Source organism: Gammaproteobacteria bacterium, from assembly GCA_016199745.1.
In the GTDB taxonomy this organism is placed as follows: domain Bacteria; phylum Pseudomonadota; class Gammaproteobacteria; order Acidiferrobacterales; family Sulfurifustaceae; genus JACQFZ01.
The window spans coordinates 171,966-229,636 of record JACQFZ010000048.1 but is presented as its reverse complement, the minus strand read 5'-3'; the positions used below and the strand labels follow the sequence as shown (position 1 = coordinate 229,636).

Below are 57,671 nucleotides of genomic sequence, written 5' to 3'. Positions count from 1 at the left end.
CCGGCGAACAGCGGCGCGATTTTATTTCGGTCGATGACGTGACCGCCGTTAATTTATTTTTCTTGGATCATCCGGCCAAGAGCGGCATCTTTAATGTCGGTACCGGTCGGGCGCAGACGTTTAACGACGTCGGTTGCGCCGTCGTCAATAGCGTACGCAAAAGCAAAGGCGAGCCGACACTTTCGTTAGCCGAGTTGCAGCAGCAGGGATTGATCGAATATGTCGCATTTCCGGAGGCGCTGAAGGGCAAGTATCAGAGTTTTACGCAGGCGGATATTGCTCGCTTGCGCAAGGCGGGTTACAAGAAGACGTTTCTCACCGTCGAGCAGGGTGTAGAGCGATACATGCAGCAATTGCTGACGCGGTGAACCGGTATCGAATTAGGGTAAGTTGTCGTTGCCCACCGTGCACAGGGTTTGATAATGAGTGACGTCGCTTCCAGAGCATGGTATTTGCTCTATGCCAAGCCGCACCAGGAAGCAGTGGCGCAAGTTAATCTCGCGCGCCAGGGTTACGAAACGTATCTTCCGCTGATCCACCAGACACGAAAGCGTCAGGGTCGACGTATAGTCACCGTTGGGCCGATGTTTCCGCGCTACTTGTTTATTCATCTCGATAACGAGTCTGATAATTGGGGCCCGATTCGGTCGACCTTGGGAGTGGCGTCGTTGGTGCGTTTTGGTCAGCAAGCGGCGCAGGTACCGACCGATTTGGTAGCGGCATTGCGGCAGCGCGAGGACGGCGATGGAATACATGCGTTGCCGGTGGAGCAACACCGCCCCGGCAGCCGAATACGAATTACGGAGGGGTCATTGGCTGGATACGAAGGAATTTTCCTCGCGAAATCGGGTCGGGACCGTGTGGTCCTGTTGCTTGAGATTTTGGGTAAAAAGACGCGCACGGTTATCGGCGTCGATACCATAGAGTCGTCATAGCAACCCGCCGCGCGCTTGACCTCAAGGGTGATGGGACTATAGTGTTCATTCAATGAACACCAAGCCCGACAGGGAAGAGCAATTGGTGCTTGAGTTGCTGGATGCGGTTGGTCGGAAGAGCAACGTCACTCAACGCCACTTAGCCCATCAAATGGGGGTCGCCCTTGGTCTGGCCAATTCCTATCTGCGGCGTTGTATTCGTAAAGGATTCATCAAGATCACCGAGGCGCCGTCCAATCGTTATCTGTATTACCTCACGCCAACAGGTTTTTCCGAAAAGAGCCGGCTCGCCGCCAAATATTTGGCGCATTCGTTCGAGTTTTATCGTAAGGCCGGCGACTCTTGCCTGCGGTTATATGCGGAATGTCGGGCGCGCGACTTGAGGAGGGTGGTGCTTTGCGGACATTCGGATCTGGCTGAGATTGCGGCATTACGGGCGCAAGAGATGAATATTGAAGTCGTCGGCGTTTATGACCCCGAGGCCGAGGTGCGTCGTCTTGCCGGTCGGCCGATATGGCAATCGTTTGCCGAGTTGCCGATGTTCGATGTTTGTATGTTGACCGATTTACGTGCACCGCTGGTTGTATTTGAGCAGCTGTGCGCCATTGTTGGACGCGAAAAAATTTTAGTTCCGGATATTTTGCGTCTTAGCTAATTGCCGTTAGGTTTTGCGGTGAGGGTTTCTTATGCGGGATGGCATAACCATCCTGCAGGGCGGTAGCGTGCTTGGAGCGCTTCGTCGATTCGAATAGTAAAATTTACAGATGCGCAGTCGATGAGGAGATAAAACGTGAAGGTTCTAGTAACGGGTGCAGCAGGCTTTATCGGTTCGACACTAACGTTGAAGCTGCTGGAGCGGGGAGACAGCGTTCACGGAATTGATAATCTCAATAACTATTATGAAGTATCCCTCAAGGAAGCGCGGCTGGCGCGGTTACAAGCCAAGAAAGGTTTTAGCTTCGACAAGCTGGATGTTGCCGATCGCGTTGGCATGCCGGAATTATTCAAGCGTCATCAATTCGATGCGGTCGTGCATTTAGCGGCGCAGGCCGGCGTGCGTTACTCGCTGGAAAACCCGCATGCCTATATCGATGCCAACCTCGTCGGCTTTTGCAATATTCTCGAAGGTTGTCGGCACTCGAAGGTGAAGCACTTGGTGTATGCCTCGTCGAGCTCGGTGTACGGCGCCAACACCAAGCTGCCGTTCTCCGAGCACGACAACGTCGATCATCCGGTCTCGCTGTACGCCGCCACCAAGAAAGCCAATGAGTTGATGGCGCATACCTACGCCCATCTTTATGGGTTGCCGTGTACTGGTTTGAGGTTCTTCACCGTCTATGGTCCTTGGGGTCGTCCGGACATGGCGCTGTTCATGTTCACGCGCGGCATCATCGCCGGTAAACCGATCGATGTATTCAACAACGGTCAAATGATCCGTGACTTCACGTTCGTTGAGGACATCGTCGAGGGCGTTGTGCGGACGATGGACCACACCGCGCAACCGAATCCGAATTGGACCGGCGATGATCCGGATTCCGCTACCAGCCGTGCGCCGTATCGTGTTTACAATATCGGCAACAACCGCCCGGTCGAGCTGATGAAATACATTCACGTACTCGAAGATTGCCTTGGCAAAAAAGCGGTGATGAATATGTTGCCGATGCAGCCGGGCGACGTCCCTGCAACATACGCGGACACGAGTGCGCTTGGAAAAGATGTGGGTTTCCGACCCGATACGCCAGTCGAAGTTGGTATCGCAAAGTTTGTAGAATGGTTCCGGGCCTACTACAAAGTCTAACGAATGTTATCGATACATCCCGTCGTGCTTTCCGGCGGCTCGGGCACGCGCCTGTGGCCGTTGTCACGTGAATATTTTCCGAAGCAGCTATTGAGTCTGGCCGGCGATCAGACGTTACTCCAGCAAACGGTGTTGCGCGTCGACGGTATGAGTAGCGCCGTCGCTGAGCCGCTATTGGTGTGTAATGAGGAACATCGATTTCTGGTTGCCGAGCAAGTGCGCGCGCTCGGCAAAACACCGGCAGAAATTATTTTAGAACCGATAGGCCGCAACACGGCGCCGGCGGCAACGCTGGCAGCATTGTCGTTGCTGAAGCGCGATCCGCAGGCGTTGATGTTGCTGATGCCGGCCGATCATGTGATTGGTAACACGGAGGCATTTCGCGAAGCCATTGGCCATGGCGCACAGTTGGCCGAGAGCGGTTTGTTGGTGACGTTCGGCGTGGTACCGACGGCGCCGGAAACCGGTTACGGTTACATCCGTCGCGGTCGCCAAAATCGTGTCGCGCAGTTCGTCGAGAAGCCGGATGAAGCCACTGCGCGCAAGTATCTTGCGAGTGGTGACTATTTATGGAATAGCGGCATTTTTTTGATGCGCGCGGACGTGTGGCTGCGAGAGATCGAGCAACGCCGGCCGGACATATTGAACGCATGCCGCGCTGCCTACGATCAGGGAAAGCGCGACGCCGATTTTTTTCGTGTCGACCGGCAAGTGTTCACTGACTGTCCGAGTGATTCGATCGACTACGCGGTAATGGAAAAAACCGAACATGCCGCAGTCGTACCGTTGGATGCCGGTTGGTCCGACATCGGTGCCTGGTCGGCGTTGTGGCAGGTAAGCGAACAGGACGGCGACGGCAATGTAACGCAAGGCGACGTTATGACGCATTCGACACGCAACGCGCTGGTCATCGCGCAACACCGTTTGGTGGCGACCGTTGGCCTCGAAGACGTGATAGTTATCGAGACCGCCGATGCGGTGTTGGTGGCGCACAAGAGCCAATCGCAGAACGTGCGCGACATCGTCGACCGTCTCAAGCGCGAAAAGCGCACGGAACATTTGGTGCACCGTTGCGTGTCTCGACCGTGGGGCAGTTATGAGGGTATCGACGACGGTGCGCGCTTTCAAGTGAAGCGACTGGTGGTTAAACCGCGAGCATCGTTATCGTTACAGATGCACTATCATCGCGCCGAGCATTGGGTGGTGGTCAAAGGGACGGCGCGGGTAACGCGCGGCGACGAATCTTTTGTACTGACGGAAAATCAATCGACCTACATTCCGTTGGGCACGCGTCATCGTCTGGAAAATCCAGGCAACATTCCGCTGGAAATCATCGAAGTACAATCGGGTAGCTATCTCGGAGAGGACGATATCGTCCGATTCGAAGACGCCTATAACCGGCACAAGAACTAACCGTTGGCGTCATAACTCGTCTGGATCTGCGTTGGAACGTTTGTTAATAACAGGCGGTAGCGGCCTGCTCGCGTTGAATTGGGCGTGCGCGGTTCGCGATCGGTTCGACGTCGTGCTCGGCACGCATCGGCACGCCGTGCAGCTATCCGGCACGCGTGCGGTCGCGCTCGATTTGCAATCGGCCGAGGCATTCACCCAGCAATTGCAGGTGCTGGCGCCGGATATTGTCGTCCATACCGCCGGCATGGCCAGTGTCGATCGTTGCGAGCGCCATCCGCGCGAAGCCGAGCACACGAACCGCGACGTTGCCACGAACGTGGCGCTGGCGACGCAGGCGCGCGGCGTCAAACTTGTGCACATCTCAACCGATCATTTTTTTCCCGGCGACAAGCCGCTGGTCACCGAGCACGATGCACCGCGGCCGTTGAACGTTTATGCGCGCACCAAATTGCAAGCGGAGCAGCAGGTGCAAACGGCGCATCCGCAGGCATTGATTGTCCGCACCAATTTTTTCGGTTGGGGCTCGGCGCGGCGCCAGTCGTTTAGCGATTGGATCATCAATAACCTGCGGCTCGGTCAAGCATTGACCATGTTTGACGACGTTTACTTCACGCCGATCTTGGCCGACACCCTGGCGTTGACGGCGCACGACGTGTTGGCGCGGAACGCCAGCGGCATCTATCACATGGTCGGCGATCAACGGGTTTCGAAATTCGATTTCGGCCAGCAACTTGCGCAACGTTTCGGCTTGCGCACGGCGCTGATTGCGCGCGGCAAGGTCGACCAATCCAAGTTGTCGGCGCCGCGACCGCACGATATGTCGCTCGACAATTCCCGGGTTCGTAGTTTATTGAATCGCGACATCGGCAAGTTGGAAGTTTTCTTTGAAGAGCTTTATCGACAGGAACAGCAGGGTAGGGCAGCAGAACTCAAGAACGTCGTAGCGGAGATATAAATGTCAATTTTGGACGGAAAATCGGTCTTGATTACCGGCGCCACCGGCTCGTTCGGTAAGCGTTTCGTCAAATACGTGTTGGACCATCACCAGCCGTCGCGTTTGGTGATTTTCAGTCGCGATGAGCTGAAGCAATTTGAAATGCAGCAGCATATTCAATCGCCGTTGCTGCGTTACTTTTTGGGCGATGTGCGCGACAAGACCCGGCTGTACCGGGCGTTCGACGGCGTGCAGGTGGTGATCCACGCCGCCGCCATGAAACAAGTGCCGGCGTCGGAATACAACCCGATGGAGGCGATTAAGACCAACATCATCGGCGCCGAGAACGTTATCGACGTCTGTATCGATCAAGGCGTCGAGCGCGTGGTCGCCTTGAGTACCGACAAGGCGGCGAACCCGGCGAATTTGTACGGCGCCACTAAGTTGTGCTCGGACAAATTGTTCATCGCCGCCAACGCCTTGTCTGGCCGCCACCGCACGCACTTCTCGGTGGTACGTTACGGTAACGTCATCGGCTCGCGCGGCAGCGTCATTCCGTTCTTCATGCAGAAGCGCAAGGAAGGCGTGTTGCCGATCACCGATGCGCGCATGACACGTTTTTGGATCACGCTCAAACAGGGCGTGCAATTCGTGATCGATAGTCTTGAGCGCATGCATGGCGGCGAAATATTCGTGCCGAAGATCCCCAGCATGAACATCATGGACGTGGCGAAGGTCGTCGCGCCGGAGTGCAGCACCAAGATCATCGGCATTCGTCCGGGCGAGAAGCTGCACGAGGTCATGATCACGCAGGATGACGCCGCGCATACCGCCGAGTTCAGCGATCACTACGTGATCCAGCCGGCGGCGACGTGGTGGGACCGGGCGGCATATCTACGCGACACCAAGGCCGGCATCGTGCCGGAAGATTTCCAATACAGCAGCGATCACAATTCCGTATGGATGACGCGCGAGCAGTTGGCCGAGCTCCTCAGAAAAGAAACCATCGAACTATGATCCCTTACGGCCGGCACTATATCGACGAGGACGACATTCAGGCGGTCGCCGAAGTATTGCGCCACGGCGCGCTCACGCAGGGCCCCAAGGTCGGCGAGTTCGAGCGCGCGGTGGCTGACTATGTCGGTGCGCGTTACGCGGTGGCGGTGTCGAGCGGCACGTCGGCGTTACACCTCGCCGCCATGGTCGCCGATCTCGGCCCTGGTGATACGTTGATCACGACGCCCAACACCTTCGTCGCCAGCGCCAATTGCGGCGCCTTCGTTGGTGCCACCGTGCAGTTCGCCGATATCGATCCGCAGACACTTAATATGTCGCCGACGGCGTTGGCGCTGCGTTGCCAAGGTCAGTCGCGTGTACGCGCGATCGTGCCGGTGCACTTCGCCGGCTTGCCGTGCGATATGCCGGCGATTCGCGCGGTTGCGAAGCAACACCGGGCGGTGGTCATCGAAGACGCGTCGCATGCATTGGGTGCGAGCTATCCGGACGGTGGCCGCGTCGGTAACGGCGCGCACTCGGACATGACGGTGTTCTCGTTCCATCCGGTCAAACACATCGCCGCCGGCGAAGGCGGAATGATCGTTACCAATAACGAAAACTACTATCGCCGCTTGATTCGCTTACGTAGCCACGGCATCAACAAGGGTGACGATCCGACCTTATGTAAGGACTTGGGGTTCACCGACGGCGCGCCGAACCCGTGGTATTACGAGATGCAGGAACTCGGCTACAACTATCGCATCACCGATATTCAAAGCGCGCTGGCGCTGTCGCAGATGCGCAAGCTCGACCGGTTTGTTGCCCGCCGGCGCGAGCTGGTGCGTGTCTATGATGAGACGTTCCGCTCGTGGCGCGGCGTCCGCCCCGGGCAAACACACGGCCGCGACCTCAGCTCGCATCACCTATATGTACTGCGCATCGATTTCGCGGCGTTGAAGACGTCGCGTGCAAAATTGATGTGGCAGCTGGCGGAACACGGAATCGGCTCGCAGGTGCACTACATTCCGGTGCATTTTCATCCTTATTATCGTCGTGCCGGCCAGCCGACCGACGACCTGGCAGCGACCGAGCAGTACTACCGCGAGGCGCTCAGTATCCCACTTTATTTCGGGCTAACCGCCGAACAACAACGGTCGATTATCGACCGCCTGGCGGCGTTGACGCAGTGAAGCTCGGTCTCGGTACCGTTCAGTTCGGTTTGGACTACGGTGTATCTAACGCCGGTGGTCGGGTGCCGGAAGCGGAAGTTGAAAAAATTCTTGCAACCGCCGGGCGCGCGGAAATTTCCGTGTTGGATACGGCCAATCTCTATGGCGATAGCGAAGCCGTATTGGGTCGAACGATTCCACCCGATCAGCACTTCCGTGTCGTCACCAAGACGCTGCAGTTTCGAACGGCACGGTTGACGGACCACGATGCGCACGCGTTGCGCGTCGGTTTCGAGCAGTCGCTCACGCGCCTCGGCGCGGAGCAGGTCTACGGTTTATTAGTGCACCATGCCGACGACTTGTTGGTAGACGGCGGCGAAGCGTTGCACGCGGAGATGCTGCGGCTTCGCGCCAGCGGGCAGGTAGCAAAGATCGGCGTATCGGTGTACGACACGCGCCAGCTCGACGATGTGCTCGAGCGCTACCCAGTCGATCTCGTGCAGTTACCGCTGAATGTTTGTGACCGCCGATTTATCAGTGGCGGGCATTTAGCCGCATTGCAGCGGGCGGGTGTCGAGGTTCATGCGCGTTCCGCGTTCCTGCAGGGCCTGTTGCTGATGGATGACGCAAAGATCCATCGCTACTTCGATCCCTACCGTGACCGGCTACGTGCGTACTTCCGCGCGCTTGCCGACGCCGGCTTATCGCGTTTGCAAGGTGCGCTCGCGTTCGTGGCGTCGGTTCCCGAGGTCGACATCGCCTTGGTTGGTGTGACTTCGCAGGTCGAGCTGGTGCAGATCGTCGATGCATTGGCGCAACCGCTTCCCGATTACACGTTTTTTGACGAATTCACGATCGCTGACGAAGGATTGATCAATCCGTCCCGTTGGCAGATCGCCTGATGACGGAGAGCTGATGAGTCAGATAAAAATTTTGGCGGAGGCAGCCCAGGGCTTCGAGGGCAAGCTGCCGCAAACGTTATTGCTGGTCCGCGCGGCTGCCGCCGCCGGCGCCGATGGCATTAAGTTTCAATTGGTCTACGCCGACGAGTTGGCGACGCCGGACTATCGCTACTTCGATTTGTTCCGCTCGCTGGAAATGCCGGATAGCGCTTGGCAAGAAGTCGCGCAAGAGACGCGTGAGCGCAACATCGGATTGCTGTTCGATGTTTTCGGCGTGCGCGGGCTGGCGCTGGCGCAGACACTCGGTGTCGCCGGCATCAAGATTCACAGCACCGATATGTCGAACATCGGTCTGCTGCAACAAGTCGCTAAGGCGAAGTTGCCGGAGGTCATTCTCTCCGTCGGCGGCTGTGTCGAGCAGGAGGTAGCCGAAGCCATCGAAACGATTGGTCCGAAGCCGATCGTGTTGATGCACGGCTTTCAAGGTTATCCGACGCCGTTCGAGGCGAATCAGCTGGCGCGCATCGGCCACTTCGCGTGCCGTTTCGGTTCCGGCAACGCTGACGCGCCGCTGCGCCAAGGCTTCCACGATCATGCGCCGATCGAAACCGCGGCGTGCACGGCGCTACCGGCGGTCGCGATTGGTGCCGGCGCCGTCGTTATCGAGAAGCACCTCACGTTGTCGCGCCTGATGAAATTCGAAGACCACGAATCAGCGCTCGATCCGTCCGAGTTCGCTGAGTTCGCCGCGCGCATGCGCGAGTGCGGTACTGCTATCGGCACGGTCGACGGCACGCGGCCGGATCTCGGCATGCATGAGGCCGAGCGCCGCTATCGCGACGCTATTCGCAAGCACGTGGTCGCGGTGAAGCCGTTAGCTGCCGGTACTGTGATCCGTCCCGAGCATGTCGGCTTGAAGCGTACCGCCTCGGCGACGTTTCTGAGCGACGTGCGTCAGCTGTACGGCAAACGCACCAAGACCGCGCTCGCCGAAGGTGCGGCAATTCTTGAATCGCACTTAGAATAAGAGAGACTAACGATGCGCCGACTCGTCGCCGCGCTCGCTTGCCGCAACAATGGTTCCCGGTTGTTCGGCAAGCCGCTGCAAAATCTGCTCGACAACACGTCGATCCTCGACCAGATCGTCGCCGCTATCCGCCGCGTCGGCATCATCGACGAAATCGTCCTTGGTATTTCCGAAGGCGCGGCCAACGACATCTTCGTCGATAAGGCGCACGAGTACGGTATCGGATACATCTGGGGTGATCCGCAAGATGTATTGATGCGCCTGATTCAATGCGGCCGCATGGGTCGCGCCACCGACGTGTTTCGTGTCACCACCGAGTGCCCGTGGTTCGCCTATGACTTGCTGACCGAGGTATGGACGCGACATAAGCGCAATGGCAACGACATCACCGTTTGCGATCGACTGCCGGAAGGTATCAATTTCGAAATCTATTCGCTGGCGGCGCTGGAGCGCTCGCACGCCAACGGCTCGGCCAAGGATCGCTCGGAGTTTTGTTCGAACTACGCGCGCCATCATGTCGACGAGTTCAAGATCGAGGTGGTGTTGCCGCCGGTCGACCAACAGCGCATGGACCTGCGGGTGACGGTGGATTATCCCGAGGACCTCATCGTCTGCCGCGAGATCGCCAAGGCGTGTCGCAGCTCCATGCCGCTGGTGTCGGTGGCGCAGATCGCCACCTTTCTCGATTCGCGTCCGGATTTGAAAGCGCTGGTGGCACCGTTCGTGGTGCCGGAGCCCACTTGGAACATCGGTTGACCCCGTCATGACGCTGAAACGCATTTCTCAATTCGATCGCTCGCGCCAGTTCTCGCAACGTATTCACGACATCGTGCCAGGCGGGGCGCATACGTATTCGAAGGGCGACGATCAGTTCCCGATCAATGCGCCCGCGGCCATCACCCACGGCAAAGGTGCGCATGTTTGGGACGTCGACGGCAACGAATATGTCGACTGCAGTATGGGCCTGACCTCGGTCAGCATCGGCCACGGCTACGAGCCGGTGGCGCAAGCCGTCAGCGACGCCGCATTCAAGGGCACGAACTTCCAGCGGCCGGCGACGATCGAGCTCGAGGCTGCGGCCAAATTTTTGGAGACAGTGCAGTCGGGCGACATGGTGAAATTCGCCAAGAACGGCTCGACGGTTACTACCGCTGCGGTCAAGTTGGCGCGCGCCTATACCGGCCGTAATCGCGTAGCGCTGTGCCGCGAACACAATTTTTTCAGCTACGACGATTGGTTCATCGTCACCACTGCGTGTGACCGCGGTATTCCGGAAGAAACGCGCGAACTGACGGCGTGTTTCAGCTACAACGACTTGACGTCGGTCGAGGCGTTGTTCGCCGATCCGAAGCACGACATCGCCTGCCTAATCATGGAGCCGGTGAAGTTCGACGCGCCGCGCGACGATTTTCTGCGCAAGACCGGCGAGCTCTGCCGCAAACACGGCGTGGTCTACATCCTCGACGAAATGATCTCCGGCTTTAAGTGGGGGCTGAAAGGCGCGCAGGATTATTTCGGCGTGCGGCCCGATCTCGCTACCTGGGGCAAAGGCATCGCCAACGGCTTTTCCGCGTGTGCGCTCACCGGTCGCGCCGACATCATGGAGCTCGGCGGCATTCGCCGCGAAGGTGACGACAAATTATTTTTGATCTCGACCACGCACGGCGCCGAGACCATCGGTCTGGCGGCGCTCATCGCCACCATCGCTGAGTTCCAGCGGCACGACATGATCAAGGACAATTGGGCGCGCGGTCGCTCGTGGCAACAGCGCTTGAACGAAGTCGTGACGCGCCACGGGCTGACGCGTTACTTGAGCCTCATCGGCGACCCGTGTCTGTTAGCGCTCGTTTGTCGCAACCCGCAAGGCAATGCCGATGACACTTTCCGCACGTTGATGATGCAAGAAATGATTGCGCACGGCGTGCTGTTCCAGGGCGTGTTCTATCCGACCTGGTCGCATCAGCAGGCCGAGCTCGATCAGGTGGTCGCCGCATTCGATCGGGCGTGCCAGGTTTATGGCCAAGCGATCGAAAAGGGTAGCTGCGACGGACTGTTGATCGGCCGGTCGGTACGGCCGGTGTTTCGCAAGAAGATTTAGCGCGTGCCGTTGAACGTCCTGATTCGCGTTGATGCCTCGCTCGAAATCGGCACTGGCCACGCGATGCGTTGTTTGACGTTGGCCGATGGACTGCGCGAGGCCGGTGCAAATGCTAGTTTCGCCTGCCGGACGTTACCGGGGAATCTGTCCGACCTGATTCGCACTCGTGGCTACGCGGTTCAGGAAATGTCGGCAACTGCACGCGCCTGGCAGGCGGATGCGGCGGAAACGGCGGCAATACTCAACGGTAAAACGTTCAACGGTTTGGTCGTCGACCACTACGCGCTCGATGTGCGCTGGGAGTCGGTGCTGCGGCGTTACGTCAACGGCATCATGGCAATCGACGATCTCGCGGATCGGCCCCATGATTGCGATATTTTACTGGACCAGAATTATTACGACGCAATGGCACAGCGTTATAACGATTGCTTGCCGGTGAATTGCCTGAAGCTGCTCGGTCCGCGTTACGCGTTGTTGCGCCGGGAGTTTCGCGAAGTGCGTCAACGACTACGATCGCGCGACGGCTCGGTCAAAAATATTTTGATTTTTTTTGGCGGCGCCGATCCGCAGAACATCACCGCCAAGGCGATCGCGGCGCTGGCGAAGGCCGGGCGTAGCGATATCACGGCGGATGTCGTGATCGGCGCGACCAACCCGCATCGCCGCATGATTGAAGTGTTATGCGCGCCGCAGCGCAATCTGCGGCTGCACGTGCAAGCCGACAACATGGCCCAGTTGATGGCGGCGGCCGATCTCGGTATCGGCGCCGGCGGTGCCACCATGTGGGAGCGTTGCCTGTTGGGATTGCCAACGTTGACGGTGGTGTTCGCTCATAACCAGGAACGATCGACGCGCGAGACCGGCAATATCGGTGCGCTGCGCTATTTAGGTTGGGCGGACAAGTTGACTGTCGACGCCCTGGCCGCCGATATCGACGACGCCATTCGTCATCCAAAAAAACTAATGGCCATGAGTCAGCGCGCGATACAGATCATGGATGGATTCAGCACCACCGGCCAGCCGCTCGCGGTCAGCGCGCTGCTCGAACGATTCTCCGACCGTAAGACCGATCGACTGAGACAGTCACCGCAATGAGCGTCGTACATATCGCCGGCCGGCCCTGTGGCAACGGGCATCCGCCATACATCGTCGCCGAGATGTCGGCCAATCATAACGGCTCGTTGGACCGCGCCTTGGAGATTATCCGCGCGGCGCACGTTGCCGGCGCCGATGCCGTGAAGTTGCAAACCTATACGCCCGACACGATGACGCTCGATGTCGATCACCCGCGTTTCAAAGTGAAGGGCAAGAACCCGTGGGACGGTGAGCATCTCTACGAGCTGTATCGCAAAGCGATGACGCCGTGGGAATGGCACGAACCATTGTTCGACTACGGCCGCAAACTCGGCATCACTATCTTCAGCTCGCCGTTCGATAACGCCGCGGTCGAGCTGTTGGAGCGTCTCGACGCGCCGGCATATAAGATCGCCTCGTTCGAACTGGTCGATCTTGATTTGATCCGGCGCTGTGCCGCCACCGGCAAGCCGGTGATCATGTCCACCGGTATGGCGTCACTGACCGAGATTTCAGAAGCAGTGCAGGCGGCGAAAGACGCTAACGTGCAGGGACTGATCCTGCTCAAGTGCACCAGCGCTTACCCGGCGCCGGCGGAGATGATCAACTTACGCACTATTGCGCACCTGGCGCAGGCGTTCGATGTTGTCACCGGTTTGTCCGATCATACGATGGGCACTGGGGTATCGGTTGCTGCGACCGCGCTCGGCGCGGCCTTCATCGAAAAACATTTCACACTGGCGCGCGCCGATGGCGGCGTCGATTCGTCGTTCTCGCTCGAGCCGGCCGAGCTCGCGCAACTTGTCACTGAAACACGCATGGCGCACGCGGCACTCGGCGAAGTGACGTATGTGCACGGCGAGCTCGAAAGCTCTTACCGCCGTTACCGGCGCTCGCTGTTTTTCATTCGCGATCTTGCCGCCGGCGCAACGGTGAGGGAAAACGACGTACAGGCGTTGCGGCCGGGCGACGGCCTACCGCCGAAATTTCGCGCTGCCGTCATTGGCCGCACGCTGAAGCAGGCCGTAACCCGCGGCACACCAGTATCGTGGGATGTTTTGACATGAGTTCTATGGGTAGCGGCAGGTTACTGACGCCGGTATTCAAACGCGGCGTGACGCTGAATATCCCGCAGGGGTATCTTTGGTCGCTGACGGTCGATGACGTACATGCCGGCTACATCGACGGGCTCAACGATCCCGAAGTCAATCGATACATGGTCGCGGTGCGCCAAAAGACGCAGACCGATGACACCGTCCGCGCATTCGTGCGCATCGACGAGCTGGCGCCGGACGCGGTGTTGTTCGGCATCTTTCATAAGAACAGCGCGCGTCATTGCGGTACCGTACGGTTGCATCACGTCAATCTGACGGATCGAACGGCTGATATCGGCATTTGTGTTTTTGACAAACGTGTCTGGGGGCAAGCAATAGGTGCGGCGGCGATTGGTTCCGTGACGCAATGGGCGTTCGATAGGCTTGGCATACAGTCGATTTTGGCAGGCACTTATGTCGACAACGTTTCTTCGTGGAAGGCATTTATGAAAGCCGGTTATGTTCTTGAGAAAGATGTGGCCGACCGCTATCAGCGGGACGGCCAGCCAGCGGTAGTGCGCATGTTGGTTGCGCGCCGGGCGCAATCACGATAAATGGCGCCTAAATTTCACACACCGCATGCACTGCGGGCGTTCGATGCGATCGCACATCGTGTACAAGCGCATCTGACGACGCATCATCGTGGCGCATTCGGTTACAGCGCCGATACGATTGCAGCTCGACTGGCGCAGCGGGTGGTTGAACTGGCGCTGAATCCGTTCGTCACCGCCTGTGTTGACCGTATTGAGCAAGGTCGCGCTCCGATTCCGGAAACACATGAATCGGCGTCTTGGGGCGGACTTCGTTTCAAACTTCAATCGGGCGCGGTCGGCGCCACCGCGGGATTGATCGTGCGTTCGCTGGGAGAGTTTGCCGTGCACTGGGCATTGCTGCTGTGGCACGCCGTCATCGGCGGTTTTCGCCGTCAAGGAAAAGATCCGCGGTCGGCGACGCTGATTTTTGGTATCGGCGCCGAAGGTCTGCAAGAGGAGGGGTCGGACGCGCGCTTTGCCGCCTACTGCCGCTCCGGTCCCATCCAACCGCTCGTGTCTGCCGACCGGCTTATCGTGCAATCGTTGGTGCCGATTCGCTCGTCGGATCCGACGCGTTTGCAATACGGTCGTTTTCCGCTGATCAATGCGGCGCGGACAATTCCATTGGGCGTGCGCGGTCGGATCCGATTGGTTCTGTGCCAGACGTTGATGCTCGTTCGTTTTTGCGCCGCCGTGATCCGTCGGCCACTCTTGGCAACGTTGGCACGTGATGCCGCGGAGATCGAGCTGGTGCGCGCATTCGATCGGTCGCAGCGATTGAACGCAGTGGTCATCACCAATTCGGCGTACGCACGGCAACCGTTATGGATGCGCGAACGCGAGCGTCGGCGGTTCGAGACCCACATGATTTGGTACTCGCAGAACATAATGCCGTTCGTGTTCCGGGCCGATGGTTTGCGCTCGGACTTGCCGAATTATCGGCATCTGCTGGTCGACACGCATTGGCTATGGACCTCGGCTTGCGCCGACTATTTGTGCCGTCTCGGCGTCACCGGCGAGCTGCATGCATGCGGACCGATCCTTTGGTATCTATCGAAACCGGCGCAACCGCGGGCCGACAATGAGATCCGAATCGTCGTGTTCGATGTGACACCGTTGCGCGAAGACTTCACGCGCCGTATCGGCCTGATCTACAACTATTACGCGACCGCTAACATGATTCGGTTTATCGAAGAGATCGCAGCCGCTGGCCGCGAGCTGCAAGCCAGTACCGGTCGACGTGTGCGGTTGTTACTCAAACACAAACGTAGTTATCACGCGCTGCACGATCGGCGCTATATCGAATTTATCGAACGCCTGACCGGGCCTGAGGGTGCCTTCGAGTTGGTGCCGTTCGGGACGAATATATATGCGCTATTGGCAGGCAGCGATTTGTCGATTGTCGCTCCGTATTCGTCGCCGGCCTATGTCGCGGATCACGTCGGTAAACCGGCGATCTATTTCGATGCCACCACGGAGTTGGAGCCGACATTCGACGCCACGCCATGGGTTCATTTCGCCGGCGATCGCGCGCAATTGCTGGCAACGGCACATCAACTGTTAGGGCGTCGTCGGGATAATGCTGTTGCGAGAGGCTGATGCGTAAGATGAGCGAATCGATCACCGTTGCCGCCGAAAATATCGATGTTGGTAAGAACGCCTTACCCGGCCGCACCGGTAGCAAGCGCCCGCGAATCGCCGTGGTCGTACCTTCCGAACGTGTCGTTGATGCGTTGCTGAACAGCGGCGCGCTCACAGTCTTGGCGGAGCGCGTCGAAATCAAGCTGATCGCGGGCCCGGAAGTACCGCCGGAATTAGCGCCCAACGCAACTGTGTTGGATCTTCCCAGCCTCCGCGGTTGGCGCCAGCGTTTAGATACGCACATGTGGTACCACGCGTTATTTCGCCACTTTCGTCGCCACCGCCTGCGGACCAACGCCAGTTTCAAGGCCATGCAATTGCGGCCGATAGGCCGGGCGTTGCATCATTTATTGGCGCATCCGTTGTTGGCTGCTGTCGTATCGGCCAGCGATGCCAAGATTTTTTTTCGCGATGACGCGGCCGCCTTGAATTGTCTCAAGACGCTACGACCGGATCTTATTATCGTGCCGGGCTCCGCGCTCGATAGTTATTCGCACATGGTGCTGCGCTCCGCGCAGCGCCTCGGTATTCGTTCGGCAATGATTATTTCTCACTGGGACTATTTTTCCAAAAAGGGTTTACTGCGGGTGGCGCCCGATCGCATCTATGTTTGGGGTGACGATATGGCGAGCTTGGCCGTTGGGCGAAACGGAGTAGATCGCAATGCCGTGTGTGTCGTCGGTGCACCGCAGTTTGAAAAATATCGACAGTTGCGGTTGGAAATGCAAGACGAGTACCGTTGTGCACTCGGATATCCGCGCGACGGGGTGTTGGTCCTATTCGCCGGCACTGCGGTTCCGTACGACGAACTGTCGGTGCTGCGCGAGTTGAGTGAGATTGCGGCGCAGCCGAGGTTTGCCGGTTGCCGGATCGTCTATCGACCGCATCCGCGGGCCTGGGAGCGACGTTCGGTTGAGAGCGTTGATCCGAAGAGCCTGGCTAACGTATTGCTCGATGTCGCTACCGCCGTGGATGCAACAAGCGATGCGCATTACTTGGCGTTAATCGGCGCCGTTAACGGCGTTGCGTCGCCGTTTTCCACCATGATTCTCGAAGGCGCAATCGCCGGCAAACCGGCGTTTTGTATTTCATTTTCCGATAACGTCAATGACTGGAATTTCGCCGAGGCCAATAACACAGAACATATACAGGCGATCATGGGCCGAAGCTGGCTTACCGTTTGCACCCAGCGGCGGCAATTGCGCGAGCAATTCGAGAACTATCTGATCGCGTTGCACAATGGCGACACGACCGATAAGGTGCGTCGCGAGGCCGGGCGCACGATACATTTCGACGATCGCAGCTATGCACAGCGGTTGTTGGAACAGATTGAAGCGGATTTTTCTCTTGGAACGTTGATGGGTAAGGTATCGACTCAATGAATCTAGTGCGGTTGGGATATCGACGTAATTTATGAGCCAAAAACCTGATTTCGACGCCTGTGAGATTTGCCGCGATCACAAGTGGGAAGTCGCCAGATTCGGACCTGTGCGCGATGGCAAGTTCGGGAGTCTTACACCCGACACGCTGGTGGGTCGTTGCCGTGGTTGCGGTGTCGAACGGCTGATCGAGGCGAGTTGCAAGGGCGAGGAGTTTTACGAAACGACGGCCTATCGGTTGTTGGTGAATGCCGATTCCTCGATCGATGGTTACTTCGCGGAGCATGATCCACTACAGCTCGAGCGCCTTAATGTATTTCCTCCGCATCAATTGCGCGGCAAGAATGTCGCCGACGTCGGTTGCGCCGCCGGTACCTTCCTCGACCACGTCAGGGGGCTAGCGCGAAACGGCATCGCCGTTGAGCCGGCGCAACATTACCATCGTTCGCTGGAGAGCCGCGGTTACTCGGTGCATGCGAGTCTCGATGCGGCGGTGGTGCAGTGGAGTGGAAAAGTCGACGCTTGTTTCTCGTTTAGCGTGATCGAGCACGTCGCTGAGCCACGGGCATTCCTCGAACAAGCGCGCGAGTTGCTCGCGCCGGATGGCGAGTTGATTATCAGCACACCGAACCGCGACGATATTATGATGGAGTTGTTGCCAGACGATTATCCGAGCTTCTTTTATCGGACGGTTCATCGTTGGTATTTCGATCGACAGTCGCTCGCCGAGTGCGCGCGCCATGCCGGGTTGAAAGTGCGCTCGCTTAAATGTGTTCATCGTTTTGGGTTAAGTAACGCCGCGCTGTGGTTGCGTGATCGGCGGCCTTCGGGGCGCGGGCGAATCGCCGGGCTCGACGATGCCGCGTTGGACGCGAATTGGCGTATTGCTTTAGAGCGGGAGTTCAAGGGCGATTATCTATACGTCGTATTGGCTCGCCAATGATCGATATCAGTAAGTCGTTGCGAAGGGTGGTGTTATGACACTAAGGCAGATCGTCTCGCGTTGTCGGGTCGTGATTGAAGATACTGTGTTAACCGCGCCAGGTCTCCGCTATAAGCCTCGGTTCCCAGGGGATGAAGCGGAATTGGCCAAAGGCATAGCTGAACTACGTATTAATGGATACACCTCGGTCGGACGATTGCTTGATGCGGCCGGCGTCGGGCAGCTGCGCGGGTTGATCGACGCAGCCATCGGCGGCCAGCGTCCGGATCTCGATGTGCGCTGGAGTGATAGCGTTAAGTATTGGCGGATTGAGAATCCATTGCGCCTCGACCCATCGCTATTGCGACTCGCGGCGCATCCCGCGGTCATCGCCCTCGTCGAACGTTACTTCGCGCGACGGCCCTATTTGTCAGACATCGATCTACGGCGGATCCCGCCGACCGATATGTCGGAGGTCCAGAGTAGTGGTTACTCATCCAGCAATTGGCATCGCGATACGCGCGGGCGCCAAGTTAAATTGATGATTTATCTTTCCGACGTCGCTGAGGCCGACAGCAATTTCTCGCTCGTGCCTGGTACCCACATCGGCGCGCATTATCGCAAGAAAGAATATGAAGAGAGCCGACTGTCAGACGCCGAGGTCGAGGCAATGAAGGTCTCGACAGTCGAGTGGCGTGGCCAAGCGGGAGACGCCATGGTATTCGACACCAATCTCATCCATCGGCTTCGTCGTAAGCCGATGGCGCGCGTGCGCGATTCCATCACCTATTACTACACCCCAGGACAGGCGCTGACGACGATCGACGTCGATCGGCGCGAGCTCGAGCATTTGCCCGAGTCGATGCGGGCGGTGTTCGGTAATCCGCCGTTGCCGTTTAAGCGCAGCAGTCATACCTAATTATTTATTAAGGAGTCGTTACACTTGGCTTCCACAGCGCATATCGCCAAAGAATTCTTACGGCCGGCCGTACGTGCAGTACGACGGCTCATGGAAAAAGACGTGTTTGAGGCACGGCATTGGCAGCCGGGCTCGAAGGTACAGTTCTCCGGCATTACCGTCTCCGAACCGCTCGAAGTCGACTTCTTGTGGTACAGCGGTCCAGAAAATTTTTCGCAAGTATTCGTCGACGCCGACTTTCCGGTGCATCAAGATTATCCGTTAACCGGCACCAAGCTGCTACCGCTGATCGAGGTCTATACCGCCAGCGGCCGGCGCTATCTGTCGCTGGTTCATTGCCCGAAGACCGGTGTCGTGTTCCACCAGTTGTTGCCGTCGCACGAGTGGCAGCACAAGTACTACGCAGAAAATTGGGACGCGTCCGGTCAAGTGCAATCGGCGAACGCCGATGCGTTCATGAAGACACGCGGCAATAAGGTCGAAAAAATTCTGACGCGGGCCGACCTCAAGGCCGGCGGCCGCGTGCTCGACGTCGGTTGCGGTTATGGCGATCAGTTGTTTTATTTGAAGCAGAAGGGTTACCAGGTATTCGGGCTCGAGCCGAGCCGTCATCGCGCCAAGTTCGCGAGCCAACTGCTCGGGACGCCGATCTTGAATAGCCCGGTCGAAGGCGAGCAGGTGCATGCTAACTTGAGCGGCTTGGGCGGCAAGTTCGATCTTATTTATCTAAACCACGTGTTCGAGCATCTGTACGATCCGCGCGCCGTTGCCGCGATGCTGCGCGAGTTTCTGGCGGATGACGGCGTGCTGATGATCGGTGTGCCGGACTACTTCTCCGAGTGCACCACCTCGTTTTCCAATCTGATCATTCATACGCATTCGTTTACCAAGAATGCGTTGGTCAACTTGCTCGGGCTCGCCGGCTTCAAGCCGAAGCAGGATTTGAGTTATCCCGGATACGTCTATTGTTTGTTCGAGAAGAGCGCCGGCGAGCGCGCGCCGCAGGAAGATCCGCTGACCGAAAAGGTAGTGCGGCACCTGTTCCGCCAATTCAATTTAGTGTCGCGCCAGTTGCGGCCGGGGCACGTGGTGTCGGTGGCGTCGTTCATCGGCAACATGGAGACCGGCTATCGCGTGAAGCGTGCGCCGATATTGGCGGAGGCGCGGCAGGCGCTGAACGACGCCAAGTCGAAAGGCGCGGAGGCGTTGCGCCGATGCCTGCCGATCAAGATCGTTATGCCGTACGAACAACCTTGCATTTGGCAGAAGTAGACGAAAGCCCCTGTGAAACTACCCGTACAGCAAGTTCTAAATCTGTTCACGCGCAAGGAACGGGTCAAAATCGCCGGCCTGTTGTTGCTGATGTTCGTCGGCGCCTGGGTCGAGGCGCTCGGTATCGGTTTGCTGATTCCGTTCATCGGTATCCTCAATAATCCGGCGGTGATCCACCAGCAGCCGGTGTTGAGCAAGATTTACGCGTTTCTCGGCATGACCAGCGACATGCAATTCATGCTCGCCGCGACCGGCGGGCTGGTGCTGATGTTCGTCGGCAAGAATTGTCTGTTGGCGATGCTGTACTACGCGCAGACCAAGTTTATCGCCAACAAGGAGGCGTCGATGGCGCGGGCGCTGCTGGCGCGCTACTTAGCGACGCCGTATGCCATGCACCTCGATCGCAACTCGGCCGAGTTGATCCGCACGGTCACCATCGAAGTGCCGCGCGTCGCTAACGGCTTTCTGCAACCGTTGCTAATGGTGATTGCCGAACTATTCGTCGCGGTGATGATCGCGGCGTTGCTGATCTACATCGACCCGCTGGTGGCGTTGATCGTCAGTGCCATGATGGTCCTCGCCGGTTTCCTGATCATGCGCTATTTCCGCGCGCAAATTTCCGCTTACCGTCACCAGAGCCGCCAATTCGGCGGGCAGGCGCAAAAGTGGGCGAATCAGGGGCTCGGGGCGTTGAAGGAGGTCAAGGCGTTCCGCGCCGAGAAATATTTCAACAACGTATTCGGCGAAAACATCGCCGGTTACGCCCGCGTGTTTCAGGCGTTCGCGTTTCTGAATCAAACGCCGCGGCTGGTGGTCGAGACGCTGGCGGTGACGATCTTGCTGTTGGTCGTCGGTGTGATTTTGTGGCAGCGCGGCGACGTGCACGAGATCGTGCCGCTACTGGCGGTGTTTGCCTTGTCGTCGATCCGCGTCATGCCGTCCGTTACCCGCATCCTGTCCTCGCTCAATAGCTTGCGTTTTTGTACGCCGGCGTTGGACGCGGTGTCCAAAGATTTGGAGCTGACCCGCCAAGATGCCGACGAAGCGTCGCTGACAGTGGTGGCAGGTCATGCAACCAGCAACGTGGTCGTCGAATTCGAACACGTCTCCTACCGCCATCCGGGCATGGAGAAGTGGATCCTGCAGGACGTATCGTTCACAGTATTGCGCGGCGAGTGCGTCGCCATCGTCGGTCATTCCGGTGCCGGTAAGAGCACGCTCGCCGATCTGTTGCTCGGGCTATTGCAGTCGGATGCCGGCAAAGTCGTGGTAGACGGTCTCGACGTGCGTCACGGTGGCAATCTAGACCGGCGCGTCGGCTATGTCCCGCAACACCCTTATTTGCTGGACGACAGCGTGCGCCGTAACGTCGCCTTCGGTATTGCCGATGGCGCGATCGACGATAGCCGTATTTGGGCGGTGTTGGAGCTGGCGCGCTTAGCCGATAAGGTGCGGGCGTTACAGGATGAGCTGGATACTGAGGTCGGCGAGCGCGGCGTTAAGCTGTCGGGCGGTGAGCGCCAACGGTTGTCGATCGCGCGGGCGTTGTACTCCGATCCTGACGTCGTTATCTTCGATGAAGCGACGTCGTCGCTCGATCAATTTACCGAGCGCGAGATCAACGACACCATCAACGGCCTCGCCGGTAGCAAGACGTTGATCGTTGTCACCCACCGCCTGGCGGCGGCGGCGCGTTGCGATCGCATCGTGTTTCTCGATCAGGGCTGCGTGCGCGGCATCGGTAAATTCGACGAGCTGTACACGTCGTCACCGGCGTTCCGCAAGATGGCGGGTGAGCCGGCGGCGCAGGGCGCGGGTTAGTGGGTCAGCGGAAGCACAGCTTGTATAAAGAAGGGCGAATGTTTTCCCAGTCGCGCTCGAACAACGCCAGCGAAACGATGTCCTCGTATTTGCCGGCTTTGAGCATGTGCTCTTTGAGCCGGCCTTCTTCGATGAAGCCGAATCTGTGATGCAGCTTGATCACCGGCGCGTTGAACACGAACACCTCGCAGCAGAGCTTGCGAAGCTTGAGCTCGCGCAAGGCGTATTCGATAGCCATGAACTCCATGATCGCGCCGGTGCCGCGCGGGACCTCGGTCTCGCCGAGGTAGAATGCCCAGTAACAGAGGTCGCTGGCGACGTTGAAGCGGGTGAACGAGACGAAGCCGAGCGGACGCTCGGCCGATTCGAAGATCAGATATTTTTCCGGTGTCGGGTGATCGCGCAACCTTTCGAACCAGCGCCGGTGTTCGTCGAGGCTGATGACATGGTCGGTGTACATGTTGGCGCGGACGCGCTCGGAATTGCGCCACGCCAGCACGAGCTCGAGATCGTGCTCCGCCAACGGCCGTAGTTTGAATTGTGCTGAATCGATCATTTTAGTTTCGAGGTGCCTGCTTGGTTATACCTATTAATATCGCTATCTTAGCCGGGCAACGACGAAATTCAACGAACGGAAACGAAGGAGCGAACTGTGCAGCTTGAATTTATCAGCAACACAGGCTGTTATCTGGAGCACAACGGCGCCGTCCTCGGCATGGACCTGTGGCTCACCCAAGGCGCGTTCGAAGGCAGTTGGTTTCATTTTCCGCCATTGCGGCCGACCAAGTTCGGCATTGCCGATTGCGATTACATCTATATTTCGCACATCCATCCCGATCATTGCGACTTCAAAGCGCTCGTCGGCGCGCGTCGCGACGCCACGTTCATCGTCCCGAACTACATGGGCCGGTTGCTGGAACGCAAGTTGCGCGCGTTCGGCTTCGACAACGTCGTTTCGCTCGCGCCCGATCAGCAGACGACGCTTAGCTGCGGCGCGACCATCACATTGTTCGGCCAGTTCGTTAATAATCTGTACGCCAAGGCTGATTTTGGCAACATGATCGACAGCGCGATCATGATCGAGTGGGACGGGCATACGATCCTCAACTGCAATGACAACTACCTGGACGAACCGTCGGCCAAGTCGATCGCCGCGCGCTATCCGAAAATCGATCTGGCGCTGATGCCGCACTCGGCGTCGGGACCGTATCCGGCGAGTTTTCTCAATCTCAGCACCGAGGAGAAGGTCGGCGAAGCCAAACGGCTGCAGCGGCAGTATGTCGATCACTTCGTACGCATCACCGAGATCGTCAAGCCGCGGTTGGTGGCACCGACGGCGGCGGAGTACGCCGTGGTCGGTCGCATGTATCAAAAGAATCCTTACATCGGCTTGGCCGCCGCCAGCGATGCCGTCACTGCGGTCAACGCGGCAATGAAGAACGGCGGCGGCGCTACTCGGCCGGTACAGCTCGATTGCGGTACGCTGCTCGACGTCGACAGCGGTAACATCAGCGGACTGCCGGTACGGCATCTGTTGCCGGCGGATTTGATGGAATTCGCCGCGACGTTGAAGGACGTGCCGTATCCGTACGACTGGGAAGCGTCGTGTACCGATGTCGCCGAGATCGACGCGCTCATGGAGAAGGCGCGGCAGAACGTCTGGCGGGTGCAGAGCCGGCTCGATTGGAAGCGCGATTACAATCTTTATTTATCGATCGACGAGAAACTCGGTTACGCCTTCAACTTCGCCACCGAGGGCTATACGAAGTTGGTCGGCTTCGCGCGCCAGAAGACCGAGCCGTTCCTCGAATGTTTTTTGTCACGCCAGCTGTTACACAGTATTCTGACGCGTAAATCGCATTGGAATAATGCCGAAGGCGGGCTGCATATCGATTTCAACCGTCGGCCCAATGAATACGTACCCGAAGTGTTCGTGCTGTTGTCGTTCTTACACGTTCCGGTTCAGGCCTAATACCGACACTACCCCAAAGGACTTCCATGCATTCCTACGCCACTACTCAGGACCAGCGATACAAAGAAGAAATGGAAGCGCATCAAGGATCGTCATGACCGAACCGAATCGAAAGTTCGAGCGGCAGTGGGACGACACTTGGTCGCACCTCGAGGCGCAACCGTGGTATCCCGACGAGCAGATCGTTCGCTTCCTCGCGCGCTACATCGCTCGCCGCACCGGCTTCGGCGCCGGCGATGTGCGCTACGTCACGCCGCAACAACCGACCGGCCTCGATCTTGGTTGCGGCAAGGGCCGGCATCTGATCACGATGGCGGAGTTCGGCATCAACGCTTGCGGTGTCGATCTGTCGAAAGTCGCAGTCGAATTCGCGCAACAATGGTTGGCGTCGCGGCAATTGCGCGGTGACGTCAAGCAAGGATCAATCGACGTCATTCCCTACGGCGACGGCGCATTCGATTTCGTCATTTGTCACGGCGTGCTCGATCATATGGTCAACGACGTGCGCCGCCGCGGTATTGACGAAGTGCAGCGAGTGCTGAAGTCGGGTGGATTGTTCTTCTTCAGCGTCATCAGCAACGAAGACAGCGCCTATGGCCAAGGTCAGCCGATCGAAGAAGATACCTGGATCTTGCCGGACGGGTTCGAAAAAAATATTCCGCAGGCGTTCTTCAGCCAGCAACGTATCGCCCGTGAGTTCGCCGCGTTCGAAACTGAAAGTATCGTCCAGTCCGCCAACATTTCCCTGGTCGGTCGCAGCCTCATCGGCAGCGACAAGCATTACAGTCGCGACGATCGCTACTACGTTTTGGTGCGGAAGAAATAACGGCTTATCGTATTTGGGCCTGCCGACGCGCCGCGTCGAGCCGGGATCACGGCAATAACGGTGTTTGGAGTCACGGGGCTGAGATGTACAAAGTAAAAATTCACGGAGCCGGCTCGATCGGCAATCATTTGGCGAACGCTTGTCGGGTCTTGGGTTGGGAAGTCCACATCTGCGATCTCGACCGCGCCGCGCTCGATCGCACGCGTAATCAGATCTATCCGCAACGTTACGGCAGCTGGGACGAATCGATAAAACTGTTTCCGTCTAACGAAGCGCCGAAGGGTGGCTACGATCTGATCTTTATCGGCACGCCGCCGAACTCGCATTTAGATTTGGCGATGCAGGCATTGCAGGAAAAACCGAAGGCGCTGCTGGTCGAGAAGCCGCTGTGCCCGCCGGACCTAACCCGCACGCAAGAGCTATACAGCGCCGCCCGCGCCGGCGGTACGCGCGTGTTCGTCGGCTACAACCACGTGGTCGCGCCTTCGGTGGTCAAGCTGGAAGAGATCTTGCGCCAGCAGGCGATCGGCCCGATCGAGACGTTGGACGTCGAGTTCCGCGAGCATTGGGGCGGCATCTTCGCCGCGCATCCGTGGTTGAGCGGGCCGGCGGATACTTATCTCGGCTTTTGGACCAAGGGCGGCGGCGCCAGCGGCGAGCATTCGCACGCGCTGAACCTGTGGCAGCATTTCGCCCATGTGGTTGGCGCCGGTTGCGTCGTCGAAGTCAGCGCGATGATGGATTTCGTCAGCGAAGGTGGCGCCGACTACGATAAGGTTTGCGCGTTCGATCTGCGCACCGAGTCGGGATTGATGGGCCGTTGCGTGCAGGACGTCGTCACCGCGCCGGCTAGGAAGTGGGGCCGTATCCAAGGGCGCGACGGCTTCGGCGAATTCCACATCAACCACAAACCGGGCCTTGATATGATCGTCCACAAGCACGGCAAAGCGGACGCGGTCGAGGCCGGTTTCTCCAAAACTCGCCCGGACGATTTCATCGTCGAGATGAAACACATCGCCGATGTGCTTTCCGGCAAGCGTAGCGATTCACCGGTCAGCATCGAGCGCGGGTTAGAAACGATGTTGGCGCTGGTGGCAGCGCATCGATCGGCGCGCGAAGGCCGCGTGGTGCGGATCGACTATTCGAAAGGCTATGGCCCGGCGGCCATCTCTTGATCCACTGAAGACAGGGAAACGCTAATGTTCAACAACTTCGACTTCAATGACCTTTTCGTTCTGGAAATGGCTAACAACCACCAGGGCGACGTGAGCCACGGCAAAAAGATCATCCAAGAGCTGGCGCAGGTGGTGAAGAAGCACGGTGTGCGCGCGGCGGTTAAGCTGCAGTTCCGTCAGCTCGATTCTTTCGTGCATCCGACGCATCAGGATAAGAGCAGCAACAAACATATCCCGCGATTTATGTCGACGCGCCTGAAGCACGAAGAATTTCAGGCGTTGGTCGACGAAATCCGCAAGCACGATATGATGCCGATGTCGACGCCGTTCGACGAAGAGTCGGTCGATATCTGCGAACAGATGAGTCTGGACATCATTAAGGTCGGCAGCTGCTCCGCTAAAGACTGGCCGTTGCTCGAGCGTATCGCCGATGCCGGTAGGCCGGTGATCTTCTCTACCGGCGGACTGCTCATCAGCGACATCGACAAGCTCGTGAGCTTCTTCGATCACCGCGGTATCGATTACGCGATCATGCATTGTGTGTCGATCTATCCGATTCCCGACGACAAATTTAATCTCAGCCAGATCGAGATGCTGCGCAACCGCTATCCGAAACACACTATCGGCTGGTCGACCCACGAAGATCCGAAGGAGCTTTCGGCGGTGCAGATCGCGGTCGCCAAGGGCGCGCGCATGTTCGAACGGCACGTCGGTGTCGCTACCGACAAGATCACGCTCAATTCCTATTCGGCGACGCCGGCGCAGATCGATCAGTGGATGGCATCGTATCGGCGCGCGCTGACGCTGTGCGGCGAGTTCCATCGCGGCGCGCCGTCGAAGGAAGAGAAGGACGCTCTGGATACGCTCATGCGTGGCGTTTATCTGCGGAACGATATCAAGGCGGGTTCGGCGATCGAGCGGCACGACGTTTACTTTGCGATGCCGATCCAAGAGGGGCAGATCCCGAGCGGTCGCTGGAAAGAGGGCATGGTCGCGTCCAGCGATCTGACGGTGCATCAGCCGCTGAATTGGTCGGCGGCGATTTATCCGCCGGATCCGCCGCGTCTGGCGATTCAATCGGCGGTGCACGACGTCAAGGCGCTACTCAACGAAGCGCGGATCCATCTCAGCAGCGAATTCAAAGTCGAGTATTCGCATCATTACGGCATGGAAGAGTTCCGTAAGACTGGCTGCGTGCTGATCGACTGCGTCAACCGCGAGTATTGTAAGAAGATCATCGTCCAATTGCCGGGCCAATCGCATCCGTTGCACTTTCACAAACGGAAAGAAGAAACATTCCAAGTACTCTACGGCGTCATGCACGTCGAGATCGATGGCCATCACCGGATCCTGCATCCGGGTGAAACCATTCTGGTGCTGCCGGGCGTGTGGCATCGGTTCTGGACCGAAACCGGTTGCGTCGCCGAAGAGATATCAACGACCCACTTCAACAACGATTCGGTCTACCAAGACAAGAAGATTAACGCGATGCAGCGGCACGAACGCAAGACCGTAGTCGATCATTGGGGCCGCTTCCAGTTGCCGGCGTCGGCATGATCCAATGCGTCGTTTTCGATTTCGACGGAACGCTGGTGCAGTCGAATTCGATAAAACGCCAAGGCTTTTATGAAGTGACCAAGGCGCTCGGTGACGTTGCCGAAGTAGTCGATACGGTATTGGTGGACAAGGTTGGGGATCGGCAGGCGATTTTTGCCGAACTGGTTCGACGGTTGCAGACGACCGGTCGGTTGCCGGCGGTTCGAGTTGAACAAACCTTGGCGCACGACCTGGTGGATCGTTATACGTCTTACTGCGAGGAGAGCATCGCCTCCTGTGCGGAAGTTGTTGGCGCCACTGCCTGCTTGGAAGCATTGACGGCGTTACAGGTGGCGTTGTTCGTGAGCTCGGCGACGCCAACCGCGCCGTTGCGGCAGGTCCTGCGCCGACGCGGTATTGATCGTTTTTTCAGGCAAATTCTCGGTCGTCCCGCCGGGAAGGTTGAAAACTTGCGGTTAGCGATGGCTGAAGTAATGGCAGCGCCCGAGGCAACGGTCATGGTCGGTGATAACGAGGTCGACCGAACTGCGGCGGTGGCGGTTGGTTGCCACTTCGTCGGTATTGAAAACGATTTCTCCGGTTATACCCAGCGTCCATCGATTTTGATCGACGACCTGCGTCAACTTCCGCCCATTATTCTCTCCCTCAACAGGGATCCCGACAGTGCCACCGCGACAACGAGAATCCGCAAGTGATCGAACAGCAACGAATATTGGCGGTCGTGCCCGCGCGCGGCGGCAGCAAAGGTGTTCTAAAAAAGAATATCCGACCGGTCAACGGTGTTCCGCTCATTGCCTTCACGGCGCGAACGATTAAGGCGTGTCCATTCATCGACCGAGCGGTGGTCTCGACCGATAGCACCGAGATCGCCAGTGTTGCCGCCGGTGAAGGCCTGAGCGCGCCGTTTACACGACCGGTCGACATTTCCGGTGATCGCATCGCCGATTGGGATGTGTTGGTGCATGCGTTGCAGGAAATGGAAAAGCTGGATCGGATTACGTACGACGTGGTTGTGATGTTGCAGCCGACCTCGCCGTTACGCCGGCCCGCGCATGTGCATGAAGTTGTAGAGCGGTTGGTGCGCGAGCGATTGGATGCCGTCTGGACGGTGTCGCCGACTGACCTCAAGTTTCATCCGCTGAAGCAGCTGATTGTCGACCAGGACGGCCGAATGGATTATTTCGATGCCAGGGGCTCCACCATCGTTGCCCGGCAGCAATTGAGCCCGGTTTTCCACCGTAACGGATTGGTGTACGCGATGACCCGTTCCTGTCTGCTCGAGCAGAAGAAAATCATGGGCGAACGTTCCGGCGCGGTAGTGGTTACTGATCCGATCGTAAATATCGACACACTAGAAGATTTTCAAACGTTGGAACGGTTGCTGGCCGAACAATCGGCCCGAACTTAGCACGGAAGTTATCGACGCGATTTAGCGCATCGGAGAAACAGGATGATCGGAGATGAATTATTAAAGGCGAATCCTCTGTGGGTGATCGACGTCGGCGCCAGCGGCGGTATCGATTCCCGCTGGAGCAACTTTACGTCGTTTTTCAAGGCGATCTTGTTCGAACCCGATCCGCGGGAATTCGAAATACTTAAGGGCAAGAGCCGTGGAAATTTAGTTGTCTTGAATTCAGCATTGTCCGACGCCGTAAAGGAAGTTGATTTTAATCTTTGCAAAAAGCAGCAGGTATCGTCGGCTTATCTGCCCAATCGAGATTTTCTTGCCAAATTTCCGGACTGCGAACGATTCAGCGTCGAAAGAACGATCAAAATAAAAACTGACACGCTCGATGATCAGTTGGAAAAGAACAATCTCAACGAAATCGATTTCATCAAAATAGATACGCAGGGATATGAGCTGGCGATTTTGCGGGGCGGCATCCAGTCTTTGGAGCAGGCGATCGGCCTGGAGCTCGAAGTCGAATTTTCTCCGCTCTATGAAAACCAGCCGTTGTTCGCTGATGTTGACAGTTTCGTTAGAAAATCGAACTTTGAGTTGTTCGACCTCAAACGGTACTTCTGGAAGAGAAACGGCAGTAAACCCTTCGGTAGCCGCAAGGGGCAGTTAGTGTATGGCGACGCGCTGTACTTTAAGAGTCCGGAGCTGATTCTGTTAATGAAAGGAGTGACGCCGGAAAAGATAGTCCGGTCGATTGGTGTTTATATGGTTTACGGCTATGCCGACCTGGCGCAAGCGCTGTTCGATCTTGCAAACAATCGACGACTGTTGCCGGTTGAAATGCAGCACGCTGTTCAGCGAACTCTAGCGAAATATAAAGGGAAAAATTTCATTCCAGATTTCCGGGGCAAAGGACGAATTCGAAATTTAATCATGAAGATGGCAGGTATTTTCGATACTAAAGGGCCTTATTCGGGGACGGACAGTGGCTTGGGGAACGGATGAATGCGTCTCGTGTCTGTCTGGCTGGGCGTCCAACGATGATCTGAGGTTAATATTCCCTTGACAGCGCAGCGGTTAATGCCGTTTACTTTGACGTGCTGCTGTTCAAGGAGGAAGATTAACGTGGCGTACTTCATGGAACGACTTTCGAAGCGAGCAGCGAAGTTTTTGCTGCCACATCTTCTGATTTCCACCGTAAAACTTCCTCTACCAGGGCTATGACCCGCTGTGCTCACGAGGCGACGATCCACTGGGGCAGCACGGCCCGGTGTTGAGTAGATTTTAGGAGAATTTCGTCAATGACCGATACCACCCAAAAGCAGGTTCCTTCCGCAGTCTCGCTGGCTGCCATTTTCCTGTTATGTGCCTCGATCTTATTACCAAACGGCGTCGGTTTTCGATTTGCTCCGGCGTTTCCGAACCTGGATTTACCCCGCATCGCCATGTTGGCGTTGCTCGGTTTATTGGTTGTGCAGCTGCCCAAGCTCAAATTGTCGGCGCTCAACCGGGCGCCACGTACCCTTAGCTTGCTGGCAGCGGTAGCAGTCTGGCAATTTTTGTCGGCGGTTGTCTCGAGTTCACCGAAGTGGTCGGTTATATGGGCAGTCGGCAATGTCGTTACCTATTGGGGTTTCGCTTTTGCAGTGATCGTATTGATCGGATCGTACGATAACAGTAAGAGAATGGTTTACGCATTGACGGCGACCGCGGCGTTGTTGGCGCTTTGGTCGGTGTTCGAGTTTATTACACAAACTAAGCTGGTGCCGGAACGTAATATATATTTGGCAGCGGAACGACTGCTGTTCTCGACCACCACCCGGCGACGCGTGCTCATTGGCGATGTCGAAATACAGATGCCGTTTATGTCTATCGGTCCTTATGCCAATAATCTAATGCTGACCGGCGCTATTTGTGCGCTTGGCGGTTTCTTGTTGATCCGGAATCACCGTTCGGTTGCGCTCTATGTGTTGGGCGTCGCCGTTTTTGTTTTTGCTGTTTTGTCCGCGCAAAGCCGCGCTGGTTTAGTAGCGCTGTGTTTTATGCTAGGCCTCGCGGTATTTTGGGCTAGGTCCCATAAGGAGCGCGTCTGGATTGTTTTTTCCACGTTGGCGGCGGTCGTCGCCTTTGTCTTGGTTTTCGGGGTCGGCAAGTTCACGCTTGCCTTTACTTACCATTTGTCGTCTCCGCCAGCGGCGACTGCCACCCAGTCAACCACCCAGTCGGCAGAGCAAGCGGAGGTATCAGCCGTCGCGGCGACACCGGCAATGGTCGGATCTATCCAGGGAAGATGGCACGGATTGAAAATGCTGGGGCTGCAAGCGGTCAATGCCTGGATGTTTGGTTACGGCCCCGGGAGCGTATTTAACTCGGAACGAGTGATCACGCCGTTGAGGTTTTATTCGGATCAAGGATCGTTCTTCAGTTTCTTTGTCGAGATCGGAATAGTGGGCGGGGCGATGTTAGCGTTGTTGGTTTTCGTTAGTGTCTTCGAAGGTATCCGATCACGCGACCCGAGGATTCGTGCGGCGGTCGTTGGCCTAATGGGTTTTGGTGTGACGACGTTGAGCTCGTTGCCGCCGGTAGCGTGGGGCATTGCCCTGGTATTGGCCGGCATCATCGAGAGTTGGTCAAAAGCCGATCAATCAAGGCGCGCTGCCGAGCAATCTGAACGTGCCGAACAAAATGTTGATGCTGGCGACGTGCGCTCGGCGATCGCATAATTACTGATCGAATCGGGGGTAGAGCCGTTGCTCGAAATAAAAGAACACGAAATCAGACCGCGCGCCATATTCGACGAGTATTTGCGGATTTCGAAGGCCGATATTCCGAAGTTTTTCAGTAACACCGATCAGTTTGTAAAAGTGAGCTGCCCGGCCTGCGGTATACCGGAGCAGCATGCTGAATTCGTTAAACACGGTTTTAGATATGTCAGCTGCCCCGGCTGCGATAGCTTGTATGTGTCGCCACGGCCAACCGCGGCAATGATCGATCGGTTTTACCGTGATTCGGAATCGTCGCGTTACTGGGCCGAGGTTTTTTTTCCGAGCACGGCCGAGGCGCGGCGAACACAGATCTTCGAGCCGCGAGCGCAGATGATCAGCGCCATCGTCGAACGATTCGAGCCGCCGCGACCGCGCGTGTTGGCCGATGTCGGTGCTGGCATTGGTCTTTTTCTGGAAGCAGCGAAGTCGAGTGGGCGGTTTGATGAAGTCATTGGTATCGAGCCGGGCAGGGACCTGGCGCGTGTATGCCGGCAACGTGGGCACATGGTCATTGAAAAGCCGATTGAGGCCGTCCGTGCCGATGAGGTGCGGGCGTCGATCGTGACCTCGTTCGAGGTGTTCGAGCATTTGTACGACCCCGGTGCTTTTGTCAAAAGCATGGCCAATATCTTGGCGCCAAATGGAATTCTGATCTTCACTACGCTGTCGGTAACTGGATTCGATTTACAGATACTGTGGGATAAATCAAAAAGCATTTCCCCGCCACATCATATTAATTTTGTTTCGGTGCCGGGTTTCGCGCAGTTGATCGATCATTGCGGCCTCGAGCTGCTGGACGTCATGACCCCTGGGCGGCTCGATGCCGATATCGTCAAGAACATGGCGGCTGAAGACGACGAGCTCGAGCTGCCGCGGTTTGTTAAGACCATGCTTAAGTTGGCACAGACAGAACGTTACCGGCAGCTACTTCCCCATTTTCAAAAGTTTCTAGCAGATTCATCGCTGAGCTCGCATGTCTGCGTAGTTGCTAGAAAAGTTTAATTAACCCGTGCGATTAGTTGTCCTCGATGGATACCGGCGTGAGCTGAAGGACGCCGGCACCGACGACGGTCACATGCGGTTGTTGCCTCTGCGTTATCCTTCGCAAGCATTGATCGACGAGGCCAAGATCCACGGCCGCGATCTCGCACCCGACATGTTTCTGCCGTTTGCGCCGCTGGCGGTAAGAGCGAAGCAAGTTCTAAAAGAGTTCGTGCCGCGCTATTACGCGCAGCTTCCTTTTCGTCGAGGTCCAAGCGGGTATTCGCTCGCCGATTCGGTATTCCCCGGAGATCCGGCCGGTTGGTGGTTGACCGACATGTCGGAAAAGAGCGTCTTTCGCGGCACATTGATTGCTCGGCTCTATTCGTTGGCGTTGGTACGCGCGGCATGTGACGTACACCGACCAGCGGAGGTGTGGATCGCGCTAGCAGATGCGAAACTGGCCAAGGTAATAGCGGATAGTCTAGGCCCGCAGTACAAGGTCAGGATTATCAGCAGGCGTCCATGGTTTAGGAAATTTAAAGGAGCGTTCCAGGGAGCGGCGGATAAAATCACTTATCCATGTCGTGCGGTAGCGTTGGCGTTTGGCACGTTGGCCGAGCTTGTCCTGCTTAAGTTGTTGGTAGGAACAGCCGCTGAGTCGAAGTCGTCGTCTATGTCGAATCGGCAAGTCGCGCTCTTTAGTTTTTTTCCGATTTGGTGGCGCAACGCGTGGGACGCGGAAAATCGGCGTGAAGTGTTTTATCAGGGCTTGCCGCAGGGAATGTCGGCTGCCGGATTTGCTGTGCGCCATGTCGTCTGGCTGCGAGTACGATTGCTGAGCGTGTTCAAGGATCGGGTTAGGATACGAACGCTCGCCAGATCGAATGATTTTTTGTGCTTGCAATCGCTGTGCAGCCTGACCGCCAGCGGCAGATTACTCGGTGCCGCACCGATTTATTGTTGGCGCGCGCTGCACTGGCAGTTGCCGCCGGAAGATCGAGCGTTTGCCGGCTTTACGATCGAGTCGTTGGTCCGCGAGGAATTGCTCAGGACGACGAGCGATCGTGAGCTGTTTCGTAATCTGTTGTTGCGCCACGCCGTCAAAAAATTACCGGATTTCGATCTATTGTTGTTTCGAATCGAGTTCCAACCGTTCGAGCGAGCGCTGCTCCTCGGGTTGGGAACGCGACGCACGACGACGGTCGGCTACCAACATTCTTCCATCGGTGAAGATTATCTTTCGCATGTGTTTGCGCCGGGCGAAATCGGTCGTCGTACCACTGATGCAGTGGCGTCGATGCCGGTACCGGATCATATCGTCACGACCGGTAGTTACGCCGCGCAATTGATGCTCAAAAATGGATTCAGCGCCGACCAGGTGCACATCGTCGGCCCGCTTCGGTATCAGCAGTTACGGTCGCGCTGGCGCGAACGCGGTCAGGCACCTGCGAAAGCAAACGAGGGCGGCAAGTATCCGTTGTTGATACCGGTATCGCTGGATTACAACGAGGCGCTGAGTTTCGCCGCGGTACTGGCTGAAGCGTTGGTTGGATCCGAGCACCGGTTTGTGCTCGAGATCAAGGGTCATCCAACCAATGATCATGGCCCGGAATTCTTGCACCGTTTACAGCAGAAGACGAGCGCCATCAACGGGCAGGTGGTGCCGGCTACCGCTAACCTTTACGACTGCATCGGCCGGGCGCGGGCATTGATAATGACAGGCTCGACAGTAGGGCTAGAGGCGATTGCACTGGGAACGCCGGTAGTGATGTTTGTCAACGACACCATCTTCAGTTTTACCGCGTCATCGCTGAATGCGGTGGGCCCGGCGGTAATAAAGGCGGATGATGTTGTCTCGCTACGACAAGCATTGCGACGGCTGTACGAAGAAGAAACTCCGTTCGCCGAGGCGCGTCCGCACTGGCCGGGCGCTATCGAGGCGATGTTCGACGATCTAGCGCTCGATCCAGAAGAACGCTTTTGCACGATAGTCGGTAGTGTACTGGCTAACGCGAAAAGCGGTGGCATGACCGACCGTCGGCGGAACGACTAGACCGGTTGCGACGCGGCTGATGTCAGCCGGTGCGCTTGTTGGAATAGCTCGGCATCAGCGAATCGGTCCGCATCAACTCGTTGACATAAGCGTGATCTTCCGGCGTGTCGACGCTGACGGTCTGTGCGTTTGTCATGATCATTCGTACTTTTTCGCCGTGTTCGAGGATGCGCATCATGTCGACTGATTCGATCACTTCAAGCGGTGTCGGCGATAGGCTGTTGAAGCGCAGCAAGTAGTCGCGCCGAAACGGGATGATGCAAACCTGTTTCAGCATTGGCACCTTAGTCACGCCTTTTTTACGCGACGGAATCGCTTCGCGCGAAAAATACAGGGCGTCGCCTTTGAGATCGATCACCACTTTGACTTCGTTCGGATCCTCAAAATCCTCGACATTGTCGATGTGTGCCATTAGGTTGACGACATTGATGTTGCGATCGGTGCGGAACGGGGCGATCGCTTCATCGATCATTTCCGGCCGCGTCATTGGCTCGTCGCCTTGGATCATGACGACGATGTCGGTGCGCTTGCCGGTATCGGCTTCGATTTTGAGCATCGCTTCGGCAGTGCGGTCGGTGGCGCGTTCGTGGGTATTGGCGGTCATCACGCACGGTGCGCCGATCGAGCGCGCGTATTGACGGATTTCTTCGTCGCACGTAGCGATGTAGACCTCGTCGAGCGCGCGGCTCATCTTGCAGCGAAAATAGACGTGGCCAATCATCGGTACGCCGTGGATCAACGCCAGTGGCTTGCCGGGAAAGCGGCTGGAGGCCATGCGGGCGGGGATAATACCGATCGTGCTCATGGATGTGTTTCTCCGGATGACTTGGGCGCGGCCGCGCGACATTCGGCGAGACCGTTACGGCAGGCGACGTCGAGCATGCGCGTGTCGAGACTGTAGGCCAAAAAGCGGAAGCCGCGGGCGATGTGTTCGCGTAGCTGGTCGGGGCACGGCTCGACCACGTGCAGGCCGCCCGGTTTGCCCATTGCCAAGCCTTTGCTGCGCACTTGCTCGATGGCGTCGAGCAGGCGCGGGTTGTCGAACTGACCGGGGATGTTCATCGACGCTGATAGGTCGTACGGGCCCATGATGAAACCGTCGACGCCGGGCGTGCTGAGGATCGCTTCGAGGTCTTGTACGGCGGCAATGTGTTCGATTTGGACGATGACGACCGCCTCTTGCTCGAGCCAGGTGCGATAGTCGGCGAAGGCAGTGCCGTAGCCTTGGGCGCGGGCAAGGCCGACGCCGCGGTGTCCGCGCGGCGGATAGTACACGGCAGCGACGGCGCGCTCGGCATCGGCGCGCGAGTTGACCATCGGTACGATTACGCCGTGAGCGCCGGCGTCCATGACGCGCTTGATTTGGTCGACGTCGTTACTGGTCAGGCGCACTAGCGGCGCTACGCGATGCAAGGCAATGACGCGGATGAGTTCTTCGGCCTCGCGGATGGTGATGACGCTGTGTTCCAAATCGACCGCCAGCCAGTCGAAACCAGAGCGGGCCATGATTTCGGCGATAGCCGGATGTGCGAGCGTAATCCACGAACCGATCGTCAAACGGTTTTGCCGCAACTTTAGCTTGAGGGAGTCGTTGTCCATTGATTGCCGGGCGCTGGTTGCAATGCGCGCATCTTAGCAAGCCGAACCACTGCAAGTCTTGCAGTGGGCTGAGGCGGTAGATCGATATATACTCGCCGCGGCGCGTTCCGATCGAGCGCGTTTTGAGTGAACGTCATCTTTGCAGCGAGTCGATAAGGGTGGAAGGCCGCGCAGAATATTTGGGAGACGGTAGCGTGCCAAAGGTTTTAATTTCAACTTCCTCTTTTTCCAATCGGGATACGCAGGCACTGACCGACTTGCGCGCTTCCGGTATTCAAGTCGTTGCGAATCCCCATGGTCGACGGCTGAGCGAAGATGAAATCGCCGAGTTGTTGCGTGACGACGTCGTCGGTCTATTGGCCGGCGTCGAGCCGCTGACACGGCGGGTGTTGCAGGGTGCTAAGAACCTGCGCGTGATTTCGCGTTGTGGCATTGGTCTGGATAACGTCGACCTGACGGCGGCAAAGGAGCTCGGCATCACCGTATTGAACACGCCGGATGCACCGAGCGCTGCGGTGGCGGAATTGACCCTCGGCACAATACTCGCACTGTTGCGCAAGATTCCGGCGGCCGATCAGCAACTTCGCGCCGGTATTTGGAAGCCGCTTATGGGCCGATTGTTGGCAGCGCGCACCGTCGGTATCGTCGGTTACGGCCGGATCGGCCGTCGCGTTGCCAGCCTGCTTAAGCCGTTCGGCTGTCGGTTGCTGGTTACCGACATGATTCCTCAGATTTCCGATCAAACAGTGGAGTGGGTGGACCTCGATACGCTTATCGCCAGTGCCGACGTGATTACCCTACATGTACCTTGCGAGGAAGGTAAGTACCTGATCGACGCCGATCGGATCGCCAAGATGCGATCGGACGCCGTCGTTGTTAACCTTTCGCGCGGCGGTTTAGTGGATGAGGCGGCATTGCTGGCGGCGCTGCAGTCCGGTCGGCTTGCCGGCGCGGCAATCGACACCTTCGAGCGCGAACCGTACGCCGGCCCGCTAGCGGCGTTGCCGCAGGTAGTGTTGACAGCGCACATGGGTTCGTATGCCGAGGAGTGTCGGAATATTATGGAATGTGAAGCAGCGGATAATCTGCTGCGTGGTCTCGTCGCTTGCGGGCTGACGACGCAACCAAACTAGCAGGTGGTGACTATGACAGCCAAGACGGTAGTAGTTTTTGGCGGTAGCGGATTTCTCGGTAGCCACGTGGCCGACGCGCTTTCCGATGCCGGCTATCGCGTGCGCATCTACGATCGGACCGCGTCGCCTTATCTGCGCAAGGACCAAGAGATGCACGTCGGCGATATTATGGATCGTGACGCCGTCGTCCGCGCTGCTCAAGACTGCGCTTATGTATACAACTTCGCCGGTATTGCCGACATTGACGAAGCGCGTGATCGCCCGCTCGACACCGCCAACGCCAATATCATCGGCAATCTGCACGCGCTCGAAGCGGCACGTTTGACCAACGCTAAACGTTTTGTATTTGCCAGCTCGGTGTACGTCTATTCCGAATCCGGTTCGTTCTATCGCGCCAGTAAGCAATCGGCCGAACGATTTGTCGAAGCCTACAACGATCGCTACGGTTTGGCGTTCTCGATTTTGCGTTATGGATCGCTTTACGGGCGTCGTGCCGATCGGCGTAATGGCATTTATCGTTTGCTGAAGCAGGCACTCGAACAGCACACTATCACTTATCATGGTAGCCCTGAGGCGATGCGCGAGTACATTCACGTACGTGATGCCGCCCGTTTGAGCGTGCAGATACTCGCTGACGAATACGCCAATCGCCACTTGGTGCTAACCGGTCAGGAGCGGATGCCGGTCAAGAATTTGATGCAGATGATTTCCGAGATGATCCCGAAAGGCGTGAAGCTGACATTCAGCGGCGAGCATGATGCGGCACACTACGTCATGACACCGTACGCGTTCCATCCGAAGGTCGGTCATAAGCTGGTAGCCAACGACTATGTTGACCTTGGACAGGGACTGCTCGATTGCTTGGCGGAGTTGCACGAGCACAGTAGCGATGCCCATCCCGAGGACGATTGGTTGGTGACCAATCGTTCGACCAAAGTATGAAGGAGTTGCATTGCGACGCCGTCGTATTCGATTTCGACGGTGTTTTGGTGGAATCGGTTGACGTTAAAACGCAAGCATTTGCCGCGCTATATGCGCCTTATGGTTCGCAAATTGTTGATCAAGTGGTGGCTTGGCACCTGGCGCATGGTGGTGTTTCGCGCTACGAGAAGTTCCGGCATTTTCATCAAACCTTTCTGCACAAACCGTTGCCGGCGCACGAAGAAGCGGAGCTGGCGCAACGTTTTTCCGATTTGGTCGAGGATGCGGTGGTAGCGGCGCCTTGGGTTGGCGGCGCACAAGAACTGCTCGAGACATTGCACGTGCGGGTGCCGTTATTCGTCGCATCAGGCACACCGGAAGAAGAGCTGATACGCATTATTGCCCGGCGCAACATGACACGCTTTTTTGCCGGGGTTGCCGGTGCACCGCGGAAGAAGGGCGAGATTATTAGAGGTTTTATCCAAAGCTATGAGATCGCCGCATCGCGTACGCTGATGGTCGGCGATGCGATGACCGACTATAGCGGTGCGATCGACGCTGGCGTTATGTTTGTCGGTATCGCTTGCGGCACTCATGGTTTTCCAAAAGAGGTGCAGGTATTGTCGGATCTTGTTGAGTTGATTCATATGATTATTGCTCCGCAACGGCCGCCGATCGAGATCATGCACTGAGCGGAGCGAGCAGGGTAGTTAAGGAGATGGAAAGGGTCGCTTATCAGGAGGCTTGCAATGATTAAAGTCCGTTATTTCTACTCTGCTTGTGTTGGTCTAGAGACGTCGGATGCGACAATTCTATGCGACCCTTGGTTTACCGAAGGCGTCTATGATGGGAGTTGGTATCACTATCCGCCGTTCGAGCAGGCGCTCGATAAAATTCCGACGTACGACTACGTCTATGTGTCGCATATTCATCCAGACCATTACGATCCGAAATTTCTACGCGATTATTTGCAACGCCATCCAAAATGCAGAGTCATTATCTGTAACTTCAAGGCGAACTTTCTTTCGAAAAAAATGCAGGCCGACGGCATTCCGCACGAAGTCGTATCGGAGTTGAATATCGGCCAGACCCGCGTCTGCTTAGTGCCTTATGAAGCGTCGTCATTTGACGTCGACAGCGCGCTGGCTGTGGTCCACGCTGGTGATTCTGTCGTCAACATGAATGACAATCTATTCGACGCCAATCAAGTTCAAAAGCTACTCTCTTTCATCGGCGGATCGCCGACAATTGCCTTGCTGAGTTATACCGGCGCCGGTCCCTATCCGCAGACGTATTACGACGATCCGGCGACCCTGAGCGAAAAGGCGAGTCAAAAAAAGCAGCAATTCTTCGAGCGTTATAAGCAGATGAACGAGGCGCTCAACGCACGCGTTAATATTCCGTTCGCCGGTAAATACATCCTCGGCGGAAAGCTGCAGACGCTGAATCGTTATCGCGGCGTGGCGGACGCGGTCGAGATGTTGGCGATCGATCCGAAGGCGGTGGTGTTGGCAGACGGCGGTGAGGCGACGATCGATACGCAAACGCTAAAACCGAGTCGCGTCAGGACCGAGCCGTACAGTGCATCTGCCTGCGAAAGTTACGCACGTAGTTTGGCAGACAAGCCGATGGACTATGAGCGCTGGTTCACCGATTTGCCGGTGACGGCGTTGCCGTTCAAGCGTTTGCTGCCAAAGGCATATCAAAGCGCCGCGCGTTTTTCTAACTGTACTCAGGACTATTACTTCTGTATCGATTTGACCGGCGACGGTAAAGAGTGGTTTGTTTGTAATGCTCGCAAGGGCAGCGAGCAGTCGTTCGTTACTAAAGACGTTGCAAATCTGCAGCCGCGCTCGGAGATCTTGATCGATCCGCGCTACCTGTTCGGTTTGTTGACCTGTGTGTTTCATTGGAATAACGCCGAGGTCGGTTCGCAGCATCGTACGCGACGAATTCCAGACGAGTTCAGACGCGAAGCGCAGGATTTTTTGAGCTTCTTCCACGTATAACGATCGCAATTTGGAGTCGATATTCGAGATGGCAACGCCAAGCAGCGCGGTAGAGCGCACCCGGCCGAGTACGCATCGCTCAAACCGACCGACTCAATTGACTGTCAGTGCCGTAATTCCGACCAAAGACCGGCCGCAGGATTTGCACAAGGCGGTCGAGTCGTTGTTGCGGCAAACATTGTTGCCGACCGAGCTTATCGTCGTCGATCAAAGTGGTAGCAACGCTTCGAAGGACATCGTGTTGGGCTTGCCGCAATGGAAAGAGCTCGACGTTGTCGTTAACTATATTCACGATCCTTCCGTTCGTGGCTTAGTGCCGGCGAAAGAAGTGGCATCCCAACGCAGCCAATGCGATGTCGTTTTGTTTCTAGAAGACGATGTGATTCTCGAGCCTGACTTCATCGAGAAAATATTGCTTGGGTTCGATGAAAAGCCGGAGATGATGGGTTCATGCGGCGTGATAGTACAGATGCCAAATTCGAACTGGCGTTATCGGTTCTTATTCCACGTGTTTCATCGCGGTATTTTTCGCGACCCACGTGTCGGCATTTTTGGAATTCCGCAGGCATGGGACCGCAAGTGGATACAGAGCGTCTACTTGAGTGGCGGACTGACGGCGTTTCGACGCGAAGTTTTCGATGAGGTACCGTTCGATACGCAAAACGGGTTCTTCATCATGGAGGATGTAGATTTTTCAACGCGGGCCGCCAAGTGCTACGGCAAAAACAGATTTTTTATCAACACTCAGGCGCGGCTACATCACGTATTCTCGCCGGTGAATCGCGCGAAGGAGCGCGATCGGCAGGCGCATAAAGTCCGCATCTTCATCTGCTTCTATAAAAAGAATAAAAGCCAGCCGTTGGCATTGTTCAATTTATTATGGTTGATGGTCGGGTTGTTCCTGGAAGCAGGCGTCAAATGTGTGCAGTGTCGCAGTATCGGACCGATCCTGGGATTTTTCAAAGGTATCTATCTCGGCATCAAATGGCGGATTCTTCCCGAGAAGCCGTCGACGTTGCAGTGATTTAGGAGATTACCGATCGAGTCCAAAACGCCAATGCGTCGGCGCTTAGCTTTCGTAACGACCAGCCCATTTATCGTGCAATCATTTCTGACCGAGATCTTGCGCGAGTTGGGTGCCAGATACGACATGCGCCTCGTAGTCAATCTCGACGAACCGTATCCGTTGCGAGCTATCGATAATGTACCGATCGTTCATAGCATTCCTATCGAACGTAAAGTCGATCCATTCCGTGACCTGGTTGCGCTGTATCTCCTGTTTCGTCTATTTCGCGCGGAACGCTTTGCCGTGGTTCATACGGTGGCACCAAAGGCGGGGCTGCTCGGCATGGTCGCGGCCTGGCTCGCACGCGTTCCAGTGCGAGTGCATACTTTTCAGGGTGAGGTGTGGGCGACGCGCAAAGGGTTGTGGCGTTCCGTTCTTAAATGGATGGACAAGATTACTGCAGCAGCCGCCACCCATATCCTCGTCATCAGCGATTCCGAGCGTGTATTTCTAGAGAAAGAGCGTGTGTTATCGGCGCGCCGGGCGATAGTGTTGGCCAATGGTTCGATATCGGGTGTCGACACGACGCGATTCCGACCGAATCGAGATGCGCGAGCGGAAATACGGCGTGCGGCTAGTGTCGACGATGGCGAGCTGGTATTTCTTTATACCGGCCGGATTACACGTGACAAAGGTGTGCAGTTCTTGCTTCAGGCTTTTCGGCAATTACGGCAAAAGCGACCGGGCGTTCATCTCTTCGTCGTCGGACCCGATGAGGACACGTTGTTGCCCGGCTTGGCGCAACAGTATAAGGACGATATGCCGTTTGTTCATGCGTACGGTTATACCGATCAACCGGAAAAATATATGGCGGCAGCGGATGTTATTTGCCTGCCGAGCCAACGAGAAGGATTCGGCTTGGTATTAGTTGAAGCGGCAGCAGTCGGTATTCCGTCGGTGGCGTCGCGGATTTACGGAATCGTCGACGCCGTCGAAGACGGTGTTACCGGTTTGTTGCACGGTGCCGACGATGTAGATGCGTTGGCGCGGCATATGCTCACGCTTGCCAATGATGCCGAGTTGCGGCGTAACATGGGGCAGCGCGCCAACGAACGGGCAGTGAAATTATTTTCGCAGGACCGGTTGCTACGCGCTTACGTTGATTATTACGCCGACATTGCCGGCGCAGGGCAGTACGCCAGCGTTCGTCGCGGTGCGGCGTGAGCGAGTTAACCGGCGTTCATTTCGGAGTAGCGCAACGATGCGTGCGCTAGTTACCGGCGCGACAGGGTTTATTGGTCGGCATCTAGTGTCGCAACTGGCGGCATCCGGCTATACCGTCTCCGCATTGGTTCGCCATCGTCAGCGTGCTATCGACGCCCTGCCTAGCGGTGTCCGCCATTGTCTCGGTGATTTAGAACAACCCGATACCTTGCAGAACGTCTGCGTCGGGATCGACACCGTTTTTCATCTCGCCGGTTATGCGCATGCGGTTGACGAAGGCTCGGCGGCGAGCGCCGAGCGCCATCGGCTCGTGACGATCGACGGAACAACAGCGTTGTTGGACCAAGCTCGCAATGCCGGCGTGCAACGATTTATCTTCGTTAGCAGCGTAAAGGCGATGGGTGAGTCGACCCAAGGGTCGGTCGATGAGACCACCGCGCCGCAGCCATCGACGGTGTACGGTCGGGCCAAGCGTGCGGCTGAGCTTGCGGTGCTCGCGGCCGGCAGTTCGGAAATGCACGCCTGCGTATTACGTTTGCCGATGGTATACGGCCCGGAGTTGCGCGGAAATCTGCCGCGCATGATCGCCGCCGTCGACCGTGGTTGGTTTCCGCCGCTACCTGAGCTGGGTAATCGTCGCTCGATGGTTCATGTGAGCGATGTGGTCCAAGCGTTGATGTTGGTCGCGGTCGGCGCCCGATCGAATGGACAGGTATATCTCGTTACCGACGGTGCCGCGTATTCCACGCGTGAACTTTACGACATGATTCGTGCGGCGCTGGGTAAGCCGTATTCCCGCCTTGCCATTCCGCTAAGCGCATTACAATTCATGGCAAAGTTGGGAGACGGAATAGGGCGCCTTCGCCGCAAGCCGTTTGCGTTTGACAGCGCCGCTCTCAATAAGCTAATCGGTACCGCTTGGTATCGTTCCGAAAAAATAGGCAGTGAGCTCGGTTACCAACCCCGTCAAGCATTAACCATGGCGATACCGGAGATGGTGAAGCGGTATCGCGAAACCATTGCCAATCGATAAACAAAAAAAGTGAGCCATACCCTTCTTATTGTTCTTTTGTTTTCAGTCGTGGCGTTTGTGTTGTCCGCCTGGTTGACTCAATGTTTTTGTCGTCCGGAGTCGCGCTGGCGCATTCTGGACCATCCTAACGAGCGTTCGTTGCATACGACACCGACACCGCGCACCGGTGGGATTGCGATGACCGCGGCGTTAGCGATTGTCGGTGTGCTGGTCGCGATTTATCTCGATGGGGAAAAGAGCCGACTCGGATGGTTGGCAGCCGGCGCCATGACAATCGCCATCGTTTCCTACATCGACGATTGCATCAATCTCTCGGCCGCGCTGCGTTTCGGCGTCCATCTTATGGTGGCCGCGGCGATGGTGTTCGGTGGCTTTGTCCTAATCCATTTCGATTTGCCTGGTTTGTCATGGCAATTAAGTGGCACTGTTGCCGCCGTTGTTTCAATATTTTTTATCGTTTGGATGATCAATCTTTACAACTTCATGGACGGGATGGACGGTTTCGCCGGCGGAATGACGCTAATCGGATTTAGCGCGTTGGCGCTGGTCGGCTTTATGGCGGGCGATGAACTGTATTTCGCAGTCAACGCCACCATTGCCGCCGTGGCTGCAGGCTTTTTATTGTTCAATTTTCCACCTGCGCGAATCTTTATGGGTGATGTGGGTTCGTCGACATTTGGGTTGTTGGCTGCCGGGATATCGTTATGGGGCGTCGGCGAGGGAATGTTTCCGTTCTGGGCAGCGCTATTGTTGTTCTCGCCATTCGTTGTCGATGCCAGCGTGACTCTCTGCCGCCGGCTATTCCGGGGCGAAAAAGTATGGCAGGCGCACAGAACCCACTATTACCAGCGCCTGGTGCAGTTGGGTTGGGGACATCGCCGAACGGTGTTATCCGAATATGTTTTGATGCTGGGTTGTGCCGGGTCTATGCTTTGGGTCTTGTCGGCCGCCATTGTCGTCCAATGGGGCGTAATAGCGGCGTGGATATTGGGTTATGTCGTTTTCGCCGGCGGGGTGAAGCGGATGGAAGCGACCAGACTGGCCAATAACAGCCGTTAATCGCCACTTGGCGCCTACTAACCTGTAAGAGGGGAGCTCTTTAATATAGACGCCCTGTCTAGCTGCCGTTTATCATTGAAAAAGTGGTAGCAACAACGCTTTCCCTTACTAGACTTAAACTTAGAACGATGCCCCACAAAAGATTACGCGCGGACAGGATGTGCGACACCACTAAGGAATCGCCGAGGGCATGAAAAATCTTAATTGGATAAGAAGTAGATCTGCCGCATTTCTCCATGATCTTTTAGTTATCCCTGTCGCTTGGTTCGGGGCATATTGGCTCCGGTTCAATTTGGAGCTGATTCCCAACAACTACCTGCGCCCAGCGTTAGGAATTCTGCCGTTCGTCGTCATTATCCAGGGATCATTGTTCTGGCACTTCGGGTTATATCGCGGCATCTGGCGGTTCGCTTCAATGCCCGATCTTATCCGGTTAATGAAATCGGTGATCGTTGGTACCGGCATCGCCGCGGTCGCGATCTTTCTATTCACTCGAATGGAAGGAATTCCCCGCTCGGTACTGCCGATCTACAGCTTATTACTATTGATGTTGGCCGGCGGTCCGAGGTTTGCTTACCGCTGGATCAAAGATCACAAGCTTTATCGACAGGAAGGCAAGAAAGCGCTGGTGGTAGGTGCCGGTAAATCCGGCGAGATGTTGGTGCGCGACTTATTGCGTGATTCCAATCGTGAGTTCGAGCCGTCTGGTTTTGTGGATGACAATTCGAAGAAACAGGGGCTGGAAATCCACGGTATTCGTGTGTTGGGGACTACCGATGATATTCCCGAGTTAGCGCCCAACGTCGACATTATCTTGATCGCCGTTCCATCGGCACGATCGACGGAAATGCGGCGTATTGTCGGATTATGTGAAAAAACCGGTGTGCCGTTCCGGACGTTGCCCCGGTTGGAAGATTTTGTAACCGGCAAGGCGAGTGTGAATGCCCTGCGGCAGGTAAAGATCGACGATTTGCTCGGTCGTGAGGCGGTAACGCTAGAGTGGGAAGCCATTCGTCAAAGTAGTTGCGGACGTTGCGTCCTGGTGTCGGGCGGCGGTGGTTCTATCGGCTCGGAGTTATGCCGGCAGATTGCTCGACTTGCGCCGTCGTCGCTGGTGATCTTAGAACGCAGTGAATTCAATCTTTATACGATCGATCTCGAGCTGCGCCGCCGCTTCCCGCACCTGTCGTTAGTTTCTGTGTTAGGCGACGTCGGTGATGAGCAGTTGGTTGAGCAAGTTTTAAAGACGTATGCGCCGGATATTATTTTTCACGCTGCTGCCTATAAGCACGTGCCCTTGCTTGAAGGTCAGGCGCGAACCGCCATTCGTAATAATGTCTTGGGCACGCGCAACATCGCCCGTTTGGCGGGTAAATATAATTGTAAATCGTTCGTGTTAATTTCCACCGATAAAGCGGTAAACCCCAGTAACGTCATGGGTGCGACCAAGCACGTGGCGGAGGTTTATTGCCAAAGCTTGAATGAACATTCCCGCACACAGTTCATTACCGTGCGATTCGGCAATGTATTAGGATCCGCCGGCAGTGTGATTCCGTTATTTCAGAAGCAGATTGCCGAGGGCGGGCCGGTCACTGTCACCGATCAGAACGTCACTCGTTATTTCATGACTATTCCTGAAGCCGCGCAGTTAATTCTTCAGGCGAGTAGCGTGGGTCACGGTGGGGAAATTTTTGTGCTCGATATGGGCGAGCCGGTAAATATAAAATACCTCGCCGAGCAACTGATCCTATTGTCCGGGAAGAGACCGGGTGAAGATATCGAAGTGATTTACACTGGCTTGCGTCCCGGCGAGAAACCCTACGAGGAATTATTTTACGATTGCGAAGAATTGATGGAAACGCCACACCCAAAAACATTGCTCGCACGCAGCCGTAAACTCGATTTACGTATGGTCGAGCGAGAAATAGAAACGATGGCGCAGGCTTGTCAGGCGACGAATAATGAAGTCGAGTTGCGCAAGCTGTTGATGAGTTTTGTTGCCATATCCGCCCAAACAACGACAACGAAGACCAGCACCGAGAAAAAATTATCTTTGGTTCGCGGGCTTCCAAAAAAATAGTATTCCCTCATGAGAGTTCTCGTCACAGGCGGGGCCGGTTACATCGGTTCCCATATGGTCAAGATGTTGCTTGCGCGCGGCACCGATGTTGTCACGTTCGACAATTTATCGGGCGGTTATCGCGACGCTGTTGTCGGTGGTGAATTCATCGAGGGCGATATCAACGAGCCGGCGGATTTAACGCGAGCGTTCGCCACAGCCCGCGTCGACACCGTTATGCATTTCGCATCGTTGATTCAGGTCGGCGAATCGGTGCAGCATCCCGATAAGTACTATCGAACGAATTTGATCGGCACCGCAAACGTGCTGAACGCTATGCGGGCGGCGGGGGTCAATCGGTTTATTTTTTCGTCGACCGCGGCAGTGTTCGGCGAACCGAATTATGTCCCGATCGACGAGGCGCATCCGAAGTCGCCGATCAATCCCTATGGTTTTTCCAAATGGGTGATTGAACGGATGCTGGCCGACTACGAGAAGGCTTACGGATTGCGCTCGGTGAGTCTACGTTACTTCAACGCCGCCGGGGCCGACCCTGATGGAATCCTGGGTGAGCGGCATGAGCCGGAAACGCATTTGATTCCACTGGTGCTGCAAGCGATATCCGGACGTCGGTCATCGGTTACCATTTTCGGCACTGACTATCCAACGGCGGACGGCACTTGCATCCGTGACTATATCCATATCGTCGATCTCTGCGAGGCGCACTGGCGCGCACTTGAATACTTGCAGAGCCACGATCGCAGCGCTGCCTACAACTTGGGCAACGGCAAAGGATTCTCTATCAAAGAGATCATCGCTGTGGCTGAGCGAGTAACTGGAAAAAAAGTACCGTTTACCGTCGGTCCACGTCGTTCCGGCGACCCGGCGGTTTTAATCGCCGATTCCAAAAGGGCGGTCGAGGAGCTCGGTTGGCAGCCGAAATATGGCGATCTCGAAACCATCGTCCGTCATGCCTGGGCGTGGGAGCAAAAAATGGCGCACAAAAAATTTAGCGAGGTCAAGTCGTGAAGCTCACAGTCGTTGGTACGGGTTACGTCGGTTTAGTAACCGGAGCGTGTTTGGCCGAGATGGGTAACAACGTTACCTGTGTCGATGTCGACGAGCGCAAAATTGAGCAGTTACGTAGTGGTGTATTACCGATTTATGAGCCGGGGCTCGATGCTATCGTCGCTGGCAACTACAAAGAGGGTCGGTTGCAATTTGCAACCTCGCTCGCAGATCCGATCAGTCGTTCGCAGGTTTATTTTGTCGCTGTCGGTACGCCGCCCGGTGAAGATGGATCGGCCGATTTGCAGTATGTGTTAGCGGTTGCCAAGGAAATAGGGCGGCAGATAACCGATTATTGCGTCGTCGTCGATAAGTCGACGGTGCCGGTCGGTACTGCCGACAAAGTGCGCAGCGTTATCGATATCGAGCTCAAGAAGCGCGGTCTAGATATTTCGTTCGATGTCGTCAGCAATCCGGAGTTTTTGAAGGAAGGCGACGCGGTGCAGGATTTCATGCGGCCCGATCGCATCATCATCGGTTCGGACAGCGAGCGTGCCCGCGAAATCTTACGGGAGGTTTACGCCCCGTTCATGCGCACGCGTGAGCGTGTCATCTTTATGGGCATACGCGATGCCGAGATGACGAAGTACGCCGCCAACGCCATGTTGGCGACCAAGATTTCGTTCATGAATGAAATCGCCGCTTTATGCGATCGATTGCAGGTCGACGTGGAAAACGTGCGCGTCGGCATCGGTTCGGATTCGCGCATCGGCTATTCGTTTATTTATCCCGGCGCCGGCTACGGTGGTTCGTGCTTTCCGAAGGACGTGCGCGCGTTAGTCCATATGGCGAAGGCCGCCGATTTTGAACCGAAGGTATTGCAGGCCGTAGAGGCGCGCAATCAGACACAGCAGCGCATCTTGTTCGAAAAGATCACGCGGCACTTCGGCGCCGATATCGGCAAACGCAGTTTCGGTCTTTGGGGCCTGGCCTTTAAACCCGGAACCGACGATATGCGTGAAGCACCCGCGGTTGTGTTATTGAGTCAGTTGATAAAGGCGGGCGCCAAGATCAAGGCATACGATCCGGCGGCGATGGAAGTGGCGCGTCGGACGTTGCCGCGCGCTTGGTTCGAGTCCGGGCAACTGCAGTTGGTTAATCATCAATACGATGTCGTTACCGGTGCCGATGCGCTCGTATTGGTCACTGAATGGAAACCGTTTCGACATCCGGATTTTGCACGTATAAAAGGCACGATGAAGGCGCCGGTCATTTTCGACGGGCGCAATCAGTATGACGCGTCCGCCCTGCGTGAAGCTGGATTTACCTACTACGGCATAGGACGTTGAAATGGAATCGGCTAAGCAAGTGATGAAGGCGGTTTTTCCGGTAGCCGGTTTGGGTACGCGATTCTTACCGGCCACCAAGGCGAGCCCGAAAGAAATATTACCGATTGTCGACAAGCCGATCATTCAGTATGCCGCTGAGGAAGCGATCGCCGCCGGTATCAATCAGCTGATCTTCGTAACCGGTAAGCATAAACGCGCGATCGAGGATCACTTCGACAAGGCGTATGAGCTTGAAACCGAGCTCGCCGCTAAGGGCAAAAATCAGTTGCTCGACAGCGTGCGTAATGTTTTGCCCGATAACGCATCGTGTATTTATACCCGTCAACCGGAAGCGCTTGGTCTGGGACACGCGATTCTGTGCGCATGGCCGGCCGTGGGTGACGAGCCGTTCGCCGTCATTTTGGCCGACGACCTTATTCGGGCGACGCCGAGCGTGCTCGAACAAATGGTCGCGGTGTATCGACGTCATCGTTGTTCGGTAATCGGCGTGCAGCGGGTCGCACGTGAGGACACGAGCAGTTATGGTATCGTCGACGCCAAGCCGACCGGTGAGCGGCTGTATCGGGTCAGCGCGATTGTCGAGAAGCCGAAGCCCGAAGTGGCACCGTCTAACCTCGCGGTCGTCGGTCGTTACATACTGACGCCGCGAATCTTCGAACTATTGCGCGGTGTGGCTGCCGGTGCCGGTGGCGAAATACAATTGACCGATGGTATCGCCGCATTGCTGGCCGAGGAGCCGGTGCTCGCTTATGAGTTTGACGGCAAGCGTTACGATTGCGGCAGTAAGCTCGGTTACTTGCAAGCGACCGTTGAATACGCGCTCGATCACCCGGACCTGAATTCGAATTTCAGGGATTATCTAAAGAAGCTGAAGCTCTAAACTCCCGTTGAAGACGATTACACCGCAACAAGCTTGGGAAGTCTTTCAAAATGCCGATTGCCTTTATCCGGCGGAGACCGTCGAAACAGCCATCGACCGAATGGCGCGCGAAATCACGCAGCGCCTAGCAGCGGCGAATCCGCTGTTGGTTTGTATCATGACCGGCGGTGTCGTGTTGTTCGGCAAGTTGTTGCCGCGCCTGCAGTTTCCGTTCGAGATCGATTATGTCCATGCCACGCGTTATGGACGCCAGCTTCAAGGCGGTCAGTTGCATTGGCATGTCGGCCCATCGGAGAGCCCAGCAGGGCGAGTAGTGGTGTTGGTCGACGATATCTTAGATGAAGGAATGACCTTGGCCGGCATCGAGGCGCGTTACCGTGCTGAAGGTGCGAGCGCCGTGCTCAAAGCGGCGTTAGTGGTAAAGCACCGACCGCGTGCCGTCGATATCTCGGCAGACTTCATCGGCCTCGAGGTGCCGGACCGCTATGTGTTCGGTTATGGCATGGACTACAAAGGTTACTTACGTAATGCCCCGGGCATTTATGCAGAGGCGGAAGCACGATGACGCGTGTAGCGATTATTGGCGGCAGCGGTCTGACCAATTTGAAGAATCTGGAGATCAAGCACCGCGAGGTCGTCCGCACGCCGTATGGCGAGCCGTCGGCGCCGATGGTGTTTGGCCAGCTTAGCGGGAACGAAGTCGTTTTTTTGCCGCGGCACGGACCGAGCCATACCATTCCGCCGCATCAGATCAACTATCGCGCCAATATTTGGGCGCTCAAGCAAACCGGTATTCGTCATGTCATCGCGGTAGCGGCGGTCGGTGGAATCACCGATCACCTCGCGTCGGGCGCTCTCGTCGTTCCAGATCAGATCATCGACTACACCTACAGCCGCGCGCATACCTTCTTCGACGGCGAGAACAAGAAGGTGACGCATGTCGATTTCACCTATCCGTATTCGCTCGAGCTGCGGGCAGTATTGATCGATGCTGCACGTCGTGCCGGTATCAGCGCCGCCGAACGCGGAACCTATGCCGCCACGCAAGGACCGCGCTTCGAATCCGCCGGAGAAATACGGCGGCTGGAACGTGACGGTGCCGACATCGTCGGTATGACTGGCATGCCGGAAGCGGGGCTGGCGCGTGAGCTCGATCTCGAATACGCCGCCATCGCGGTGGTCGCGAACCGCGCCGCCGGTAAAGAAGCGTCGACGATCAGTCTGAAAGATATCGAAGAAAACCTGGAAAAGGGAATGGCGAAGGTGCGCACCTGGTTGGAATACGCCATTCCGTTGGTGGTAACGACTTAAAAAGAATTAACCCGGTGAAGCAGGCGAGATCCGCACCAGCGCGCCGAATTTCGGGTGGTCGAAGAAGTGCAGCTCTTGGCTTTTAATGCGTCGTTCTTCGTTGATCTGATAAACCGGTGCAGTGTCTAGGTTGGCCGTTTGCGGTTTGAATGCGAGATTGAGCTCGACATGCAGGAACCGGCTCAAATAGAACTTCAGCGCCCCATCAAGCGTCTTATCTTCCGTCGCTAATAACACCGGAGTTGCATTCGTTTTGGCATCGGCGTTCTGTAGCCAACGTCGATGCAGTAAAACGTGAAACCTTCCATCGTTCTGCAACGCGTTAATTGCCGACGATAGTGTAGATGCTGCTGGTGTTTCACCCGCCTTAGTCGCCGTTGCCGTATCGATAGTCGCCGCGGCATCGCGCGTCCAGAGCTCGGATCCTTCCATATCGGGAAGACGCGTTTCGAACACGACTACCTCGATTTCGTACATCGATGTAGTCGTGGTTGTCGTCGTTGTTGCCGCGAATACCGGCATAACGCTCAGCCACGTTAACAGAACGATTGCTATCCGGCTCGCCATCAGTATTTCCCGTCGTTTTGGTTCGCTATAGTATCCCGTAACTTTACGTCTATTTCGAGAACCGATCGATGGCGGTCAGAGAAGTTTTGCGAATGGGTGAGCCGCTGCTCTATCAAAAGGCAGCGCCGGTCGCGACGTTCGACACGCCTGAGCTCGATCGCTTGATCGAGGACATGTTTGACACGATGGCGGCTTACAACGGTGCCGGTCTGGCGGCGCCGCAGATCGGTGTATCGCTACGCGTGGTGATCTTCAGCGTTCAGTCCAATCCGCGTTATCCCGATGTCGAGCCGGTGCCAACGACGGTGTTGATCAATCCGGTACTGCAACCCATCGGCATCGAAATGCAGGATGGTTGGGAAGGGTGTCTTAGCGTGCCGGGGATGCGTGGCTTGGTCGCACGGCACCTGCAGTTGCGCTATACCGGTTACGATCAGCGCGGTACGCCGATCGATCGCACCGTGTCCGGCTTCCATGCGCGTGTCGTGCAGCACGAATGTGATCACATCGACGGTGTCCTTTATCCAATGCGGCTTAAGGATCTACGTCAGTTTGGATTTGAAGACGTGCTATTTCCGGAACGGAAGAAAGCCGGCGAGCGCGTTAGCGCCGCGGACTAATCGCCGTCTGCGGTTTGGGCACTGGCGGTTGTTCAATCGCCGGCTCGAGTGCGGTCAGCAACGTCGTCAACGACTGAACGCGCTTTTCGGTAGTTGGGAAGTCGCCCAAAATGCGCAGCCGGTTCGGCCCATCCAACCGGTATAACCGCGGCGAAGAATGTAACAACCGCATCACCACGCCCGGATCGATCGGCGGTTTCTCGACGAACTCCACGCGTATCCCTTTGGCGCCGGCATCGATCTTGCGGATTCCCAACCGCTCGCCACGGATCTTGAGCTCGGCCGCTTTGAACAGCAGCAGGCTCGGCTCCGGCAACCGACCAAAACGATCGACAATCTCCTCGCGTAATGTCCATAGGCCTTCGGCGCTGTCGGCGCTGGAAATGCGTTTGTACAGCACCAGGCGCATGTGCACGTCCGGCAGGTAGTCATCCGGCAGTAACGCCGGCGCGTGCAGATTGATGTCGGTGCCACGCGGTGCGGTTTCCGTCGGCATCGGTTGACCGCTCTTGATCGACTGAACCGCGCGCTCGAGCAGTTCCGAGTAAAGCGCGAAGCCGACTTCATCGATCTCGCCGCTTTGCGATTCACCCAGTAGATCGCCGGCGCCGCGGATCTCGAGGTCGTGCGAGGCGAGCGCGAAGCCGACTCCCAATTGTTCCAGCGATTCGATCGCCTCGAGCCGTTTTTGCGCATCGGCGGTGATTGCACTGCGACCGGGGATCAGCAAGTAGGCATACGCGCGATGGTTCGAGCGACCGACGCGGCCGCGCAATTGGTGCAGTTGCGCCAGCCCGAATTTGTCGGCGCGTTCGATGATCATGGTGTTCGCCGTCGGCACGTCGATGCCCGATTCGATGATCGTTGAGCAAAGCAAAATATTGAACCGATGATGATAGAAATCGAGCATTACCTGCTCGAGCTCGCGCTCCGGCATTTGTCCATGGGCGATGCCGATGGTTGCTTCCGGTACGATTTCCTTGAGCTCATGCGCGGCGCGTTCGATCGTGCGGACCTCGTTGTGCAGAAAGTACACCTGTCCACCGCGGCGTATTTCACGCAGGCAGGCTTCGCGAATCAGATCGCTGTTGCGTTCCGCCACCAGCGTTTTGATCGCCATCCGGCCTTCCGGTGCTGTGCCGATGATGGAGACATCGCGCAGTCCGGCGAGCGCCATATTGAGTGTGCGCGGAATGGGTGTCGCCGTCAGCGTGAGGATGTCGACCTCCGCGCGTAAGCGTTTCAGCTTTTCCTTTTGCCGGACACCGAAGCGATGTTCCTCGTCGAGAATCAATAGGCCTAAGTCCTTGAAACGCACATCGTCTTGCAACAGCCGATGGGTACCGATAACCATATCGACCTTGCCATCGGCAACTAACTTCAACGCTTCGGTTTGTTCAGTTTTGCTGCGAAAACGCGACAGCAACTCGATGCGATACGGCATGCCGGCGAACCGGTCTTTGAAGTTCTGGTAATGCTGTTGCGCCAGCAGGGTGGTCGGTACCAGAATCGCGACCTGACGTTGCCCGTGCAGTGCCAGGAATGCCGCGCGCATCGCTACCTCGGTCTTGCCGAAGCCGACATCGCCGCAGACCAATCGATCCATCGGCTTCTCGGTTTCCATGTCGCGCAGGACTTCTTCGATCGCTCGTTCCTGATCGGGCGTTTCTTCGAACGGAAACGCTTCGATAAAAGCGTTGTACGAAGCGTCGCGCGCTGGGAATGCGTGCCCCTGACGAGAGGCGCGCATGGCGTGAATCTCGAGCAATTCGGCGGCGGCGTCATACGCCTTTTGCATTGCCCGCCGCTTGGCTTTCTCCCACGCATCACCGCCGAGCTTGTGTAACGGCGCGTGCTCCGGATCGGTGCCGGTGTAACGGCTGATCAGGTACAGCGACAGAATAGGGATATAAAGCTTGTCGCCGCCGGCGTACTCCAGGCACAAAAATTCCGTCGGCCCGTCGCCGACGTCGAGGCTCAGTAGGCCGCGATAACGGCCGACGCCATGTTCTTCGTGTACGACGGCGTCGTCGATCTTAAGCTCCGCCAGGCTGCGGATAACTGCCGACGGATCGCGCTCGCGGCCGCCACGTTGACGTCGCCGCCGTTGTACGGCGCGCTCGCCGTAGAGCTGGGCTTCAGTGATGACAGCAATCGCCGGCGCGTCGAGTGCTAAGCCGCGCTCTAGGCTCGCCGTTGTCAGTCCAAGCTGGATCGAGCTCTGTAAAAAATCGTTCCAGTCATTAATGTCAGTGGGCGTGTAGCCATGCTCGCTGACTAGCGCGCGTAGTGTTTCGTGGCGGCCGACAGTCTCGGCGACCAGCAATATGCGTCCTTCGTAACTGCGCAGATAATCGAACAGCGCATGATGCGGAACATCCGCCCTGTGCTCGGTCGGTAAGTTGGCCGGCGCCGGCGTGGCGTAGTCCACTAAGCGGGTATCGGTTGTCGTCGTTGGACTGAAGTCGAGCAGCTGAATGCGACGGCGCTGCGCTACCATGTCGGTTAGTGTTGCTACATCGAGAAACAACTCGTCCGGTTTCAATAGCGGACGTTCGAGATCATGGCCGAGTTGCTCGTGGCGCGCGCGTACGTCGCGTAAGAAGTCAGCCGCTGCTTGATCGACACCGTCTTCGAGCACGCACAATGCATTTGACGGCAAGTAGTCGAATAGCGTCGCCGTCGATTCAAAGAACAACGGCAGGAAAAATTCAATGCCCGGCGGCGAGTGCCCTTTGCTGACATCGCGGTATAGCGGCACTTTCTGCGGATCGCCTTCAAAGCGTGCCCGAAATTTTTGACGGAACTGCTGAATGGTATTTTCCGTCAGCGGACACTCTCGCGCTGGCAGCAGTTGTATGCGTGGCAGCGACTGGCCCGACCGTTGTGTCTCCGGATCGAATTCGCGGATGGTTTCGACGGTGTCGCCGAAGAGGTCGATGCGATACGGATGCGGCATGCCGACCGGATAAAGATCGATCAATCCGCCACGCACGGCGTATTCGCCCGGTTCCATGACTTGCGACACACCGTTATAACCCGCTTGGGTGAGTTGTAACCGCAGTCTCTCAATATCCAGCCGGCTACCGACGTCGATCAGAAAGCTGTGCGCCGCCACGTAGTCACGCGGCGGTAAGCGATAGAGCAGCGTCGACGCCGCCACCAGCACGACGCCGCGCGTCAGATTCGGCAGGCGATAGAGCGTTTCGAGACGCTCGGCGATCAGTCCTTGGTGCGGTGAAAAGATGTCGTACGGCAAGCATTCCCAATCGGGGAATAGCCGTACCGGAATGGAGTCATCGGGTGAGTAGAAGTGAATCTCATCCGCGAGTTGATAGGCGGCTTGAACAGTGTGGGTTATGACTAGCAGCGGGCCATCATGGCGAGCGGCAGCGGTGGTAATGGCTAAACCGCGAGCACTCCCCAACAGTCGACACCATTCGAGCGGAGTCTCTAAATTCTCCGGGATTACGGGGTTTAACGGCGATGGGGAGCGGCGGTTGCCGGAAGTAAGGGATATAGAAGCCATTTGTGAGTCTAACGTCATACTAAAGCGCGCGATTGTACTCTAGGAAGACACCAGACAACGTAGGAGCAAAACACTTGTCAAGGTGGGGACTTAGGGGGATAATTTCAACGAATATAAGAAAAATTACCAGTAAGTTACCAAGGGGTTGCGACAAATAATTAGCAAAGGAAGGTGGCTTAATGGCAAAGCGTCCGCGTTTTAAAGTCGGCGAAACAATTTTCTATCCCTCCGCGGGGGTCGGCACCATTCAGGCGATCGAAGAGCTGTATGTTGCCGGCGACTTCAAGCCTTGCTTAGTGATTCACATCGCCGAGACCCGCATGACCGTCAAAGTGCCACAGGATAATGTGGAGAAATGCGGCATCCGCCCGCTGTTGACGAATCGCAAACTCAAAGAGCTTTTCAAAGTGCTGTCGGCCAAAGGCCGGCAGCGTGTCACTGGCGGCAACTGGACCGAGCGCTGCAAGGAAATCGAACGCAAGATTAACTCTGGCTCATGTCTCGAGCTCGGTGAGGTCGTGCGCGATCTAATGCGCTGGAAGAAGCAGTCGGGCCTTTCCTTCGAAGAGTCGATGTTGCTCGAGACCGCTAGCGGTTATCTCGCGCGCGAGATTGCCGCCGTGCAGGGCATCGAAACCGCCGTTGCGTTCGACCGCATCCGCGATTGCATCGGTGTTGAGACCGAGGCCTAACGGCCGTTACTGAGGTTTAGTCGTTCGTGACCGCGGAGGCAGGTATTTGGGCGCTCGTCCCCGCGGCGGGCTCTGGGACGCGAATGCAGGCTGGCATGCCCAAGCAATATTTGCCGCTGCGCGGTCGTCCGATTCTTCTTCATACGCTTGAGCGTCTCTGCAGTTTCCCGCGTTTACGCGGCGTGTTGGTGGGTCTCGCCGCTGCCGATTCTCATTGGCGATCACTCGACGTTACTCCTCTTTCTAAATTAGCGGGTACGTTCGACGGCGGCAGTTCGCGTGCGCAGACGGTGCTGAACGGATTGCAGGCGCTGGCAACCCGCGCGGGTGATGACGATTGGATCATGGTGCACGATGCGGTTCGCCCATGCGTGCGGCACAGCGATCTCGCCAAACTTGTCGCGGCGACCGCGAATCATGCCGATGGCGCGCTGTTGGCGTTACCGCTTATCGATACGCTGAAGCGTACCGATGCCACCGGCGGAATAACCGGCACAATCCCCAGGACCGCGCTATGGCGGGCGCTGACGCCGCAGATGTTTCGTGTCGGTCAATTGCGACAAGCGTTGTCGGCGGCGCTGATGCGCGGCGAAGAAATCACCGATGAATCGGCGGCGATTGAATGTGCCGGCGGGCGGCCGTTGGTCGTCGAAGGCCGTCCCGATAACATCAAAATTACGCTCCCTGCCGATTTAGCGCTTGCCGAGCTTTATCTGAAACAACAACTCGAGGAAGGTGCATGATTCGCGTCGGTCAGGGTTATGACGTGCATCCATTAGTCGCAGGTCGCGATCTGGTTCTTGGCGGCGTGAAAATTCCGCATTCTAAGGGGCTGCAAGGACATTCCGACGCCGACGCGTTGATCCATGCCGTTTGCGACGCTTGCCTCGGCGCTGCCGGATTGGGCGATATCGGCCAACATTTTCCCGATACCGACAACAGCTACAAAAACATCGATAGCCGCGTATTGCTCCGGCGCGTACGTGCCGCACTTCAGGACGGGGATTGGGA

54 protein-coding genes (2 of these 54 cut by a window edge) are annotated in these 57,671 nt (G+C 56.8%); 49 read left to right on the top strand and 5 right to left on the bottom strand.

Annotated features, from left to right (window positions below; all coding sequences use genetic code 11):
• The 21 genes from rfaD to HY308_12270 form a co-directional block, all read left to right on the top strand.
• A protein-coding gene (rfaD, locus tag HY308_12370) for an ADP-glyceromanno-heptose 6-epimerase (GenBank protein MBI3899074.1) crosses the window boundary here: on the top strand, positions 1-368 show its 3' portion. 622 nt of this gene lie to the left of the window's left edge; only the last 368 of its 990 coding nucleotides appear in the window; its start codon lies beyond the left edge, outside the window; its stop codon occupies positions 366-368.
• A gap of 54 nt (positions 369-422) precedes the next feature.
• On the top strand, positions 423-935 hold the full coding sequence (gene rfaH / locus HY308_12365) for a transcription/translation regulatory transformer protein RfaH (GenBank protein ID MBI3899073.1): 513 nt from the start codon (positions 423-425) through the stop codon (positions 933-935).
• 52 nt (positions 936-987) lie between these two features.
• Positions 988-1,590, top strand: coding sequence for a winged helix-turn-helix transcriptional regulator (locus HY308_12360; GenBank protein MBI3899072.1), 603 nt, complete (start codon positions 988-990; stop codon positions 1,588-1,590).
• Between the two features lie 135 nt (positions 1,591-1,725).
• A complete protein-coding gene (locus HY308_12355) occupies positions 1,726-2,733 on the top strand; it encodes an NAD-dependent epimerase (GenBank protein MBI3899071.1) in 1,008 nt (335 codons plus the stop codon).
• A 3-nt stretch (positions 2,734-2,736) separates the two neighbouring features.
• Entirely contained in the window at positions 2,737-4,146 is a 1,410-nt protein-coding gene (locus tag HY308_12350; protein ID MBI3899070.1) for a mannose-1-phosphate guanylyltransferase/mannose-6-phosphate isomerase, read from the top strand.
• A gap of 31 nt (positions 4,147-4,177) precedes the next feature.
• Positions 4,178-5,101, top strand: coding sequence for an SDR family oxidoreductase (locus tag HY308_12345; GenBank protein ID MBI3899069.1), 924 nt, complete (start codon positions 4,178-4,180; stop codon positions 5,099-5,101).
• A complete protein-coding gene (pseB, locus tag HY308_12340) occupies positions 5,102-6,097 on the top strand; it encodes a UDP-N-acetylglucosamine 4,6-dehydratase (inverting) (GenBank protein ID MBI3899068.1) in 996 nt (331 codons plus the stop codon).
• Entirely contained in the window at positions 6,094-7,266 is a 1,173-nt protein-coding gene (pseC, locus tag HY308_12335; protein MBI3899067.1) for a UDP-4-amino-4,6-dideoxy-N-acetyl-beta-L-altrosamine transaminase, read from the top strand. Before pseB ends, pseC begins: the two co-directional genes overlap by 4 nt.
• Positions 7,263-8,147 (top strand): aldo/keto reductase, encoded by an 885-nt coding sequence (locus HY308_12330; GenBank protein MBI3899066.1) that lies wholly within the window; start codon positions 7,263-7,265, stop codon positions 8,145-8,147. The genes pseC and HY308_12330 overlap by 4 nt, the downstream gene beginning before the upstream one ends.
• A gap of 13 nt (positions 8,148-8,160) precedes the next feature.
• Positions 8,161-9,174 (top strand): N-acetylneuraminate synthase family protein, encoded by a 1,014-nt coding sequence (locus HY308_12325; GenBank protein ID MBI3899065.1) that lies wholly within the window; start codon positions 8,161-8,163, stop codon positions 9,172-9,174.
• A gap of 12 nt (positions 9,175-9,186) precedes the next feature.
• On the top strand, positions 9,187-9,930 hold the full coding sequence (locus HY308_12320) for an acylneuraminate cytidylyltransferase (protein ID MBI3899064.1): 744 nt from the start codon (positions 9,187-9,189) through the stop codon (positions 9,928-9,930).
• A 13-nt stretch (positions 9,931-9,943) separates the two neighbouring features.
• The gene (locus tag HY308_12315) at positions 9,944-11,272 is read left to right on the top strand and encodes a glutamate-1-semialdehyde 2,1-aminomutase (GenBank protein ID MBI3899063.1); all 1,329 of its coding nucleotides are present in this window, start codon (positions 9,944-9,946) and stop codon (positions 11,270-11,272) included.
• A gap of 9 nt (positions 11,273-11,281) precedes the next feature.
• Entirely contained in the window at positions 11,282-12,367 is a 1,086-nt protein-coding gene (gene pseG, locus HY308_12310) for a UDP-2,4-diacetamido-2,4,6-trideoxy-beta-L-altropyranose hydrolase (GenBank protein ID MBI3899062.1), read from the top strand.
• The gene (gene pseI, locus HY308_12305; GenBank protein MBI3899061.1) at positions 12,364-13,413 is read left to right on the top strand and encodes a pseudaminic acid synthase; all 1,050 of its coding nucleotides are present in this window, start codon (positions 12,364-12,366) and stop codon (positions 13,411-13,413) included. Before pseG ends, pseI begins: the two co-directional genes overlap by 4 nt.
• Entirely contained in the window at positions 13,410-13,994 is a 585-nt protein-coding gene (locus HY308_12300; GenBank protein ID MBI3899060.1) for a GNAT family N-acetyltransferase, read from the top strand. Before pseI ends, HY308_12300 begins: the two co-directional genes overlap by 4 nt.
• Entirely contained in the window at positions 13,995-15,572 is a 1,578-nt protein-coding gene (locus tag HY308_12295; protein ID MBI3899059.1) for a polysaccharide biosynthesis PFTS motif protein, read from the top strand. It begins immediately after the preceding gene.
• Positions 15,572-16,996, top strand: a complete 1,425-nt coding sequence (locus HY308_12290) for a hypothetical protein (GenBank protein MBI3899058.1) — start codon at positions 15,572-15,574, stop codon at positions 16,994-16,996. The genes HY308_12295 and HY308_12290 overlap by 1 nt, the downstream gene beginning before the upstream one ends.
• Positions 16,997-17,027: 31 nt before the next feature.
• Positions 17,028-17,936, top strand: coding sequence for a class I SAM-dependent methyltransferase (locus HY308_12285; GenBank protein MBI3899057.1), 909 nt, complete (start codon positions 17,028-17,030; stop codon positions 17,934-17,936).
• Positions 17,937-18,078: 142 nt separating this feature from the next.
• A complete protein-coding gene (locus HY308_12280; protein ID MBI3899056.1) occupies positions 18,079-18,834 on the top strand; it encodes a phytanoyl-CoA dioxygenase family protein in 756 nt (251 codons plus the stop codon).
• A gap of 24 nt (positions 18,835-18,858) precedes the next feature.
• Complete coding sequence (locus HY308_12275; GenBank protein MBI3899055.1) at positions 18,859-20,106, top strand: class I SAM-dependent methyltransferase; 1,248 nt, start codon at positions 18,859-18,861, stop codon at positions 20,104-20,106.
• A gap of 12 nt (positions 20,107-20,118) precedes the next feature.
• Positions 20,119-21,927 (top strand): ABC transporter ATP-binding protein, encoded by a 1,809-nt coding sequence (locus HY308_12270; GenBank protein ID MBI3899054.1) that lies wholly within the window; start codon positions 20,119-20,121, stop codon positions 21,925-21,927.
• 4 nt (positions 21,928-21,931) lie between these two features.
• Here HY308_12270 and pseH read toward each other — a convergent pair whose 3' ends face one another.
• Entirely contained in the window at positions 21,932-22,483 is a 552-nt protein-coding gene (gene pseH / locus HY308_12265) for a UDP-4-amino-4,6-dideoxy-N-acetyl-beta-L-altrosamine N-acetyltransferase (protein MBI3899053.1), read from the bottom strand.
• A gap of 96 nt (positions 22,484-22,579) precedes the next feature.
• Here pseH and HY308_12260 point away from each other — a divergent pair, with 96 nt between their 5' ends.
• From HY308_12260 to HY308_12215, 10 genes are all read left to right on the top strand, one after another.
• Positions 22,580-23,899 (top strand): MBL fold metallo-hydrolase, encoded by a 1,320-nt coding sequence (locus tag HY308_12260; protein MBI3899052.1) that lies wholly within the window; start codon positions 22,580-22,582, stop codon positions 23,897-23,899.
• 94 nt (positions 23,900-23,993) lie between these two features.
• Positions 23,994-24,725, top strand: a complete 732-nt coding sequence (locus HY308_12255) for a class I SAM-dependent methyltransferase (GenBank protein MBI3899051.1) — start codon at positions 23,994-23,996, stop codon at positions 24,723-24,725.
• 83 nt (positions 24,726-24,808) lie between these two features.
• On the top strand, positions 24,809-25,900 hold the full coding sequence (locus HY308_12250; GenBank protein ID MBI3899050.1) for a Gfo/Idh/MocA family oxidoreductase: 1,092 nt from the start codon (positions 24,809-24,811) through the stop codon (positions 25,898-25,900).
• Between the two features lie 24 nt (positions 25,901-25,924).
• The gene (locus HY308_12245; protein MBI3899049.1) at positions 25,925-27,457 is read left to right on the top strand and encodes an N-acetylneuraminate synthase family protein; all 1,533 of its coding nucleotides are present in this window, start codon (positions 25,925-25,927) and stop codon (positions 27,455-27,457) included.
• Complete coding sequence (locus HY308_12240; GenBank protein MBI3899048.1) at positions 27,424-28,152, top strand: HAD family hydrolase; 729 nt, start codon at positions 27,424-27,426, stop codon at positions 28,150-28,152. The genes HY308_12245 and HY308_12240 overlap by 34 nt, the downstream gene beginning before the upstream one ends.
• Positions 28,149-28,865 carry an acylneuraminate cytidylyltransferase family protein gene (locus HY308_12235; protein ID MBI3899047.1) on the top strand — a complete coding sequence of 239 codons (717 nt, stop codon included), beginning with the start codon at positions 28,149-28,151 and terminating at the stop codon, positions 28,863-28,865. Before HY308_12240 ends, HY308_12235 begins: the two co-directional genes overlap by 4 nt.
• Positions 28,866-28,907: 42 nt before the next feature.
• Positions 28,908-29,864, top strand: coding sequence for an FkbM family methyltransferase (locus tag HY308_12230; protein ID MBI3899046.1), 957 nt, complete (start codon positions 28,908-28,910; stop codon positions 29,862-29,864).
• 296 nt (positions 29,865-30,160) lie between these two features.
• Positions 30,161-31,582, top strand: coding sequence for a hypothetical protein (locus HY308_12225; GenBank protein ID MBI3899045.1), 1,422 nt, complete (start codon positions 30,161-30,163; stop codon positions 31,580-31,582).
• A gap of 27 nt (positions 31,583-31,609) precedes the next feature.
• A complete protein-coding gene (locus tag HY308_12220) occupies positions 31,610-32,626 on the top strand; it encodes a class I SAM-dependent methyltransferase (protein MBI3899044.1) in 1,017 nt (338 codons plus the stop codon).
• A gap of 7 nt (positions 32,627-32,633) precedes the next feature.
• Complete coding sequence (locus HY308_12215; GenBank protein ID MBI3899043.1) at positions 32,634-34,661, top strand: hypothetical protein; 2,028 nt, start codon at positions 32,634-32,636, stop codon at positions 34,659-34,661.
• A gap of 22 nt (positions 34,662-34,683) precedes the next feature.
• Here the strand turns inward: HY308_12215 and kdsB are convergent, their stop codons facing one another.
• Positions 34,684-35,466: a 3-deoxy-manno-octulosonate cytidylyltransferase gene (gene kdsB / locus HY308_12210; protein ID MBI3899042.1), complete on the bottom strand. Its 783-nt coding sequence runs from the start codon at positions 35,464-35,466 to the stop codon at positions 34,684-34,686.
• A complete protein-coding gene (locus HY308_12205) occupies positions 35,463-36,260 on the bottom strand; it encodes a 2,4-dihydroxyhept-2-ene-1,7-dioic acid aldolase (GenBank protein ID MBI3899041.1) in 798 nt (265 codons plus the stop codon). Before HY308_12205 ends, kdsB begins: the two co-directional genes overlap by 4 nt.
• A gap of 194 nt (positions 36,261-36,454) precedes the next feature.
• On the opposite strand from HY308_12205, the gene HY308_12200 reads away from it, so the two are divergent.
• The 14 genes from HY308_12200 to HY308_12135 all read left to right on the top strand — a co-directional run bounded on the left by HY308_12200 (position 36,455) and on the right by HY308_12135 (position 51,252).
• Positions 36,455-37,393 (top strand): phosphoglycerate dehydrogenase, encoded by a 939-nt coding sequence (locus HY308_12200; GenBank protein ID MBI3899040.1) that lies wholly within the window; start codon positions 36,455-36,457, stop codon positions 37,391-37,393.
• A 12-nt stretch (positions 37,394-37,405) separates the two neighbouring features.
• Positions 37,406-38,335 carry an NAD(P)-dependent oxidoreductase gene (locus HY308_12195; GenBank protein ID MBI3899039.1) on the top strand — a complete coding sequence of 310 codons (930 nt, stop codon included), beginning with the start codon at positions 37,406-37,408 and terminating at the stop codon, positions 38,333-38,335.
• On the top strand, positions 38,332-39,006 hold the full coding sequence (locus HY308_12190) for an HAD family hydrolase (protein ID MBI3899038.1): 675 nt from the start codon (positions 38,332-38,334) through the stop codon (positions 39,004-39,006). The genes HY308_12195 and HY308_12190 overlap by 4 nt, the downstream gene beginning before the upstream one ends.
• A gap of 57 nt (positions 39,007-39,063) precedes the next feature.
• Positions 39,064-40,323 carry an MBL fold metallo-hydrolase gene (locus HY308_12185; GenBank protein MBI3899037.1) on the top strand — a complete coding sequence of 420 codons (1,260 nt, stop codon included), beginning with the start codon at positions 39,064-39,066 and terminating at the stop codon, positions 40,321-40,323.
• A 28-nt stretch (positions 40,324-40,351) separates the two neighbouring features.
• Positions 40,352-41,347 carry a glycosyltransferase family 2 protein gene (locus HY308_12180; GenBank protein MBI3899036.1) on the top strand — a complete coding sequence of 332 codons (996 nt, stop codon included), beginning with the start codon at positions 40,352-40,354 and terminating at the stop codon, positions 41,345-41,347.
• Between the two features lie 33 nt (positions 41,348-41,380).
• Positions 41,381-42,553: a glycosyltransferase family 4 protein gene (locus HY308_12175; GenBank protein ID MBI3899035.1), complete on the top strand. Its 1,173-nt coding sequence runs from the start codon at positions 41,381-41,383 to the stop codon at positions 42,551-42,553.
• A gap of 37 nt (positions 42,554-42,590) precedes the next feature.
• Positions 42,591-43,586: an NAD-dependent epimerase/dehydratase family protein gene (locus tag HY308_12170; protein MBI3899034.1), complete on the top strand. Its 996-nt coding sequence runs from the start codon at positions 42,591-42,593 to the stop codon at positions 43,584-43,586.
• Between the two features lie 60 nt (positions 43,587-43,646).
• Positions 43,647-44,645 (top strand): glycosyltransferase family 4 protein, encoded by a 999-nt coding sequence (locus HY308_12165; protein ID MBI3899033.1) that lies wholly within the window; start codon positions 43,647-43,649, stop codon positions 44,643-44,645.
• Positions 44,646-44,835: 190 nt separating this feature from the next.
• Complete coding sequence (locus tag HY308_12160) at positions 44,836-46,725, top strand: polysaccharide biosynthesis protein (protein ID MBI3899032.1); 1,890 nt, start codon at positions 44,836-44,838, stop codon at positions 46,723-46,725.
• A 9-nt stretch (positions 46,726-46,734) separates the two neighbouring features.
• On the top strand, positions 46,735-47,733 hold the full coding sequence (gene galE / locus HY308_12155; protein ID MBI3899031.1) for a UDP-glucose 4-epimerase GalE: 999 nt from the start codon (positions 46,735-46,737) through the stop codon (positions 47,731-47,733).
• Positions 47,730-49,061 (top strand): UDP-glucose/GDP-mannose dehydrogenase family protein, encoded by a 1,332-nt coding sequence (locus HY308_12150; GenBank protein ID MBI3899030.1) that lies wholly within the window; start codon positions 47,730-47,732, stop codon positions 49,059-49,061. The genes galE and HY308_12150 overlap by 4 nt, the downstream gene beginning before the upstream one ends.
• Position 49,062: 1 nt before the next feature.
• Positions 49,063-49,941 carry a UTP--glucose-1-phosphate uridylyltransferase GalU gene (gene galU / locus HY308_12145; GenBank protein ID MBI3899029.1) on the top strand — a complete coding sequence of 293 codons (879 nt, stop codon included), beginning with the start codon at positions 49,063-49,065 and terminating at the stop codon, positions 49,939-49,941.
• Between the two features lie 16 nt (positions 49,942-49,957).
• Positions 49,958-50,506, top strand: a complete 549-nt coding sequence (locus tag HY308_12140; GenBank protein MBI3899028.1) for a hypoxanthine-guanine phosphoribosyltransferase — start codon at positions 49,958-49,960, stop codon at positions 50,504-50,506.
• Positions 50,503-51,252: an S-methyl-5'-thioinosine phosphorylase gene (locus HY308_12135; protein ID MBI3899027.1), complete on the top strand. Its 750-nt coding sequence runs from the start codon at positions 50,503-50,505 to the stop codon at positions 51,250-51,252. Before HY308_12140 ends, HY308_12135 begins: the two co-directional genes overlap by 4 nt.
• A 6-nt stretch (positions 51,253-51,258) precedes the next feature.
• On the opposite strand, the gene HY308_12130 is transcribed toward HY308_12135, so the two are convergent.
• On the bottom strand, positions 51,259-51,819 hold the full coding sequence (locus tag HY308_12130; protein MBI3899026.1) for a hypothetical protein: 561 nt from the start codon (positions 51,817-51,819) through the stop codon (positions 51,259-51,261).
• A 68-nt stretch (positions 51,820-51,887) separates the two neighbouring features.
• On the opposite strand from HY308_12130, the gene HY308_12125 reads away from it, so the two are divergent.
• A complete protein-coding gene (locus tag HY308_12125; protein MBI3899025.1) occupies positions 51,888-52,439 on the top strand; it encodes a peptide deformylase in 552 nt (183 codons plus the stop codon).
• Here the strand turns inward: HY308_12125 and mfd are convergent.
• The gene (gene mfd / locus HY308_12120; GenBank protein MBI3899024.1) at positions 52,423-55,866 is read right to left on the bottom strand and encodes a transcription-repair coupling factor; all 3,444 of its coding nucleotides are present in this window, start codon (positions 55,864-55,866) and stop codon (positions 52,423-52,425) included. The genes HY308_12125 and mfd overlap by 17 nt on opposite strands.
• A 281-nt stretch (positions 55,867-56,147) precedes the next feature.
• On the opposite strand from mfd, the gene HY308_12115 reads away from it, so the two are divergent.
• The 3 genes in view from HY308_12115 to HY308_12105 are tightly spaced (at most 26 nt apart) and all read left to right on the top strand, a layout consistent with a single transcriptional unit that may run on beyond the window.
• A complete protein-coding gene (locus HY308_12115) occupies positions 56,148-56,660 on the top strand; it encodes a CarD family transcriptional regulator (GenBank protein ID MBI3899023.1) in 513 nt (170 codons plus the stop codon).
• Positions 56,661-56,686: 26 nt separating this feature from the next.
• Positions 56,687-57,403: a 2-C-methyl-D-erythritol 4-phosphate cytidylyltransferase gene (locus HY308_12110; GenBank protein ID MBI3899022.1), complete on the top strand. Its 717-nt coding sequence runs from the start codon at positions 56,687-56,689 to the stop codon at positions 57,401-57,403.
• On the top strand, positions 57,400-57,671 hold the 5' portion of the coding sequence (locus HY308_12105; protein MBI3899021.1) for a 2-C-methyl-D-erythritol 2,4-cyclodiphosphate synthase. 202 nt of this gene lie beyond the right edge of the window; the window shows 272 of its 474 coding nt (coding positions 1-272); it begins with the start codon at positions 57,400-57,402; its stop codon lies beyond the right edge, outside the window. Before HY308_12110 ends, HY308_12105 begins: the two co-directional genes overlap by 4 nt.

What these genes read in the sequence shown, in the direction of transcription:
- HY308_12245 (MBI3899049.1), top strand. Translation starts at nt 25,925, where the DNA reads ATGTTCAACAACTTCGACTTCAATGACCTTTTCGTTCTGGAAATGGCT.
- HY308_12325 (MBI3899065.1), top strand. Translation starts at nt 8,161, where the DNA reads ATGAGTCAGATAAAAATTTTGGCGGAGGCAGCCCAGGGCTTCGAGGGC.
- pseI (MBI3899061.1), top strand. Translation starts at nt 12,364, where the DNA reads ATGAGCGTCGTACATATCGCCGGCCGGCCCTGTGGCAACGGGCATCCG.
- HY308_12295 (MBI3899059.1), top strand. Translation starts at nt 13,995, where the DNA reads ATGGCGCCTAAATTTCACACACCGCATGCACTGCGGGCGTTCGATGCG.
- galE (MBI3899031.1), top strand. Translation starts at nt 46,735, where the DNA reads ATGAGAGTTCTCGTCACAGGCGGGGCCGGTTACATCGGTTCCCATATG.
- HY308_12195 (MBI3899039.1), top strand. Translation starts at nt 37,406, where the DNA reads ATGACAGCCAAGACGGTAGTAGTTTTTGGCGGTAGCGGATTTCTCGGT.
- pseH (MBI3899053.1), bottom strand. Translation starts at nt 22,483, where the DNA reads ATGATCGATTCAGCACAATTCAAACTACGGCCGTTGGCGGAGCACGAT.
- HY308_12290 (MBI3899058.1), top strand. Translation starts at nt 15,572, where the DNA reads ATGCGTAAGATGAGCGAATCGATCACCGTTGCCGCCGAAAATATCGAT.
- HY308_12185 (MBI3899037.1), top strand. Translation starts at nt 39,064, where the DNA reads ATGATTAAAGTCCGTTATTTCTACTCTGCTTGTGTTGGTCTAGAGACG.
- HY308_12125 (MBI3899025.1), top strand. Translation starts at nt 51,888, where the DNA reads ATGGCGGTCAGAGAAGTTTTGCGAATGGGTGAGCCGCTGCTCTATCAA.
- HY308_12230 (MBI3899046.1), top strand. Translation starts at nt 28,908, where the DNA reads ATGATCGGAGATGAATTATTAAAGGCGAATCCTCTGTGGGTGATCGAC.
- HY308_12360 (MBI3899072.1), top strand. Translation starts at nt 988, where the DNA reads ATGAACACCAAGCCCGACAGGGAAGAGCAATTGGTGCTTGAGTTGCTG.
- HY308_12320 (MBI3899064.1), top strand. Translation starts at nt 9,187, where the DNA reads ATGCGCCGACTCGTCGCCGCGCTCGCTTGCCGCAACAATGGTTCCCGG.
- HY308_12130 (MBI3899026.1), bottom strand. Translation starts at nt 51,819, where the DNA reads ATGGCGAGCCGGATAGCAATCGTTCTGTTAACGTGGCTGAGCGTTATG.
- HY308_12190 (MBI3899038.1), top strand. Translation starts at nt 38,332, where the DNA reads ATGAAGGAGTTGCATTGCGACGCCGTCGTATTCGATTTCGACGGTGTT.
- galU (MBI3899029.1), top strand. Translation starts at nt 49,063, where the DNA reads ATGGAATCGGCTAAGCAAGTGATGAAGGCGGTTTTTCCGGTAGCCGGT.
- HY308_12285 (MBI3899057.1), top strand. Translation starts at nt 17,028, where the DNA reads ATGAGCCAAAAACCTGATTTCGACGCCTGTGAGATTTGCCGCGATCAC.
- HY308_12175 (MBI3899035.1), top strand. Translation starts at nt 41,381, where the DNA reads ATGCGTCGGCGCTTAGCTTTCGTAACGACCAGCCCATTTATCGTGCAA.
- pseC (MBI3899067.1), top strand. Translation starts at nt 6,094, where the DNA reads ATGATCCCTTACGGCCGGCACTATATCGACGAGGACGACATTCAGGCG.
- HY308_12160 (MBI3899032.1), top strand. Translation starts at nt 44,836, where the DNA reads ATGAAAAATCTTAATTGGATAAGAAGTAGATCTGCCGCATTTCTCCAT.
- HY308_12350 (MBI3899070.1), top strand. Translation starts at nt 2,737, where the DNA reads ATGTTATCGATACATCCCGTCGTGCTTTCCGGCGGCTCGGGCACGCGC.
- HY308_12170 (MBI3899034.1), top strand. Translation starts at nt 42,591, where the DNA reads ATGCGTGCGCTAGTTACCGGCGCGACAGGGTTTATTGGTCGGCATCTA.
- HY308_12135 (MBI3899027.1), top strand. Translation starts at nt 50,503, where the DNA reads ATGACGCGTGTAGCGATTATTGGCGGCAGCGGTCTGACCAATTTGAAG.
- HY308_12250 (MBI3899050.1), top strand. Translation starts at nt 24,809, where the DNA reads ATGTACAAAGTAAAAATTCACGGAGCCGGCTCGATCGGCAATCATTTG.
- HY308_12115 (MBI3899023.1), top strand. Translation starts at nt 56,148, where the DNA reads ATGGCAAAGCGTCCGCGTTTTAAAGTCGGCGAAACAATTTTCTATCCC.
- HY308_12225 (MBI3899045.1), top strand. Translation starts at nt 30,161, where the DNA reads ATGACCGATACCACCCAAAAGCAGGTTCCTTCCGCAGTCTCGCTGGCT.
- HY308_12205 (MBI3899041.1), bottom strand. Translation starts at nt 36,260, where the DNA reads ATGGACAACGACTCCCTCAAGCTAAAGTTGCGGCAAAACCGTTTGACG.
- rfaH (MBI3899073.1), top strand. Translation starts at nt 423, where the DNA reads ATGAGTGACGTCGCTTCCAGAGCATGGTATTTGCTCTATGCCAAGCCG.
- HY308_12180 (MBI3899036.1), top strand. Translation starts at nt 40,352, where the DNA reads ATGGCAACGCCAAGCAGCGCGGTAGAGCGCACCCGGCCGAGTACGCAT.
- HY308_12255 (MBI3899051.1), top strand. Translation starts at nt 23,994, where the DNA reads ATGACCGAACCGAATCGAAAGTTCGAGCGGCAGTGGGACGACACTTGG.
- pseB (MBI3899068.1), top strand. Translation starts at nt 5,102, where the DNA reads ATGTCAATTTTGGACGGAAAATCGGTCTTGATTACCGGCGCCACCGGC.
- kdsB (MBI3899042.1), bottom strand. Translation starts at nt 35,466, where the DNA reads ATGAGCACGATCGGTATTATCCCCGCCCGCATGGCCTCCAGCCGCTTT.
- HY308_12300 (MBI3899060.1), top strand. Translation starts at nt 13,410, where the DNA reads ATGAGTTCTATGGGTAGCGGCAGGTTACTGACGCCGGTATTCAAACGC.